The sequence below is a fragment of the Hymenobacter sp. BT559 genome (assembly GCF_016427535.1).
Classification (GTDB): Bacteria; Bacteroidota; Bacteroidia; order Cytophagales; family Hymenobacteraceae; genus Hymenobacter.
This window is the reverse complement of record NZ_JAELXV010000011.1, coordinates 1-57,671: the sequence shown is the minus strand read 5'-3', so window position 1 is coordinate 57,671 and position 57,671 is coordinate 1. Positions and strand designations below refer to the sequence as shown.

Annotated in this window: 49 protein-coding genes (1 of these 49 running past the window's edge); 24 read left to right on the top strand and 25 right to left on the bottom strand. The window is 58.8% G+C overall.

Features of this window, described 5'->3' with window-relative positions:
• A protein-coding gene (locus tag JAO77_RS22765) for a nucleoside deaminase (RefSeq protein ID WP_198992846.1) crosses the window boundary here: on the top strand, positions 1–117 show its 3' portion. 390 nt of this gene lie to the left of the window's left edge; the window shows 117 of its 507 coding nt (coding positions 391–507); its start codon lies off the left edge, out of view; it ends in the stop codon at positions 115–117.
• Between the two features lie 90 nt (positions 118–207).
• On the opposite strand, the gene carB is transcribed toward JAO77_RS22765, so the two are convergent.
• The 6 genes from carB to JAO77_RS22735 all read right to left on the bottom strand — a co-directional run bounded on the left by carB (position 208) and on the right by JAO77_RS22735 (position 9,520).
• The gene (gene carB / locus JAO77_RS22760; RefSeq protein WP_198992845.1) at positions 208–3,444 is read right to left on the bottom strand and encodes a carbamoyl-phosphate synthase (glutamine-hydrolyzing) large subunit; all 3,237 of its coding nucleotides are present in this window, start codon (positions 3,442–3,444) and stop codon (positions 208–210) included.
• A gap of 110 nt (positions 3,445–3,554) precedes the next feature.
• Positions 3,555–4,643 carry a glutamine-hydrolyzing carbamoyl-phosphate synthase small subunit gene (gene carA, locus JAO77_RS22755; RefSeq protein ID WP_198992844.1) on the bottom strand — a complete coding sequence of 363 codons (1,089 nt, stop codon included), beginning with the start codon at positions 4,641–4,643 and terminating at the stop codon, positions 3,555–3,557.
• A 72-nt stretch (positions 4,644–4,715) separates the two neighbouring features.
• Positions 4,716–5,879, bottom strand: coding sequence for an aspartate aminotransferase family protein (locus JAO77_RS22750; RefSeq protein ID WP_198992843.1), 1,164 nt, complete (start codon positions 5,877–5,879; stop codon positions 4,716–4,718).
• 511 nt (positions 5,880–6,390) lie between these two features.
• Positions 6,391–7,380, bottom strand: coding sequence for an N-acetyl-gamma-glutamyl-phosphate reductase (gene argC / locus JAO77_RS22745; RefSeq protein ID WP_198992842.1), 990 nt, complete (start codon positions 7,378–7,380; stop codon positions 6,391–6,393).
• A 161-nt stretch (positions 7,381–7,541) separates the two neighbouring features.
• The gene (argG, locus tag JAO77_RS22740; RefSeq protein ID WP_198992841.1) at positions 7,542–8,726 is read right to left on the bottom strand and encodes an argininosuccinate synthase; all 1,185 of its coding nucleotides are present in this window, start codon (positions 8,724–8,726) and stop codon (positions 7,542–7,544) included.
• Positions 8,727–8,941: 215 nt separating this feature from the next.
• Positions 8,942–9,520, bottom strand: coding sequence for a GNAT family N-acetyltransferase (locus JAO77_RS22735; RefSeq protein ID WP_198992840.1), 579 nt, complete (start codon positions 9,518–9,520; stop codon positions 8,942–8,944).
• 427 nt (positions 9,521–9,947) lie between these two features.
• Here JAO77_RS22735 and argB point away from each other — a divergent pair, with 427 nt between their 5' ends.
• The 3 genes from argB (at position 9,948) to argH (ending at position 13,209) form a co-directional block, all read left to right on the top strand.
• Positions 9,948–10,733, top strand: coding sequence for an acetylglutamate kinase (gene argB, locus JAO77_RS22730; RefSeq protein ID WP_198992839.1), 786 nt, complete (start codon positions 9,948–9,950; stop codon positions 10,731–10,733).
• The gene (locus tag JAO77_RS22725) at positions 10,721–11,788 is read left to right on the top strand and encodes a M20 family metallo-hydrolase (RefSeq protein ID WP_198992838.1); all 1,068 of its coding nucleotides are present in this window, start codon (positions 10,721–10,723) and stop codon (positions 11,786–11,788) included. Before argB ends, JAO77_RS22725 begins: the two co-directional genes overlap by 13 nt.
• A 119-nt stretch (positions 11,789–11,907) precedes the next feature.
• On the top strand, positions 11,908–13,209 hold the full coding sequence (gene argH, locus JAO77_RS22720) for an argininosuccinate lyase (RefSeq protein WP_198992837.1): 1,302 nt from the start codon (positions 11,908–11,910) through the stop codon (positions 13,207–13,209).
• Between the two features lie 148 nt (positions 13,210–13,357).
• Here argH and JAO77_RS22715 read toward each other — a convergent pair whose 3' ends face one another.
• Entirely contained in the window at positions 13,358–13,834 is a 477-nt protein-coding gene (locus tag JAO77_RS22715) for an META domain-containing protein (protein ID WP_198992836.1), read from the bottom strand.
• A gap of 570 nt (positions 13,835–14,404) precedes the next feature.
• Between JAO77_RS22715 and JAO77_RS22710 the strand changes: the two genes are divergently transcribed.
• Positions 14,405–15,268 carry a sigma-70 family RNA polymerase sigma factor gene (locus tag JAO77_RS22710; RefSeq protein WP_198992835.1) on the top strand — a complete coding sequence of 288 codons (864 nt, stop codon included), beginning with the start codon at positions 14,405–14,407 and terminating at the stop codon, positions 15,266–15,268.
• 349 nt (positions 15,269–15,617) lie between these two features.
• Here the strand turns inward: JAO77_RS22710 and JAO77_RS22705 are convergent, their stop codons facing one another.
• From JAO77_RS22705 to JAO77_RS22690, 4 genes are all read right to left on the bottom strand, one after another.
• Complete coding sequence (locus JAO77_RS22705; protein ID WP_198992834.1) at positions 15,618–17,675, bottom strand: hypothetical protein; 2,058 nt, start codon at positions 17,673–17,675, stop codon at positions 15,618–15,620.
• A gap of 556 nt (positions 17,676–18,231) precedes the next feature.
• A complete protein-coding gene (locus JAO77_RS22700) occupies positions 18,232–19,080 on the bottom strand; it encodes a transporter (RefSeq protein ID WP_198992833.1) in 849 nt (282 codons plus the stop codon).
• 149 nt (positions 19,081–19,229) lie between these two features.
• Complete coding sequence (locus JAO77_RS22695; RefSeq protein WP_198992832.1) at positions 19,230–21,725, bottom strand: M1 family aminopeptidase; 2,496 nt, start codon at positions 21,723–21,725, stop codon at positions 19,230–19,232.
• 142 nt (positions 21,726–21,867) lie between these two features.
• A complete protein-coding gene (locus JAO77_RS22690) occupies positions 21,868–22,317 on the bottom strand; it encodes a CHRD domain-containing protein (RefSeq protein WP_198992831.1) in 450 nt (149 codons plus the stop codon).
• Between the two features lie 429 nt (positions 22,318–22,746).
• Between JAO77_RS22690 and dnaK the strand changes: the two genes are divergently transcribed.
• The 3 genes from dnaK to JAO77_RS22675 all read left to right on the top strand — a co-directional run bounded on the left by dnaK (position 22,747) and on the right by JAO77_RS22675 (position 26,394).
• Complete coding sequence (dnaK, locus tag JAO77_RS22685; RefSeq protein ID WP_198992830.1) at positions 22,747–24,684, top strand: molecular chaperone DnaK; 1,938 nt, start codon at positions 22,747–22,749, stop codon at positions 24,682–24,684.
• Positions 24,685–24,985: 301 nt separating this feature from the next.
• Positions 24,986–25,600 (top strand): LEA/WHy family protein, encoded by a 615-nt coding sequence (locus tag JAO77_RS22680; RefSeq protein ID WP_198992829.1) that lies wholly within the window; start codon positions 24,986–24,988, stop codon positions 25,598–25,600.
• 158 nt (positions 25,601–25,758) lie between these two features.
• Positions 25,759–26,394 (top strand): LEA/WHy family protein, encoded by a 636-nt coding sequence (locus JAO77_RS22675; protein WP_213019466.1) that lies wholly within the window; start codon positions 25,759–25,761, stop codon positions 26,392–26,394.
• A 95-nt stretch (positions 26,395–26,489) separates the two neighbouring features.
• Here the strand turns inward: JAO77_RS22675 and JAO77_RS22670 are convergent, their stop codons facing one another.
• On the bottom strand, positions 26,490–27,590 hold the full coding sequence (locus JAO77_RS22670) for an endonuclease/exonuclease/phosphatase family protein (RefSeq protein ID WP_198992827.1): 1,101 nt from the start codon (positions 27,588–27,590) through the stop codon (positions 26,490–26,492).
• Positions 27,591–27,755: 165 nt separating this feature from the next.
• Here JAO77_RS22670 and JAO77_RS22665 point away from each other — a divergent pair, with 165 nt between their 5' ends.
• The 5 genes from JAO77_RS22665 to JAO77_RS22645 all read left to right on the top strand — a co-directional run bounded on the left by JAO77_RS22665 (position 27,756) and on the right by JAO77_RS22645 (position 30,586).
• On the top strand, positions 27,756–28,376 hold the full coding sequence (locus tag JAO77_RS22665) for a MarC family protein (RefSeq protein ID WP_198992826.1): 621 nt from the start codon (positions 27,756–27,758) through the stop codon (positions 28,374–28,376).
• A 33-nt stretch (positions 28,377–28,409) separates the two neighbouring features.
• Positions 28,410–29,435, top strand: a complete 1,026-nt coding sequence (gene hemE / locus JAO77_RS22660; RefSeq protein WP_198992825.1) for a uroporphyrinogen decarboxylase — start codon at positions 28,410–28,412, stop codon at positions 29,433–29,435.
• Positions 29,436–29,587: 152 nt separating this feature from the next.
• Positions 29,588–29,797 (top strand): zinc ribbon domain-containing protein YjdM, encoded by a 210-nt coding sequence (locus JAO77_RS22655; RefSeq protein ID WP_187321078.1) that lies wholly within the window; start codon positions 29,588–29,590, stop codon positions 29,795–29,797.
• Between the two features lie 7 nt (positions 29,798–29,804).
• The gene (locus JAO77_RS22650; RefSeq protein ID WP_198992824.1) at positions 29,805–30,014 is read left to right on the top strand and encodes a hypothetical protein; all 210 of its coding nucleotides are present in this window, start codon (positions 29,805–29,807) and stop codon (positions 30,012–30,014) included.
• 17 nt (positions 30,015–30,031) lie between these two features.
• Positions 30,032–30,586, top strand: coding sequence for a sugar O-acetyltransferase (locus JAO77_RS22645; protein WP_198992823.1), 555 nt, complete (start codon positions 30,032–30,034; stop codon positions 30,584–30,586).
• Positions 30,587–30,703: 117 nt separating this feature from the next.
• Here the strand turns inward: JAO77_RS22645 and JAO77_RS22640 are convergent, their stop codons facing one another.
• From JAO77_RS22640 to mce, 4 genes are all read right to left on the bottom strand, one after another.
• Complete coding sequence (locus tag JAO77_RS22640) at positions 30,704–31,702, bottom strand: bifunctional heptose 7-phosphate kinase/heptose 1-phosphate adenyltransferase (RefSeq protein ID WP_198992822.1); 999 nt, start codon at positions 31,700–31,702, stop codon at positions 30,704–30,706.
• A gap of 164 nt (positions 31,703–31,866) precedes the next feature.
• Positions 31,867–33,285 (bottom strand): CCA tRNA nucleotidyltransferase, encoded by a 1,419-nt coding sequence (locus JAO77_RS22635; RefSeq protein ID WP_198992821.1) that lies wholly within the window; start codon positions 33,283–33,285, stop codon positions 31,867–31,869.
• Between the two features lie 87 nt (positions 33,286–33,372).
• Positions 33,373–33,951, bottom strand: coding sequence for an L-threonylcarbamoyladenylate synthase (locus JAO77_RS22630; RefSeq protein ID WP_198992820.1), 579 nt, complete (start codon positions 33,949–33,951; stop codon positions 33,373–33,375).
• Between the two features lie 267 nt (positions 33,952–34,218).
• Positions 34,219–34,641 carry a methylmalonyl-CoA epimerase gene (mce, locus tag JAO77_RS22625; protein ID WP_198992819.1) on the bottom strand — a complete coding sequence of 141 codons (423 nt, stop codon included), beginning with the start codon at positions 34,639–34,641 and terminating at the stop codon, positions 34,219–34,221.
• A gap of 183 nt (positions 34,642–34,824) precedes the next feature.
• Between mce and JAO77_RS22620 the strand changes: the two genes are divergently transcribed.
• From JAO77_RS22620 to JAO77_RS22610, 3 genes are all read left to right on the top strand, one after another.
• On the top strand, positions 34,825–36,039 hold the full coding sequence (locus tag JAO77_RS22620; protein WP_198992818.1) for an IscS subfamily cysteine desulfurase: 1,215 nt from the start codon (positions 34,825–34,827) through the stop codon (positions 36,037–36,039).
• Between the two features lie 102 nt (positions 36,040–36,141).
• Positions 36,142–36,558 (top strand): Fe-S cluster assembly scaffold IscU, encoded by a 417-nt coding sequence (gene iscU, locus JAO77_RS22615; RefSeq protein WP_144845427.1) that lies wholly within the window; start codon positions 36,142–36,144, stop codon positions 36,556–36,558.
• A 190-nt stretch (positions 36,559–36,748) separates the two neighbouring features.
• Entirely contained in the window at positions 36,749–37,075 is a 327-nt protein-coding gene (locus tag JAO77_RS22610; protein WP_198992817.1) for a HesB/IscA family protein, read from the top strand.
• Between the two features lie 139 nt (positions 37,076–37,214).
• Here the strand turns inward: JAO77_RS22610 and JAO77_RS22605 are convergent, their stop codons facing one another.
• Together JAO77_RS22605 and murI are read right to left on the bottom strand one after the other, a co-directional pair.
• Positions 37,215–40,442, bottom strand: a complete 3,228-nt coding sequence (locus tag JAO77_RS22605; RefSeq protein ID WP_198992816.1) for a T9SS type A sorting domain-containing protein — start codon at positions 40,440–40,442, stop codon at positions 37,215–37,217.
• 379 nt (positions 40,443–40,821) lie between these two features.
• Complete coding sequence (gene murI, locus JAO77_RS22600) at positions 40,822–41,652, bottom strand: glutamate racemase (protein WP_198992815.1); 831 nt, start codon at positions 41,650–41,652, stop codon at positions 40,822–40,824.
• 120 nt (positions 41,653–41,772) lie between these two features.
• Between murI and JAO77_RS22595 the strand changes: the two genes are divergently transcribed.
• Entirely contained in the window at positions 41,773–42,006 is a 234-nt protein-coding gene (locus JAO77_RS22595) for a hypothetical protein (protein ID WP_198992814.1), read from the top strand.
• 42 nt (positions 42,007–42,048) lie between these two features.
• Here the strand turns inward: JAO77_RS22595 and JAO77_RS22590 are convergent, their stop codons facing one another.
• Positions 42,049–42,588, bottom strand: coding sequence for a GNAT family N-acetyltransferase (locus JAO77_RS22590; protein ID WP_198992813.1), 540 nt, complete (start codon positions 42,586–42,588; stop codon positions 42,049–42,051).
• Between the two features lie 9 nt (positions 42,589–42,597).
• A complete protein-coding gene (locus JAO77_RS22585; RefSeq protein WP_198992812.1) occupies positions 42,598–43,278 on the bottom strand; it encodes an arylesterase in 681 nt (226 codons plus the stop codon).
• 238 nt (positions 43,279–43,516) lie between these two features.
• On the opposite strand from JAO77_RS22585, the gene JAO77_RS22580 reads away from it, so the two are divergent.
• From JAO77_RS22580 to JAO77_RS22565, 4 genes are all read left to right on the top strand, one after another.
• Positions 43,517–44,212 (top strand): ABC transporter ATP-binding protein, encoded by a 696-nt coding sequence (locus tag JAO77_RS22580; RefSeq protein ID WP_198992811.1) that lies wholly within the window; start codon positions 43,517–43,519, stop codon positions 44,210–44,212.
• Positions 44,213–44,454: 242 nt separating this feature from the next.
• Positions 44,455–46,989 carry an ABC transporter permease gene (locus JAO77_RS22575; RefSeq protein ID WP_235998571.1) on the top strand — a complete coding sequence of 845 codons (2,535 nt, stop codon included), beginning with the start codon at positions 44,455–44,457 and terminating at the stop codon, positions 46,987–46,989.
• A 173-nt stretch (positions 46,990–47,162) separates the two neighbouring features.
• On the top strand, positions 47,163–47,684 hold the full coding sequence (locus tag JAO77_RS22570; protein WP_198992810.1) for an HPP family protein: 522 nt from the start codon (positions 47,163–47,165) through the stop codon (positions 47,682–47,684).
• Between the two features lie 10 nt (positions 47,685–47,694).
• Complete coding sequence (locus JAO77_RS22565; RefSeq protein ID WP_198992809.1) at positions 47,695–48,141, top strand: DUF1622 domain-containing protein; 447 nt, start codon at positions 47,695–47,697, stop codon at positions 48,139–48,141.
• A 2-nt stretch (positions 48,142–48,143) separates the two neighbouring features.
• Here the strand turns inward: JAO77_RS22565 and kdsB are convergent, their stop codons facing one another.
• Positions 48,144–48,902, bottom strand: a complete 759-nt coding sequence (kdsB, locus tag JAO77_RS22560) for a 3-deoxy-manno-octulosonate cytidylyltransferase (RefSeq protein WP_198992808.1) — start codon at positions 48,900–48,902, stop codon at positions 48,144–48,146.
• Between the two features lie 216 nt (positions 48,903–49,118).
• On the opposite strand from kdsB, the gene JAO77_RS22555 reads away from it, so the two are divergent.
• Positions 49,119–50,042: a LysM peptidoglycan-binding domain-containing protein gene (locus JAO77_RS22555; protein ID WP_198992807.1), complete on the top strand. Its 924-nt coding sequence runs from the start codon at positions 49,119–49,121 to the stop codon at positions 50,040–50,042.
• 127 nt (positions 50,043–50,169) lie between these two features.
• Entirely contained in the window at positions 50,170–50,928 is a 759-nt protein-coding gene (locus JAO77_RS22550) for a TIGR02757 family protein (protein WP_198992806.1), read from the top strand.
• 71 nt (positions 50,929–50,999) lie between these two features.
• On the opposite strand, the gene JAO77_RS22545 is transcribed toward JAO77_RS22550, so the two are convergent.
• From JAO77_RS22545 to JAO77_RS22530, 4 genes are all read right to left on the bottom strand, one after another.
• Positions 51,000–52,259 carry an arsenic transporter gene (locus tag JAO77_RS22545; RefSeq protein WP_198992805.1) on the bottom strand — a complete coding sequence of 420 codons (1,260 nt, stop codon included), beginning with the start codon at positions 52,257–52,259 and terminating at the stop codon, positions 51,000–51,002.
• Between the two features lie 152 nt (positions 52,260–52,411).
• A complete protein-coding gene (locus tag JAO77_RS22540; protein ID WP_198992804.1) occupies positions 52,412–52,891 on the bottom strand; it encodes an MFS transporter in 480 nt (159 codons plus the stop codon).
• 3 nt (positions 52,892–52,894) lie between these two features.
• A complete protein-coding gene (locus JAO77_RS22535; RefSeq protein ID WP_198992803.1) occupies positions 52,895–53,746 on the bottom strand; it encodes an MFS transporter in 852 nt (283 codons plus the stop codon).
• A gap of 150 nt (positions 53,747–53,896) precedes the next feature.
• Positions 53,897–54,586 (bottom strand): hypothetical protein, encoded by a 690-nt coding sequence (locus JAO77_RS22530; protein WP_198992802.1) that lies wholly within the window; start codon positions 54,584–54,586, stop codon positions 53,897–53,899.
• Positions 54,587–55,152: 566 nt separating this feature from the next.
• Between JAO77_RS22530 and JAO77_RS22525 the strand changes: the two genes are divergently transcribed.
• On the top strand, positions 55,153–57,591 hold the full coding sequence (locus tag JAO77_RS22525; protein ID WP_198992801.1) for an endonuclease MutS2: 2,439 nt from the start codon (positions 55,153–55,155) through the stop codon (positions 57,589–57,591).
• Positions 57,592–57,671: the final 80 nt, after the last annotated feature.

Here is a 57,671-nt window from a genome sequence, read left to right as displayed (position 1 = left end):
ATAACCACCATCGTGCCCGCCGCCGAAGTAGCTGGCCCTGCCAGCGGCGAGTTGCTGCTTGCCATCAAGGCATTGCAGGTAACCTATCACACCAAGCGGCTGGCGGCTGGGGAGTAGCCGCATTGCGTATGACTTGCAAAAAACAAGGGGCAAAGCCAATCGGCCTTGCCCCTTGTTTTTGCGCTAGCTACTGTAGAGTTACCGCGGCTATGACATAGCCTTATACTCGTTCCAGCTCTTAATTTTCAAGTCCTTCATCTCCAGCGAGCAGAAGGCGCGGATGAACTTCGAGGCCAGGCGGGCATTGGTCAGCAGCGGGATGCCGAAGTCAATGGCAGTGCGGCGGATTTTATAGTCGTTATCCAGCTCGCCCTTCGATAGGTTTTTGGGCACGTTGATAACCAGGTCGATTTTCTTTTCGCGCAGGTAGGTTAGCACGTTGGGCTCCTGGTGGTCGTCGGGCCAGAAGAGCAGGCTGCTCGGCACGTTGTTTTCGGCGAAGAAGCGGTGCGTGCCCTGGGTGGCGAACACCTGGTAGCCCTTTTTCACCAGCAGCTCGGCGGCCGAGAGCAGGGCCACCTTCGACTTGATGGGGCCACCCGAGATGAGCACCGATTTCTGCGGGATTTTGTAGCCCACGCTCAGCATCGACTTCAGCAGGGCCTCCTCAGCGGTGTCGCCCAGACAACCTACTTCACCGGTGCTCACCATGTCTACGCGCAGCACCGGGTCGGCGCCGGGCAGGCGGGTAAACGAGAACTGCGGGGCCTTCACGCCCACGAAGGGCAGGTCGTACACGCGCTCGCTGTCGTCGCGGGTGATGTCTTTCTTGCCCAGCAGCACCTGCGTGGCTTTGGTAACCAGGTTATTACCCGAAATCTTCGACACGAAGGGGTAGCTGCGCGAGGCGCGGATGTTGCACTCGATTACCCGAATCACGCCGTTCTTTTCCAAGAACTGGATGTTGAACGGGCCGCTGATTTGGTAGCGCTTGGCGATTTTCTCGGCGATGTCTTTGAGCTTGCGGATGGTGCCCACGTACACCCGTTGGGGGGGGTAGTACATGGTGGCGTCGCCCGAGTGCACGCCGGCAAACTCGACGTGCTCCGAGATGGCGTAGCTCACGATTTCGCCCTTGTTGGCCACCGCATCCAGCTCTATCTCTTTGGCTTCTTGGATGAACTCCGATACTACCACCGGGTATTCAGCGCTCACCTCGGTGGCCGTTTGCAGGAATTCCTCCAGTTCCTGGCGGTTTGACACCACGTTCATGGCCGCGCCCGACAGCACGTAGCTCGGGCGGATGAGCACCGGGTAGCCCACCTCGCCCACGAAGGCGTGCATGGCTTCCAGCGAGGTCAGCTCGTTCCAGCGGGGCTGCTCGATGCCCAGCTCGTCCATGATGCTCGAAAACTTGTGGCGGTTTTCGGCCATGTCGATGCTCGCGGCCGAGGTGCCCAGGATGGGTGCGCCGGCGTCTTCGAGGCGGGTAGCGAGGTTGTTCGGAATCTGCCCGCCCGTGCTCAGAATCACGCCCGTGGGCTGCTCAAAGTTCAGAATGTCCATCACCCGCTCGTAGCTCAGTTCCTCGAAGTAGAGGCGGTCGCTCACGTCGTAGTCGGTGGATACGGTTTCGGGGTTGTAGTTGATGATGAGCGTCTTGTAGCCTTCGGCGGCGGCCGTTTGCACGGCGTTTACGCCGCACCAGTCAAATTCTACCGACGAGCCGATGCGGTACACACCCGAGCCCAGCACTGCAATCGACTGCTCGGTTTCGGGCGCGAGGTCGTTTTCGGTGCCGTGGTAGGTAAGGTACAGGTAGTTGGTCTTAGCTGGAAACTCGGCTGCTAGCGTATCAATCTGCTTCACCACCGGCAGCACCCCTAGGGCCTTGCGGTGCGCGCGTACGCGCAGCTCATCGGCCTTCACGTCGGTAGAGCCTAGCACTTGCACGGCAAGCTGCTGGTCCGAGAAACCGGCCTTTTTGACCTCGCGCAGCAAGTCCGCGTCCAGCGACTCTAAGCCCTGCTCGCGCCCGGTAGCCAAGCGCTGCCCCAGCTCGAAAATGGTGTACAGGCGCTGCAAAAACCAGAGGTCAATCTTGGTCAGGTCGTGCACGCGCTCGATGGTGTAGCCGGCCTCAAACGCCTGGGTGATGGCGAAGATGCGCTCCTCGTTGGGCTCGCTCAGCAGGCGGTCAATGGTTTCGTTGTCAGCTGCATCGGGCGCATTGCCCACGAAGCCGCGCTTACCGGTATCCAGCATGCGCAAGCCCTTCTGGATGGCTTCCTCAAACGACTTGCCGATGGCCATTACCTCGCCCACGCTCTTCATGGCCGAGCCAATCTGCCGCTGCACGCCCGAGAACTTGCCTAGGTCCCAACGCGGCAGCTTCACCACCACGTAGTCGAGCGCCGGCTCGAAAAACGCTGTCGTGGTCTGCGTCACGCTGTTTTTAAGCTCGGCCAGCGAGTAGCCCAGGCTTAGCTTGGCCGCCACAAAAGCCAGGGGGTAGCCCGTAGCCTTGGAGGCCAGCGCCGACGAGCGCGACAGGCGGGCGTTCACCTCAATCACGCGGTAGTCTTCTGATACCGGGTCGAGCGCGTACTGAATGTTGCACTCGCCCACGATGCCTAGGTGCCGAATGGTCTTGATACCAATCGAGCGCAGCTTGTGATACTCGCGGTTGCTGAGCGTCTGCGACGGGGCCACCACGATGCTCTCCCCGGTGTGGATACCGATGGGGTCGAAGTTCTCCATGTTGCAGACCGTGATGCAGTTATCATATGCATCGCGCACCACTTCGTATTCCACTTCCTTCCAGCCCTTCAGCGATTCTTCCACCAGAATCTGGTCGGAAGTCGTGAAGGCCTTCTCGGCCAGCGACCGCAGCTCGTCCATGTTGTTGGCAAAGCCGCTACCCAGGCCACCTAGGGCAAACGCCGCACGCACGATAATCGGGAAGCCGATGCGCTCGCCGGCTGCCAGGGCGTCGTCCATCGTCGTCACGGCCACGCTGCGGGCCGTGAGCACGCCAATTTGGTCGAGCTTCTCCTTGAAAATATCGCGGTCCTCGGTGTCGATAATCGACTGCACCGGCGTGCCAAGCACCGGCAAGTTGTACTTCTCAAATACCCCAGCCCGGTACAGCGCCACCGCGCAGTTGAGCGCCGTTTGGCCGCCAAACGCCACTAGAATGCCGTCGGGCTTCTCTTTCTTGATGACTTCCTCCACGAAGTAGGGCGTCACGGGCAAGAAATACACGTCGTCGGCCATGCCCTCCGAGGTTTGCACGGTGGCAATGTTGGGGTTGATGAGGATGGTGCGGATGCCTTCCTCTTTCAGCGCCTTCAGCGCCTGCGAGCCGGAATAGTCAAATTCGCCGGCCTCCCCGATTTTCAACGCGCCGGAACCGAGGATAAGAACTTTAGTGGGTTTGTTCATCTATCGTGTGGGCTGAAAAAAGCTTCCAGCTATTCTCGCTAGTAAGAAATTAGTTAGTTGTAGTAAGAGCCGTGCAAAGCCTCAGCAGGTTAAAAAAAAGGCAACTAGCGTTAGTTGCTAGTTGCCTTGTGCTTCTTAACTGCTTCAATAAAATCATCGAACATGAACTCCGTGTCCTGCGGGCCGCCGGCGGCCTCCGGGTGGAATTGCGTGGAGAAGAAAGGCTTGGTCTTGTGCTTGATACCTTCGCAGGTACCGTCGTTGAGGTTCTCAAAGAGCATTTCCCACTCGGCGGGGAGCGTGTCGGTATCAACGGCGAAGCCGTGGTTTTGGCTAGTGATATAGCTGCGCTGCGTGCCAGCCAGGCGCACGGGCTGGTTGTGGCTGCGGTGGCCATACTTCAGCTTGAAGGTGTCGCCGCCCGCCGCTAGGCCCATGAGCTGCGAGCCGAGGCAGATACCGAAAATCGGCTTGTCCTGCTGTAAGGCGTTTTGCAGGTGCTGGATGGTAGCCTCGCACATTTTGGGGTCGCCGGGGCCGTTGCTTAGGAACAGGCCGTCGTAGTCGATTTGGCTGTAGTCGTAGTCCCAGGGCACCCGAATCAGCTCCACGTCGCGCTCCAGGAAGCAGCGGATGATGTTGGTTTTGGTGCCGCAGTCCACGAGCACGATTTTGTGCTGGCCGCTGCCGTAGTGCTTCACTTCGGGCGGGCTCACCTGGGCTACTAGGTTGTCGAGGTTAGGGTCGTGCAGGGGCACGTCTTCCTCGGCCACGATTTTGCCCAGCATGGCGCCTTTCTCGCGCAATATCTTGGTAAGCATGCGCGTATCCACGCCTGCAATGCCGGGGATGTTGTACTCTTTTAGCCAGTCGCCCAGGCTCTTGGCGGCGTTCCAGTGGCTGTGCTCGTCAGAGTAGTAATTCACTACTAGCCCAGCAATGTGAATTTTGTCAGACTCGAAAATCTTCGAAATCGACTCGTACAAATCCTCGCCGGGCACGCCGTAGTTGCCCACGATGGGGTAGGTGAGCACCAGAATCTGCCCCGCAAACGAGGGGTCGGTGAGGTTTTCCGGGTAGCCCGTCATGGCCGTGCTGAACACAACTTCGCCCGCCACCGAGCTAAACGCGCCAAACGATTGGCCCTGAATCTCAGTGCCGTCTTCGAGGATGAGTTTTACTGTTTTTGAGTTTTCCACTGTGCTAACTAAATGCCTGTCAGGTATGTAAGGGTAAGAAAAATCAAAGCCACTCGGCCAGTGCCCGCCCCGTTAGTCCAGCGCGCTAGGCTCCTGAATAACGGCCACCGCTTTTTCGGTGAGGGCATACAGCGCCTGCAAAAATACGTCAACCTCAGCCTTAGTTATGTTCAATGGCGGCAACAAACGCAGTACCGTGGGGTCGGAGGCGTTGCCCACAAAAATGTGGTGCTCCGTGAGCAGCTTGTCGCGCACCTCCTTCACGGGGAAGTCGTACTTGACCCCAATCATCAGGCCGCGACCCCGAATTTCTTCGGCCCCGGCGTGGGCTAGTAGCTCGGTGCGCAGGTAGTCGCCTAGGGTACGGGCGTGCTCCACGAGGTGCTCTTGCTCAATAACTTCGAGCACGGCCAGGGCGGCGGCGCAGGCCAGGTGGTTGCCGCCGAAAGTGGTGCCCAGCAGCCCGTACGACGCCTTCAGGTGGGGCGCGATGAGGATGCCGCCAATGGGAAAGCCGTTGCCCATGCCCTTAGCCACCGAAATAACATCGGGCTGAATGCCAGCCCACTGGTGGGCAAAAAACTTGCCGCTGCGGCCATAGCCGCACTGCACCTCATCGGCAATGAGCAGCGCGCCGTACTGCTGGCACAGCGCCGCCAGCCCGCGCAAGAAGTCATCGGAAGGCATGATGATGCCGCCTACCCCCTGAATTGGCTCGATGATGGCGGCGCACACGTCGCCGGCTTGCAGCGCCTGCTCCACGGCCGCTAGGTCGTATTCCAAGAAGGAAACAGCGTGCCCGGCGTTGAAGGGAGCCACGATTTTAGGGTTGTCGGTGGCAGCCACCGCGCCGCTCGTGCGCCCGTGAAACGCGCCCTTGAAGGCCAGCACGCGCGTTTTGTCGGTGTGGAATGACGCCAGCTTCAGCGCGTTCTCGTTGGCTTCGGCGCCCGAGTTGCACAGAAACAGCGCGTATTCGGGGTAGCCCGACACCTCGCCCAGCTTCTCGGCCAGCTCGCGCTGAATCGGAATCTGCACCGAGTTGGAGTAGAAGCCGATGTTTTGCAGCTGCTTGCTGAGGCGCTGCACGTAGTGCGGGTGGCTGTGGCCGATGGAAATCACGGCGTGGCCGCCGTAAAAATCTAGGTATTGCTGGCCCTTGTCGTCCCACAGCGTCGCGCCCAGCGCCCGCACCGGCGTGATGTCAACCAGCGGATAAACGTTGAAGAGGTTCATGGTTTTACTAGCTTTCTTTTAACGTTATTCTGAAAAATGCTATCTAGATAAAAAATGGCTCTATCGTCTTGATAAATACTATCGTTTCGCAAAGATTCTATTAAGCCCCTTCCATCAGGAAGCTTCATCAAGTACAATTGCCAAGAATTTCCATCTGATAATAAAGTAGCATTGCACGTGTATAACTGATTTTTGAAATTTATGAATTTGCGAATAATTAGCTTTCTATTAGCTATATAAAAAGCAGCTTTACTAATTATGACTTTATCTTCAATTTTTACGGTGTCAATAATATTATAAAGCTCTGGGCTTCTTGAGCCGGTTAACCAAATCTGGCTAACCCTACCGTTGTGTAAAAGCGATAGCCATCTCTCACTTGCATCTGTCGTGTACGGGCTTGTGAAGTAAAGCCACGCGATAAATGCAAACGCAGAAGTGATAAACAGTGCAATGAGGTATTTACGAATATTTGCTCCTGTCCCCATCTCGCTCGTGTTTGCTAGGTTGTAGGTTAAAAAAACGAAGCCTTTATCCCTAGGCCTGCCGTTTCCTCGAAACCGAACAGAAGGTTCATATTTTGAATAGCCTGCCCCGACGCACCTTTCAGCAGGTTATCCAGCGCCGTTGTGATGAGCACTTGGTCGTCGTGCTTGGCCACGTGTACCAGGCATTTGTTTGTGTTCACTACCTGTTTGAGGTGAATTTCCTTGTCCGACACGAATGTGAACGGCGCGTCGCGATAATAGTCGGAGTACAGCTTTTGTACTTCTGGTATTAAAAGTTCGCAGGTGGTATAAACGGAAGCGAAGATGCCCCGCGTGAAATTGCCACGGTAGGGGATGAAGCGCACGGGCTGCTTAAAGCCTGTCTGCAAGCCCACTAGCGTTTCGCCAATCTCGCCCAGGTGCTGGTGCGTAAAGGTTTTGTAGGTCGAGATGTTGCCGGTGCGCCAAGTATAGCCGGTGGTTTCGACCAGGCCGCGCCCCGCGCCCGTGCTGCCCGTGATGGCCGACACATGCACGGCATCGTGCAGATGCCCAGCAGCAGCTAGCGGCAGCAGCGCCAGCTGAATGGCCGAGGCAAAGCAGCCCGGATTGGCAATGCTGTCGGCCGTGCGAATCTGCTCGCGGTTGGCTTCGGGCAAGCCGTACACAAAGTGTCGGCCAGCTACGTCGCGGTCGGCACCTAGGCGGAAATCATTGCTTAGGTCAATGACTTTGGTGCTAGCGGGCAGGTTGGCTTCGAGTAGCCATTTGCGCGAGTTGCCGTGGCCGAGGCACAGGAATACGACGTCCTCGTCGCCGGTCAGCTCGCTGGCAAAGGTGAGGTCGGTATCGCCCAGCAGGTCGTCGTGCACAGTATGCACCGGCTGCCCGGCCTGGGTCGAGCTCACGACGGTGGCTACGCTGGCGTACGGGTGGTGCAGCAGCAGGCGCAGTAGTTCGCCGGCCGTGTAGCCCGCGCCGCCCACGATGCCGACGGTGATTTTTTGGTTTTGCATGGCTTGATTGCCAGTGCTGTCTACCTCACCCCCCGGCCCCCTCGCCTTAGGAAGAAGAGGGGGAACTACGGCGTAGGCGCTGACAGACAGCTGGGCTAGGACTGAGACTAAAAACTAGACCTAATCCCCCCTCCCCAGGGAGAGGGGGCTAGGGAGTGAGGTTACTCGTTGAAGCTAGCGTGAATCTTCAGCTGATTGCCGAAAATCTTGATAAACCCACGCGCATCGCGCGAATCCCAAGCGTTGTTCTCCTCGCCATACGTCGCTACCTTCGACTGCATCATGTCGTATTTCGACTCGATGCCGAGCAATTCAAAGTGATAAGGCCGCAGCTCCACGAACACCGTACCCGTCACGCGCTCCTGCGACGAAGCCAGGAAGGCCTCAAAGTCGCGCATCACTGGGTCGAGGTACTGCGCCTCGTGCAGCAGCGTGCCATACCAGGTGGCAATCGACTCTTTATTGAGCTGCTGCCAGCGCGAGAGCGTGTGCTTTTCCAGCAGGTGGTGCGCCTTGATGAGCAGCAGCGCTGCCGGAGCCTCGAAGCCCACGCGGCCCTTGATGCCCAGAATCGTGTCGCCCACGTGCGTGTCGCGGCCGATGGCGTAGGCGCCGCCTAGGTCATTGAGCTTTTGGATGAGAGCTACTGCGTCCATCTTCTCGCCGTTCAGCGCCACTGGCTCGCCTTTTTCGAAGGTGATTTCCAGCTGGCTAGGCTCGGTTTTAGAAAGCTGGGTGGGGTAGGCGCTCTCGGGTAGGGCTTGGCGCGAGGTCAGCGTTTCGACGCCGCCCACGCTGGTGCCCCAGATGCCACGGTTGATGGAGTACTTAGCCTTTTCCCAGCTCATCTCGAAGCCCTGGCTTTGCAGGTACTCAATCTCAGCCTGGCGCGACAGCTTCTGGTCGCGGATGGGCGTGATGATTTCGACGTTGGGCGCAATAACGGCGAAAGCCACGTCAAAACGCACTTGGTCATTGCCGGCGCCGGTGCTGCCGTGCACGATGTACTCGGCATTTTCGCGCTTGGCGTATTCGGCAATGGCCAGCGCCTGGAACATGCGCTCGGCGCTCACGCTCAACGGGTAGGTGTCGTTCTTCAACACGTTGCCGAACAGCAAGTAGCGTAGGCAATCGTGGTAGTAGCGCTCGGTAATGTCAATTACCTCATGCTTCACCGAGCCCAGCTCGTAGGCGCGCTTTTCGATGGACTGTAGTTCCTCTTCCGAAAAACCGCCCGAATTCACGATGACGGTGTGAATTTCGAGGTCGTGCTCCCGCGAGAGGTTTACCACGCAGTACGACGTGTCGAGGCCGCCGCTGTACGCTACAATTGCCTTTTTCTTCATTATCGGTTGGCTGTGCTGGCGCGAGTTTGGGCGAAGCCGTGACCCGTGCCTGTTGTGAAGTGGAGGCTTTACCTCCGCTGCCGCGCTAGCGGCAAGCTTGCGTTTAAGGTTAAATAAAGCGATGCGAATTTGCCGCTGCCGCGGCAGTGGAGGCGCAGCCTCCACTTTATGAAAGACCCGAGTTTAGGCGAAGCCTAAACTCGCGCCAGTGCCACCTACTGCACAATGGGCAGGCGCATTTCTTCCGGCATCTCGTGTTCGGGTAGGGGCGCATCGAGCTTATCGAACAGCATACCGGTGCAGAGGCACATTTTGCGCTCGTTTTCGGTCAGGATGCCGTAGTTTTTGCAGCTTTTGCAGCCCTTCCAGAAGTCCTCGCTCGTGGTTAGCTCCGAGAACGTAACCGGCTCATAGCCTAGGTCGGAGTTGATTTTCATCACGGCCAAGCTGGTCGTGATGCCGAAAATCTTAGCGGCGGGGTACTTGGTGCGCGACAAGCGGAAAATCTCGCGCTTGATAGCACGACCTAGGCCGTGCTTGCGCAACTCAGTATTAACGACGAGGCCCGAATTGGCCACAAACTTGCCACTCTCGAAGGTTTCGATATAGCAGAAGCCGGCCAGTTCGCCGTCGACGAAGGCGATAACTGAATTGCCCTGGCGCATTTTTTCGCGCACATATTCCGGGTCGCGCTTAGCGATGCCCGTGCCCCGCTGCTTGGCCGACTCGATGTACCACTGGCACAGCAAATCCGCGTAGTGCGTATCTGCTGCCGTTGCAACCCGAATTGTCATGATATAAAAAAGGGAGGAAATACTTACGGAAAGAAACGTAGTTAACCGGCCCCCGCGGTAAGCGAGTTAGCGGCAGAAAACCCGAACTCTATCGGATAAGCGGTCGGGCAACCTCTCAGTACGAGGATTTGCCCGGAAAAGGCTGACTTGCAAGTCAGCGTCCGGCCATTGAAGCCGGCTAGGGTCGTCGCAGCATTGCGCAGGTCAGCGAGCGCACACCTTCCGTGGCCCGCTGGGGGGCCAAAGTAGAAAGCTGAAGAACGGTGCGAGCCAAGAGCGTCATTTGCGGAGCAGCCAAGTGGGCTAGTGATGCACTAGCAAACCAGGGGCCATAATGGAGCCGCAAAGGTAAAAGTTCCTACTTTTGCGCGCAATAGACTGAGCTGTTTTTTTCGCGGCCGGGGCCACGGCGGCGGTTGAATACGATATGGATAACCTTGAGGTAACGGTGTATAAGATTGGCGGCGGCATCATTGACGATGCGGCTGAGCTAACGAAATTTCTGGGCCTATTCGCGGCTAGCGCGGGCCCTAAAATCTTGGTGCACGGCGGCGGCAAAGGCGCCAGCGCGATGATGCGTGAGCTGGGCCTGACGCCCACGATGGTAAACGGCCGCCGCGTAACCGACGCTGCTACCCTCGACATTGTGGTGATGTTTTACGCGGGCAAAACCAACAAAGAAGTAGTTGCCACTTTGCAGCGTCTAGGTGTAAATGCTTTAGGCCTGAGCGGGGCCGACGGTAACGTAATTCGGGGCGTGAAACGCCCGGTGAAAGACGTGGATTTTGGCTTCGTGGGCGACCTCAAGGCAGCAAGCGTTAACAAAGAGTTAATGTTGAGCTTGCTGCAAGCTGGCATTACGCCGGTGCTGTGCCCCATCATTCACGACGGGCAAGGGCAGCTGCTCAACACCAACGCCGATACCATTGCCTCGGCCGTGGCAGTGGCGCTCGCTCCGGTGGCCGATGTAACGCTGCACTATTGCTTCGAGAAAAACGGCGTGCTGCGCGACGTAAATGATGACAATTCGGTAATCCTCGAAATCGACGCGGCGCATTACGAAACGCTGAAAGCCCAGGGCATCATTGCCGACGGCATGCTGCCAAAGTTGGAGAATGCCTTTGCGGCGCTGCACCAGGGTGTGCGCCGGGTTGTTATCGGGCACGCTTTGCATATCAATTCTGAGCTGCGCACGGTGCTATGTCTGAAGTAATTGCCCGGCTGAGCGACGACGCCATTGCGCTGCTGCAACAGCTCATCCAAACGCCATCCTTTTCGCGCGAAGAAGCTGGCACGGCCGACTTGCTTATGCAGTTTCTGGGGCAGTACGGCATTCCCGCGCAGCGGCAGGGCAACAACGTGTGGGCGACCAGCAAAACCTGGGACGCCTCCCGGCCCACGCTGCTGCTCAACTCGCACCACGACACCGTGAAGCCCGGCCCGAGCTGGACATACCCGCCCTTCGGCGCGACGTTGGAAGGCGACCGGCTGACTGGCCTGGGCAGCAACGATGCAGGCGCGTCGGCGGTGAGCTTGCTGGCCGTGTTTCGATATTTCTACGAGCAACCCACGGCGTTCAACCTCATCTGCGCCATCACGGCCGAGGAAGAGGTCTCGGGCGCGAATGGCGTGAAAAGCATTTTGCCCGAACTAGGTAAAATTGACCTAGGTATCGTGGGCGAGCCCACTGGCATGAATGCCGCCGTGGCCGAAAAAGGTTTGCTGGTGCTCGATGGCGTGGCGCGCGGCCGCACCGGTCACGCCGCTCGCAATGAAGGGGATAATGCGCTGTATAAAGCACTTGACGACATCAATTGGCTGCGCACGTATCAGTTCCCGAACGTATCGGAAATGCTCGGCCCGGTGAAGATGACGGTGACGCAAATAACCGCCGGCACGCAGCACAACGTGGTGCCCGACGAGTGCCGCTACGTGGTAGACGTGCGCCCCACGGAGTGCTATTCCAACGAGGAAATTCTGGAAATTATCCGCGCCCACGTGCAGGCCGACATCACGCCGCGCTCCACGCATTTGCAGTCGTCGGGCCTGCCCCTAGGGCACCCACTAGTGCAAAAAGCCGTGGCAATGGGTAAGACTACCTATGGGTCGCCTACGCTTTCTGACCAGGCGCTGATGCGCTTCCCGACGCTGAAAATGGGGCCGGGCGATAGTGCCCGCTCGCACGCGCCGGATGAGTACATTTTGCTCAGTGAAATTCGCGGCGGCATTGCCGACTACATCGAATTGCTGACTGATTTTAACTTCTAAATTTCCCCACTTGTTCTACTAAGCTTGCGAAGCATCTTATCACCCTAGGGTTATTAAACCAAACACGATAGGATGCTTCGTAAGCTCAGCAGGACAGGCGGGGAGTAGTATCTCTACCAATGAAAATCTGGGAAAAAGGCTTTTCGGTCAACGATAAAATCGAGAAATTCACCGTCGGCCAGGACCGGGAGCTGGATATGTATCTGGCACCCTTCGATATGCTGGCTTCGAAGGCGCAAGCCAAGATGCTGGCGAGTATCGGAATGATTTCGCGGGAAGAAGAAGGCCAATTGCTGCAAGGCCTGGACGAGCTGCTGGCACAGGTTGAAAACGGCACGTTTCAGATTGAAAAATATTTTGAGGACGTACACTCCAAAATCGAGTATTACCTGACTGAGAAGTTCGGTGACGCGGGCAAGAAAATCCACGTAGCGCGCTCGCGCAACGACCAAGTGCTGACAGCCATTCAGCTGTTCATCAAGGACTACTGCGAGAAAATCGGCGCGAAAATTCTCGAGTTGACCGAGTTACTCTTGCAACAGGGCGAGAAGTATAAGAACGACCTGCTGCCTGGCTACACGCACTTTCAGGCGGCAATGCCGAGCAGTTTTGGGCTGTGGTTTGGGGCGTATGCCGAGCACCTGCTGCTCGACCTGAGTTTGCTGGAAGCAGCGCACACTGTGGCCGACCACAACCCCCTAGGGTCGGGTGCAGGCTTCGGCAGCAGCTTCGCTATCAACCGCGAGCAGACTACGCGGGAGATGGATTTTGCCGACGTAGCCGTTAGCTCGGTGGGTGCGCAAATGCTGCGCGGCAAGACTGAAAAAACGCTGGCTTTCGCCATTGCGAGCGTGGCCGGCACGCTCAGTAAGCTGGCATATGACCTGGTGCTGTATAATAGCCAGGACCTAGGGTTTGTGCTGCTGCCTAAGGAGTTTACGACGGGCTCCAGCATCATGCCGCACAAGAAAAACCCCGACGTATTTGAGCTGGTGCGCGCCCACTGTAACCGCCTACAAGCGCTGCCCACCGACATTATCCTCACTATAAACAATCTGCCCAGCGGCTACCACCGCGACTTCCAGATTCTCAAAGAAATTCTGTTCCGGCCGATGGTGCAGTTTGCTGACATTCTGGATATTCTGCTTTTTGCCGTGCCAGCCTTGCAGGTAGTGCCTGGCGTTATTGACCAAACGAAGTACGACGCCATATTCTCGGTTGAGAACATTAATCAATTAATCCAGAGCGGCGTGCCCTTCCGCGATGCTTACAAGCAGGTAGGCCAGGCCGTGGACAACGGTAGCTATGTGCCGCACAAGGAGTTTGCAACGACGCACCTAGGTAGCGTGCACAATCCTGGGTTAGATGTGCTGACGCAGCGGCTGCAAAGTACCCGCGAGCGCCTAGCGTGGGCGCGGTAGCACGGGCTTTCAAGACGTAGACTGAAGCAGCGTAGAAAACTTCTGTCCTTGCAAGCGCAGCGAAGCAATCGCACCCAAACGGAACCTGGCGAGTCGCGCTCAACAGGTACGATTGCGTCGCTGCGCTCGCAAGGACAGACGCGGCAACCTAGCGCAAGTACACCGCCTCCAACCGGGCCAGCGGCGTGGCATCGGGCTCGGTGGCAGCATAGAGCCTTAGTGTATCGCCGCTAATGCGGAAAGAATGCGCGGTGGCTAGTGCCTGCGTAAACGCCTGCTCGGTGGGCAGGGCCGGGCAGGCCATGCGCGTGCTCATCAAGGGCGTAAAAACCAAGTGGCTGGTGCTGTCGGTAGCAGCCGTGCTACGGAAGCGATTGCAACTGCCCTGGCCTTCGGCCGCGCCGGTGCGGCGTAGCAGCAGGTAGGGTTCTTGGCCACCTTCAGGCACTGTAACCTGTTGGGTCCCGACTTGACGTAGTACCCAACGAGTCTCAAAAAGCGCCGCGCCCGGTGCAGGTGGGCGCGCCTCGGTAGTAGGAGTGCTAGTGGTAACGGAGTTGGTAGTTTGGCAGCCCAGGCAAAAAAGCCCGAGCCCAGTAACCAATGCGGCAGCAGAGCGAAGCATAGCGATAAGCTGGTCGGAAAATTCCCCGCCCAGCGGCTACCCATACGACAGCCGGTGCCGAAAGTATGCAGAGCAGTCCGGGTAGACTCACCCCGCAACTGGGGTCGCTAGGCGGTGTGTAGAATGAGTATAAGGAGTAAATAAATGTAACTCATTGTAAAGACACAGTCAGAGTAGCGAGCTAGCGCCAAACTGCATAGCTATCGAGCGCGGTAGCTGGCTTGGCGTAGGCTCTTTGCGTACTGAAAGTGACCGTAGAACAGTCACATGCGAGTGTTTACAAGGTGGAAGTGCTTGCAATAAAGCATTATCGTATTGCTAGTTATAGCTCTGCGAGCTGTTCTGCTTGAGCGTCGTATAGATACGTAGTAGGGCCGCCGCAGATAAGGCCTAGGCAACCACAGCAGGCACACTTACGGCCAATGGCAGTATAACGCAGCCTATCTCAATCAACAGCGATTAGGGATTTATCTTTGTCGTAAGCTTTCCGGTGGGGTGGAGTGTCGAACTAAGCCGCAGTATTGGGAGTTATAGTTTACCAGTACCTTTTCTAAGCCGCGTCATTCCCGCATGAGACAGTTAAAAATCAGCAAGCAGATTACCAACCGCGAAAGCCAGTCGCTGGACAAATATCTGCAGGAGATTGGCAAAGTGAGTCTGGTGTCCATTGACGAGGAAGTAGACCTGGCCCAGCGCATTCGCGACGGGGACCAGCAGGCCCTCGAGAAACTTACTAAGGCCAACCTACGCTTCGTAGTGTCGGTGTCCAAGCAGTACCAGAACCAGGGTCTGACACTAGGTGACCTCATTAACGAGGGTAACCTAGGACTCATCAAGGCCGCCAAGCGCTTTGATGAAACGAAAGGCTTCAAGTTCATCTCGTACGCCGTGTGGTGGATTCGCCAGAGCATTTTGCAAGCGCTAGCCGAGCAGAGCCGCATCGTGCGCCTGCCGCTGAACCGGGTGGGCTCGCTTAATAAAATCAACCGCTCGTTTGCCGAGCTCGAGCAGAAGTTTGAGCGCGAGCCTTCGCCCGATGAGATTGCCGAGCTGCTGGAGCTGACGACCTCCGAGGTGGTGGACACGCTCAAGGTCTCGGGCCGCCACGTCTCGATGGACGCGCCCTTTGTGCAAGGCGAGGAAAACGGGTTGCTCGATGTAATGCAGGATGAAGGAGCAGACACGCCGGATGCGGGCCTGCTGCACGATTCGCTACGCCGGGAGGTACAGCGCGCTCTCTCAACTCTGACGCGGCGTGAGGCTGACGTGCTGACGCTGCACTTCGGCCTCAATGGCCAAGCGGCGCTAACGCTAGAAGAAATTGGCGAGCGCTTTAGCTTGACCCGCGAGCGGGTGCGGCAGGTCAAGGAGAAGGCTATTCGCCGTCTCAAGCACACCTCTCGTTCGCAGTCGCTCAAATCATACCTAGGCTAGCCCTTTTCGTGAGGTCGCCGACGGCCGGCCTGCCACGAGTTCATTAGGTTCAATGGGGTATCCATGGCTAGTGCTCGCGTAGGGCATGCGATGCTTTTGTATTACATCTCTATCTATACTGGTCAGCCTTTCCAAGCTTGAGGAGGCTTAAGTAGATAAGTACAGGTTGCCCACGTCTCTTCCCAAAGGTTCCTATTCTACTATAGGGGCCTTTAGGGAGAATGCTTATGTGGAAGTAGCTATTATCATTTGTAGTATTGCAGATAGCAAAAAAAGACCCGTTCTACTTCAAATACGCCATGCAGTAAATAGAGCCAGGCGCAGCATATAGCCTATTCACAAAAGCCGGTTATTTCAACTTGATTTCCACCGTCGCATTATTCAGTATTACCCGTTGAACTATCACTTTGCCCTGTTGAACAACTGTTAACTGAAGCTTATTTTTACTTTTACGCAGGTCAATATCAAAACTTGTGTTGAACGCTTTGATGGCGTTTATAGCTAAGTGGTCCCACTTACTTGGCAGATTGGGGCGCAGGGTGAAAGAATGAAACCCAGTTGGTTCGAGACCTAGGATGCCCTCGGTAAAGAGACGGCAGTACAAGGCACTTTCAGCCGATAGATGCGCCATCCCGTTTTCTGGCCAAGCCTCCACAGCATAGGGCACCCGAAAACCCGTTAAGCGTGTGGTGGAGTAGGACAGCAGGCGTTCTAAGGCCCGGTCAGATGCCCCCGCTTTGAACGCGCCGCGGAAGGCATATAGGGTACCGCGGTCCCAAAATACAGGCGCATCATTAGCATTTGGCTGGAGGTCAGTCAACACACCGTTGGCCGACCACAGCTTATCGAATAGGGCGTCCAAGGTGCCAGCTTTGCGGGAAGTTAAGCCCACGACCAAGGGCAGGCATATCCAACTGCGTAATGTAGTGTTCTCCTGATAGTACTTATACGTGTGCAAGCCCGCTAGCTCGGCCCCGAAGTACTGCTCAATGGCTGTTGCTAAGCGCTGGGCTTGATGGTGATAGGTTGTGCTTACGGCAGTAGGCTGGTGCATCGTCTGCGCCAACCGGGCTGCTTGCACTAGCGCTCCGTAGTATAAGCACGAGGTGGAGAGATTGGCCGAGCCAGCCGGAAAACGACCCTCTAACTCGTCGCTTTCCGAGGCTACGACCCCAGCGGCCGTGGTCCGCTTTTGACAATAGGCCAAGCACCACTCGACTAAAGGCCAAAGCTCAGCGCTTTTTTGCTGGTCGCCGGCCGCAAGCAGAAAATGAGTAGCCCCGAATGCAATCATTGCCGCGTCTCCACGGTCGCGCTCCCCGAAGGGAAAAGTAACGTCCATTTCAAACGAGGCCCAAATCTTGCCTCCGTCTTTAGGCAGATTACGTTTAAAGATGCGGTAGGCATTCATTGCCGCTTGGTTACCGGTTTGATAACCCAGATACGGAAAGAAGGGGCCACTGTATTCTGCTTGGTCATTGGCCCAGATGCCGACGTAATAGTTGCCGCCGCCCGGTGAATGTACCAGCCCATAGCGCGAGCGAAAAATGCTTTCCGCGGCTCGAACTTTGGAAAAATAAAACAGGGTATTTATGACTGGGTCTGGGGAGTGCAGCTGCAGATTGGCTGCGATGCTGTCCAAAAACGTATCCCGGCTGCGTTCGATGGCAGCTACTGAAACGGCGGGCGTTACTTCATTCTGGAGCGTGGCCAAGAAATAAATGCCAAACTCGTAATGCTCCTGAGGTTGGATAGTGACCGTGCGCTTCGCATCCGTAAACACGCGGCGGTGGTAGGTTCCTTGCCAGCCAGCCTCCTCTTGTTGAAGTTCGGTAGCCCCAATGCTGACCGTGCGAGGCGTTTGGCTCATGTTTAGTAAGGTCCATTTCTCCACCAGGCACCGCTCATGCATAGAGGGGAAGAACGAGCGGACTACGGCTAAGCCATCATGTGTTTGGAAGTAAAAGCTGATTTTGCCTTTTATCCGAACAGAGTCGAGTTTGCCAACTTCGTATTTCTGGTTTGCTAGGGTGAGCACAGGTAGAATGTCATCGCGGTACTCCCCACGCAGATAGGCGCGGTACGGCGACTCGGCCGGGGTGGTATAGCGGCGCAGTTGAGGAAAGATGACGTCGCGGGTTAGGTGCAAGTGCCGGGCCGCATCTACTTCGTAGCGGACGATAGTTGAAATCTGCGTGCCCGAGAGTTCGATGTTATCGTGATGAGGCAGCCGGGTTTCCTTAGTAAGGTTCCAGCTAATGCTCTGGTCGCGATGCGGCTGCCAAAACAGCTCATTTTGGTGTGAGAAGTCCTGCGCTTGCAGGGGGCTGAGTAAGCCGGCTGCTAAAACGAAGAAGATAGCTAGGCAGGCTTTCGGAAACAGCCGGTAAGTGGACCAGGTCATCATAAGGCAGAAAACGTAGTCGGGTAGGAACAGTCAGCGAACAAGGTCACGCTGTGAAGGTAGTTAGCAGCAAGGAGGCTATACCTAATCGCTCAGCTAGAACTATAGCTAAAACGGAATAAGATAAGTCGAGCAGCTAAAGGAAGCAGTACTGAGCAGATATGCTTTCATTTTGCCCCTTCGCTACTCGTTCACTTGACCCACAGAAACAAACGGGAGCAGCGTATAGAGCAAGTAGTCAAAGGCTTCCTAACATCTGACGTAAAGCAGTTGCAGAATATCAAGCTCATGGCATTGAGGCTGAAGCTGAGCGATAAGCTGTTGACTAAGAACACCAGCGCAAACCAGCACGCGAAACACAGCAACACGGACGCTACCACCTACCACCAATTGGGGCTAGCCAAGAAGCACGGCCCAATCAGCAGCGCCAAAAGGGGTACCACAACCACCCGGAAAAAAGCCGTGAACAGCCCAAAGCGAATGAGCAGCCGCCTCAACGGCAGTCGGGCTATCGACTGGGTACTCGTCTTGAGCAGTACCCAGATGCTCTATCAAGCGCTTAATGCGTATTGCCGCCCAGCCGCAGACCTAGGCCTACGCCCACCGTAGTAGCGCCCGCACCCAGGCCGCCTAGTACACGGCCCACCGTGGCATCGAAGCGCAGCCCGGTCCAGGGGCGGTAGTAGAGGCCGGCGTTGGCCCCGGAGGTCAGCTGCTCGCGGCCCCGGCCATAGCCCTCTACAAAATAGCCGGCGTTGTCGGTGATGGGGGCGGTGAGCGCCAGCGACCCTAGGTACTGCCCACGCGATACGTCGGCAGCCGTGAGGCCATACTGTGTAAAGCCAAAATTGCCTTCGAGCGCGGCGCGGCGGCCAAGCTGCTGACTTAGCAGCAGGCGGGCGCTGGGCGCCCACGAGCTGCGGCGCAACCCCGCCGAGCCGGTATTGGGCAGCGCCGCCTCTACGAGTAGCGACGCCTGAAAGCGGCTGGCGCGGTCGGGGGTCAGCATCAGCTTGGTGCCCACCGTCACGGGAGCCCAGCCTACCGAGTCGGGACGCAGGCCAGGGTTTTCATTGTTTATCAGCCGGTTGCTTGGCGTGCCATATACGTAAGGCTGCGTCACGCGAAACTCCATGCTGTTGAAAAAGCCAATGCGCAGCGTGGCCGTGCTGCTCGTGAGTCCCGCTCCGGCGGCGGGCGCGTAGCGCTGCAGGCCGGTTTCGAGTTGAAACTCGCCGGCCCGGAGCACGCCCGCCGTAATGGTTTGGCCGGGGCGGTCGGGGCGCACGTGCTGCACAAAAGGCGCGTCGAAGTTGGGGTTGTTCTCGTCGGGCGTGTTCTGGGCCAGGGCGGGGGTGAGGCGGCCTGCAAGCAGAGCTGCCAGCACCAGCGGTGTGGTCTTGCGCATAGACTTACTTCGACGCGAAACCTTTCGGGATAGTTCAACGTAGCGCGCGGCCCGTAGCGTCGGGCCAAAAGAAAAGCGCGAGCTCCAAGGAGCCCGCGCTTTTCTGATAGCGCAGTTCTGCTTTACTCGCAGTGCCTACGGTATGTGACTTATTGAGCTGCCTGAATGGCTTTCACAGCCGCCTCTACCGTGGCTTGGTTTTGGGCTGCGTTGGGCTTGCCCTTCTGTGCTTCGGCACCTTTTTGCAGGGCGGTAATCATCGCTTTATCAATGCCGTAGGTTTTGAGCTGCGGTATCATGGCCAACTGCTGAATGCGCGTCACATCTTCCGAAAACGCTTTGGGGTCGTCGAGGCGGCCGAGCATCTGCGTCATCGGCGCGATGTAGCGGTACTTGGCCTGGCCAGTGGCCGCGTCGTAGCGGTCGCGGATAAATGCCCACTGCGCTGGGCCACCCTGCTGGGCATATACATTCATCATGGCGGCCGTCAGCGCGGCTGGGGCATCTACCTCATAGGCCTTGGCGCGGCGCAGCGCCTCGGTGGGGTTGAGGTCACCTAAGGCGCGCAGGGCCGCGCCCTGCACGGCTAGCGACGGGTTATTGGCCAGCTCCTTCGTGACGAGCTTCTCGTCTTTTTTGTCTTTTAGGCTACCTAGGGCACGGAGTACTGCTGCCAGCACGTGGGGCTCTTTCTCGGTAGTGGCAAGCTTGCGCAGCACAGGTGTGGCGGCTTTGGCCACATCCTTGTTATCCATTTTCAGGGTGCTGATGGCGGCCACGCGCATTTCGTAGTACTTGTCCTGCATGGCGGCCAGCACTACGGCCCGCGCAGCGGGGCTCGTTGTTTGCTGGGCCAGCGCAGCTTCCAGCGCTTCGGCGCGGTCCACGAGGCGCGGGGCGTGCTTGTACTGGTACGCATACTCGGCCAACTGCTTCTTGTCGGTTTTGTCCCAGAGCAGGTTTTTGTCGGCGTCCACGTTTACTAGGTCGGGCTTGGCGGCCAGCGGCATCGTAAACGTCTGAGTGGCCTCGGTCATCATCACCTGCTGGTGCACGGGCTTGCCATTTACATAGTAGTCAATGGTAAACGGCAGTAGAAAGGGCTTGCCTTCCTGGGTCTGCTTCACGGTCACGCTCTGCTTCTTCGCGGCCGCATCCCAAGCGTAATCGATAGTCACGACGGGGTGGCCCGCGCCGTAGTACCACTGGTTATAAAACCAGTTCAGGTCCTTGCCCGATACGGCTTCCATGGCGAGACGCATCTGGTGCGCTTCGGCGTTGCCGAATTTGTTATCCTGCAAGTACTTCTGCAAGCCCGCGAAAAACACGTCATCGCCTAGGTAGGTGCGCAGCATCTGCACGATGGCCCCGCCCTTCTGGTACGTGACGAGGTCGAACATGTCTTCCTTGTCGTTGTAGTAGAAGCGCACCAGGTTTTTGGTCACGTCGCGTTTGCTGGTGAGGTAGCGCTCGGCGTTGCGGAAATTGTGCATATCGGCCGCATCCTGGCCGTATTTGTACTCGGCATACAGCCCCTCGCCAAAGTCGGCCATCGACTCGTTCACCGTCAGGTTCGACCACGATTCGGCGGTCACGTAGTCGCCAAACCACTGGTGAAACAGTTCGTGCGCAATCACCGACTCACCGCTGTACTCGCGGTCTATCAGCTCCTTGTCGGTCATTTGCACCTGCTCGCCGTGCAGCGTGGCGGTGGTGTTTTCCATGGCGCCGCTCACGTAGTCGCGGGCCACTATCTGGGCGTATTTATTCCACGGATATTCTACCCCGAGGCGCTTGGAATAGAACTCCAGCATATCGGGTGTGTTGCCAAAAATCTGCTTGGCGAAGGGCGCGTACTTGGGCTCTAGGTAGTAGCTCACCTCCTTGCCGCGCCACGTGTCCTTGTAGATTTTGAAGTCGCCCACCGCCATCATAAACAGGTAGGGCGAGTGCGGCTCGTCCATCTTCCAGGTGTCGGTGCGCAGGCCAGGGCCGGCGGGCGTCTGGCTCACCAGCTTGCCATTGCTGAGCGTCACGTACTTGGCTGGCACGGTCATGGCGATTTCCTCGGTCGTCTTCTGGTTGGGCCGGTCGATGGTCGGAAACCAGGCCGACGAGCCTTCGGTCTCGCCCTGCGTCCAGACTTGCACCGGCTTGCCCTTCACTGTGCTATCCGGGTTGATGAAGTACAAGCCCTTGGCATCGGTAATGGCGGCCGAGCCCTTCACTTTTAGCTCGTCGGGCTTGGCCGTGTACTCAATGTATACCATGTACTGCTCGCCTGGCTTGAAAAGCCTACCTAGGTTAATGCGCAGGTTCTCCTGGTCGGAGTAGTCGTATTTGAGCGGCTGCTGGCTGCTGCCATTCATCAGGGCTACAGTTTTGATGTCCATGCCCTTGGCATCGAGACGCAGCGAATCGGTGGCATAGCCATGGGGCTTCAGCGTCACCCATTCCTGGCCGTAAAGGTATCGCTTGGCGTAGTCGAAGCGCACGGCCAACTTTGTGTGCACTAGGTCGTTGATTTTGGTGGCCGAAGCGCGGTAGGGGCCAGGAGCCGAAGCCGGGGCGGCGGGTGCTTGCGCCCGCGCCACGAAGGCTACCAGCAGGCAGCCCGGCAGCCCGGCGAGAAAAGCGTATTTCATGCAGTAAAACAGACGAGATAAAATTCGTGCTGTCAAAGATGCGCCCTAGGTCGGTAAAGTTGCCGCCCGCCCCACCAACCCCAATTAAAACGGGCCCGCCGCTACCAGCGACGGGCCCGAAGGATATGAGCAGTAAACGGCTTTACTTAACTCGCACGTTGGCGCGCAACTCACCACCGGTGTTAGCCGCGGTGTGAATGTTAGCGTAGATGCGGCCCGCGGTCAGCGAGTCGGCCTGCTGAATCGTCAGCGTGGCTGTGCCGCTAAAGGTGCCGCTGGTAGTAGTCGGCAGGCTGGCTGTGGGGAAGGGCACAGTAGGCAAAGCCGTTTTATGCTTAGCATCGCCGAAGTGCAGGTGCGCGCCAGTGGGGGCGCCTGAGAGGCCAGTATAAGTTACGGTGTAGTCCAGAACTCTGGTGCTAGGTACATAATTACCCGTGAAGGTGCCAGAGCCCGAAGCCGTAACGGCTGGTACCTCGTTGCTGCCGCTGAAAGTGCCCGAGTATTGCTGGGTCGGTACGGTGTCGTTGTCTTTTTTGCAGGCGCTAAATAGTACTAGGCCAGCAAGAGCGGGAAGTAGAAGCTTTTTCACGAAGAAATAGGGTTAAAAATGAAGATGGATTAGGTATGAAACTGCTACAAAATTATTAAGCAATAGTTTATTAAAGCGATATAAAGTTCAGATATTTTCTTGGATTAAATAGGGATTATAGCTGTGCCTACACTAAGCTGACTAAGTATGAATAAGTATACAGTGGGTGATGGCTATCAATGGAGAAATAAGCGAGGGTAAGCAGAACCCTAGGTAGCTGTATTGGTAGACATCCTGCTAAGAAGGCAGGCTCGGCATGCTGACATTGAGGTTTGGTTGCCGCCCTGACAGGAATAATGCTGCAGCCCCGCCATTGTGGCAGAAATAGCAGGCTGGTACGGGCCTTGTAACAGGGTGCCCGACGGCCGCGTAGCTGTCCACTCCAACCAGACACCTCATCTCTTTTAAACTTTAGCACCCACCTTAATCATGGGCAAAATCATCGGTATTGACTTGGGCACCACCAACTCGTGCGTCGCCGTAATGGAAGGCAACGAGCCGGTTGTAATTCCCAACTCGGAAGGCCGCCGCACCACGCCGTCTATTGTCGCATTTCTCGACAATGGCAAAGGCGAGCGCAAAGTAGGTGACCCAGCTAAGCGCCAGGCCGTTACCAACCCTACGAATACTATTGCTAGCATCAAGCGCTTCATGGGCCGCCACTTCAACGAGGTCGGCAATGAAAGCAAATACGTGGCTTACGACGTTGTGTCGGGCCCCAATAACACGGTAGCTGTTAAAATCGGCGACCGCAACTATACGCCCCAGGAAATCTCGGCCATGATTCTGCAGAAGATGAAGCAGACGGCTGAGGACTACCTAGGTACCTCTGTAACCGAAGCCGTTATCACGGTGCCGGCTTACTTCAACGATGCCCAGCGCCAGGCCACGAAAGAAGCTGGTGCCATCGCGGGCCTCGACGTGAAGCGCATTATCAACGAGCCCACGGCCGCTGCACTGGCTTACGGCTTGGATAAGAAGCACAAAGACCAGAAGATTGCCGTGTACGACCTAGGTGGTGGTACGTTTGATATTTCGATTCTGGAGCTGGGTGATGGCGTATTTGAAGTACTGAGCACCAACGGTGATACTCACCTCGGTGGCGATGACTTCGACCAAGTTATCATCAACTTCCTGGCCGACCAGTTTGCCAGCGACAACGAAAACCTCGACCTCCGCAAAGACCCGCTGGCGCTGCAGCGCCTCAAGGAAGCTGCTGAGAAGGCCAAAATTGAGCTGTCGAGCTCAAACGAAACCGAAATCAACCTGCCGTACATCACGGCTACTGCCAGCGGCCCCAAGCACTTGGTAGTGAAGCTGAGTCGCTCGAAGTTTGAGCAGCTGAGCGACGAGTTGGTGCGCCGCTCGATGGAGCCTTGCAAAAAGGCGCTGCAAGATGCTGGCCTGTCAGCTTCGCAGGTAGACGAGGTAATCCTAGTAGGTGGCTCGACCCGCATTCCGCGCATTCAGGAAGAGGTTGAGAAGTTCTTCGGCAAGAAGCCTTCGAAAGGTGTAAACCCTGACGAGGTAGTAGCCATTGGTGCGGCCATCCAGGGCGGTGTACTCACCGGCGAGGTGAAAGACGTACTGCTGCTCGACGTGACCCCGTTGAGCCTAGGTATCGAAACCATGGGCGGCGTGATGACCAAGCTCATCGAGTCGAACACCACCATCCCGACCAAGAAATCGGAAACCTTCTCGACGGCTTCGGACTCGCAGCCTTCGGTAGAAATCCACGTGCTGCAAGGTGAGCGCCCGCTGGCCAGCCAGAACCGCACCATCGGTAAGTTCCACCTTGACAGCATTCCGCCCGCACCCCGTGGCGTACCGCAAATTGAAGTAACGTTTGACATTGACGCCAACGGTATCCTCAACGTAACGGCCCGCGACAAAGGCACTGGCAAAGAGCAGAAGATTCGCATCGAAGCCAGCAGTGGCCTCAGCGATGCCGACATCGAGCGCATGCGCCAAGAGGCTACTGCTAACGCCGAAGCTGACAAAGCCGAAGCCGAGCGCATCAAAAAAGTAAACGATGCCGACTCGCTCATTTTCCAGACCGAGAAGCAGCTGAAGGAGTTTGGTGACAAGCTGAGCGGCGGCAACAAAACGGCCGTAGAAAGCGCACTCGCTGACCTCAAGAAGGCCCACGAAAGCAAGGACCTGGGTGCCATCGACGCTGGCGTAGCCGCGCTGAACAAGGCCTGGGAAGCTGCTTCGCAAGAGATGTACGCAGCTGCTGGCGCCCAAGGTGGCCAGCCCGGTGGCCAGGGCTTCCCCGGCGCCGACGGCCAAGGCGGTGGCCAGCAGGGTCAACCCGCTGGCGACCACGTGACCGATGTAGACTACGAAGAAGTAGACGGCAAATAAGCTGCGGATTAAAACGCGCTTTTAGATTGTCGCACAAGTGCCTGCCTAGTAGGCTACTTACAGCGAAGTAATAAAAGGCCAGAAGCTTAGCTTCTGGCCTTTTTGCATGGCAATATGGCGTAAGTTGTATATATTCGAAGGATAAATTAAATTTTTGTGGGTCACTCACTAGGCTCGGTACGATTTGTGCGATGCTGGCAGCCCATCCCCATAGGCAAACGGTTTACCTCGGCAGTGTTTTGGACCATTATGGCCCCTAGGCTGCCGACCCACTAACGAGCTAGTTACGTATCTACCCCTAATGAAATTTGCGCTTTCGCTACCCCGTATTGCCACACTAGTATGCTTAGGGCTCTGGCTGTGCGCTAGCTGCACTAGGCGCGAAACCCGCCAAGAAAAGGGCCCCAGCCGCGAGCCGGAGTTTCGGGTGCGGGTTATTGAAGCCGCTTCGCTCAATGGCCTCGATGTGCTGCCGCTGCACGTGCCGGCCGACCTAGACCTGCCGCGGCGCAACCAAGTAATAGCAGGCTACGTCAACAAGCAGCTGCCCCTGCGCGTGCGCTTGCAGCTCAACGCCTACAACCCGGGCTTAGAAAATGTAGTCTTGGCTGGCCTCGACTACGCCGTGCTGCTTGATGGCCGGCAGCTTGGTACCAGCCGCTTGATATCGACCTTGTCGCTGCCCCCTGGCGATTCGGTACGCGTGCCGCTTACGTTTGAGTTTAACACCTACAGCTTTTTAGGCGACGATGCTATGCCAGCCCTGCGCAACTTTGCCCTCGGCTTCGGCGACCCACGCCGCCAGCGCCTGGCCGTGCGGGTGCGGCCACTGCTGCGCTCGCCCCGCAGCCACGTTAGCCAAGCCAACCGCTACTCCGAGCCTGTTGTGATGGCCCCCGCTACGCCATCACGCTAAGTGCAATGCGACTGGGCCGCGTTGCTTTCGGGTAGTTAGAACTGTCGTTCGGCGAACCCGGCCAGCAGTTTGGCTAACTAACTGCGCGGCGCTTCTAGGTACCTAGTTAGTTTGTATAAGCTTAAGGCTGAGCATGAGTGCTCGCCGGCTATTACTATATGCCTCGTGTTATTCAATTGTCCATTCGGTTTGCGTCCTCACTGCTTCTAGGCGGGGGGCTGCTCCCAATGGCTAGCTGCGCGCTGCACGAGGCTGCGCCGGGCGCCTTGGCACAGCGCGAGCCGGAGCTTCGGGTGCGGGCTATTGAGGCGGCCTCGCTCAATGGCCTCGATGTGCTACCACTGCGCGTGCCGGCCGACCTAGACCTGCCGCGGCGCAACCAAGTAATAGCGGGCTATGTCAACAAGCAGCTGCCCCTGCGCATGCGTATGCAGCTCAGTGCTTACAACCCTAATGCGGTGCCGGCTACTATAGCAGGTGTTGCTTATACCGTGCTGGTCGATGGCAAGGCCCTAGGTACGGGGCGGCAAGCGGCGGCCGTTAGTGTGCCCGCCGGCGACTCAGTGCGGGTGCCACTCACGTTTGAGTTTAATACCTACAAGTTTTTAGGCGACGATGCCATGCCAGCTCTGCGCAATTTCGCTCTCGGCTTTGGCGACCTGCGCCGCCAGCGCGTGACGCTGCAGGTGCGGCCCCTAGGGCGCACCCCTAAAGGGCATCTCAGCGCGCCTATTGCCCGCCCGGCGCTGGCCTACGATGAGGCGGCCACGGTTAAAACGGCGAAGAATAATTAACCTGCTAACAATTATCCCCCCGTTAGCGGCTCGCTCTGGCCTGAGAAGGGTGCCTTCAACGGTCGGGGCGAGCTTTGGTTAAGCAAGCGCTGAAGCTAGTCGAGAGGCTCCGTAGCTGCCTCCTGAATTTTTTCGCGGGCTTCGAGCCGGTCTTCGGCATCAGGCGCTTCTAGCTCTAGCTCCTGGGTTTGCCATCCCTGAGGCTCGTAGCTAAGGCGTATATAAATAGGGTAGTGGTCAGAGCCAATGTGCGGCAGGCGCTCTAGTTGCTGCAAGCGAAAGTGCGCCGAGTGAAACACGTGGTCGAGGGGCCAGCGCAGCAGCTTATAGTCGGCGTGGAAGGTGGGTAGCATGCCCCGGCCCACGCGCGGGTCGAGTAGCCGCGCCAAGCGCCGAAAAAGCTCGGACGTGTGCGACCACGCCACATCATTGAGGTCGCCGGCCACGATGGTAGGCCCATCGTGGTGCTGAATGGCGCGGCCTACCAGCAGCAGCTCGGCATCGCGGCGGGTGCTGGTCTTCGACTCCTTAGGGGCCGGGGGCTTGGGGTGCACAAAATGCAGCGCCACCGATACGCCGCTCGGTAGCTCTACCCGGCCGTGGAAAGACGGAATGCCGGGGTCCAGAATGTATTGGATTTCCTTATCGCGCAGCGGCAGCCGCGAAAAAACCAACATGCCGTAGGTATTGGGCAGCGGAGCGTGGCAGGTATGAGGATATTCCTTGCCCAGAAAAGCAAGCTGGCTTAGCCACCAGTCGTCGGTTTCGACGGCCAGCACAATGTCGGGGTTGTACTGATGAATGACACCTAGGCAGCGCGAGGCATCACGGTTATACATCAAGACGTTGGTTACTAGCAGGCTGATGTGGTTAGCCGTGTCGTCGGACGGGCGCTGAGCGTCGCGCACTTGCTTGCGGTGCAGCGGGGTATAGGGCCAGATGCGGGTGCCCTGGTAGGCAATAGCCGCCAGCACCAGCACGGTGGGCAGGTAGGCAGGCAGCCAGGTCAGCGCCAAGCCAGGGGCTTGCAGTAGGATGAGGCTCAGGACCAGACCCGCCACGATTTGCAGGCGCGGGAAATCGAATACGCGCACCCACCACGCAGTTTTGCGCAGCAGGGGAATTAGCGTCACAAGCACACCTACCCCGCCGATGCCCAGCCCCAGGCCCCGAAGAACTAAATAAAAGTCAGTCACAGAAGCAAAGGTAGCAGCGGAGGTAGCGGGAAATAGCAAGTGGAAAATAGCACTAACCTGGTGGTTAAAATGCCTGAAATAAGGAAAGCCAGTTCGTTTTGTATTCTATTGGTACGGCCTTACTTATCGCGTTCCAACCCGTTAGCTCCCGCCTACCTTTGCCGCATGGAAGTTCTGATTGCCACCTTCACTACTATCTTCTCGGTAGTCAACCCCTTCGGGGCGATGCCCGTGTTTCTGACCCTGACCAGCAACGACAGCGGTACCGACCGTATGCAGACGGCTTTGCGGGCATGCCTGTATATGGTGGCTATTCTGAGCGTAGCGTACCTAGGTGGGCAATATATTCTCAACTTCTTCGGAATCAGTATTCAACACCTGCGCATCGCGGGGGGTATTTTGCTGATGCGCTCGGCCTTTGACCTGCTTACGCCGGGTGCCAACCGCGACCGCGTGGGGCCCGCCACGCTGGAAGAGAGCGCACATAAAGATGATATCAGCTTTACGCCCTTGGCCATGCCCATGCTATCTGGGCCGGGCTCAATGGCCATTTGCATCGGCCTCATCCGGCCTACTTATTACGACAAGGCCATGACCATCCTAGGCTTCGGGCTGGTGGCGCTGGCCAGCTTCGTGGTGCTGCTATCGTCTTTGCGGCTCACGCGGCTGCTGGGGCGGCCGGGCATGGCGGCGCTGGCGCGCATTATGGGCTTTATCACGCTGGCCATTGGGGTCAATTTCTTTGCTTCGGCCATCGGGGCATTATTTCCGGGCCTAACGAAGTAGGCGCCGGGGCAGCCGTACTTTTGCGGCCACTTTATGCTGAAAAACGATATCCTCCTCCGCGCCGCTAAAGGCGAAACTACTGAGCGCACGCCCGTGTGGCTCATGCGCCAAGCCGGCCGTATCCTGCCCCAGTACCGCGAATTGCGCGGCCGCCTCTCGGGCTTCAAAGAGCTGGTCGAAACGCCCGCACTGGCTGCCGAAGTCACCATCCAGCCTGTCGATGCGCTCGATGTGGACGCGGCCATTATCTTCTCCGACATCTTAGTGGTGCCCGAGGCCATGGGCCTCACCTACGAAATGGTAGAGGCCCGCGGCCCGCTCTTCCCGGAAGTGGTAAAAAGCGCCGCCGATGTCGAGAAGCTGCGCGTAGCCAACCCTGAGGAGCACCTAGGGTATGTGCTAGAGGCGCTACGCATCACCAAGCGCGAGCTGAATGGTCGCGTGCCGCTCATCGGCTTTGCGGGTGCGCCCTGGACCATTTTGGCATATATGGTGGAGGGGCACGGCTCCAAAACCTTCAGCAAAGCCCGCCGCATGCTCTACCAGGAGCCCGCGCTGGCGCACCAGTTGCTAGAGAAAATTACCGTTACGACTATTGCTTACTTGCAGGCGCAGGTAGCAGCCGGGGCCGATATCGTGCAGATTTTCGACTCGTGGGCTGGCATTCTGCCGCCTGCGCACTACGCCGAGTTTTCGACATCTTACATCAATCGCATCAGCGCAGCACTGGCGCCGCTGGTGCCCGTTACGGTGTTTGCCAAGGGCGCATGGTGGGCTGTGGAGGACTTTGCGAAGTCGCCCGCCCGCACCATTGGCCTCGACTGGAACCAGTCGCCGGCCCAAGTCCGGCAGCAAGCTCCTGGCAAAACGCTGCAAGGCAACCTAGACCCCTGCGCTCTTTACGGAACGCCCGACCAAGTGCGCGCCGCTACCCAGGCCATGCTGACTGAGTTTGCTGGCGGCCCTCACATCGCCAACCTAGGTCACGGCGTGTACCCCGATACTAACCCCGACAACGTGAAGGTATTCGTGGAAACGGTGAAGGCTTGGCAGGGGTAGATGATTAAGTAATAGTTTGCATTAAGGCCCGCTCGTTCTGCTGAGCTTGTTAAAGCATCTTGTGCGGCATAGTAGTTTAGACGCTAGCGGCGAACTAGGTATTTCGACAAGCTTAGTAGGATAGTAAAGTGGTTTAAAGACTATCCATTCGTATGGACGTAAAAGACAGCAACGGCAACCTGCTCGCCGAAGGCGATTCGGTCACCCTCATTAAAGACCTTAAAGTGAAAGGTTCATCGCAGACATTAAAGCGCGGTACGCTGGTGAAGAACATTCGCTTGACCAACTCGCCGGCCGAGATAGAAGGGCGTGCTGGGGGCAGCACCATGGTTCTCAAAACAGAATTTTTGAAGAAGGCCTAAGCTTACGATGGAATTAGTACAACCAAGCGGCATAGGCTTCTACGTACTGTCGATAGTCATCTCCGGCGGCCTCTTTCTGCTATGGCGGCGGCTGTTTCGGCGGTTCTTTACGTCGGAGGCCGTGGTAGTTATTGCCACTGCGATGGCCGCCATCATCACCACGCCCATCGTGCTGCTGGCTGTGCTGTGGCTGGTGGCGCAGTTTAAACGGGCCTAGGTCCTACCAATTTGCGTATGCGTAGCGAAGAAGAAAAGATGCTGGCTGGCGAGCTCTATGCCGCCTTTGACCCCGCGTTGGTGGCGGCCCGCACCCGCACCAAGCAACTGCTGCACCGCCTCAACGTGACGGAGTATGTAGTAGGCGATGCCGCCCGCAGTATTCTGGCCGAGCTGCTGCCGCACACCGGCGAAAACTTGTGGGTCGAGCCGCCCTTTCACTGCGACTACGGCCAGCATATCTATTGCGGTGACAACGTATATTTCAACGTTAACTGCGTGGTTCTTGATGCGGCCCGCATTACCATTGGCTCTAATGTGCTGTTTGGGCCCGGCGTGCAGCTTTATGCCGCTACGCACCCGCTCGATGCCGTAGTGCGCCGCACACTAGAGCTAGCCAAGCCGATAACCATTAGCAGCGATTGCTGGATAGGGGGCGGAGCCATTGTGTGCCCCGGCGTGACCATCGGCGAGGGCTGCGTTATTGGAGCAGGCTCAGTCGTAACTAAAGACGTGCCAGCGTATTCGCTGGCCGTGGGCAACCCAGCGCGGGTAATAAAAAGCCTACGCTAAAATTTGCGTGGGGCAAGCTGAGCAACGCGAAGCCGAAACATCTCAGTAGAATTCATTCGGCTAAAGAGATGCTTCGGCTTTGCTTTGCTCAGCGCGGCCACTGTTTTTTGAGGCGGCTTACAGCGCAGCCTCTGCTGCCTCTGCTAGCAGCCGCTGCTTTTCTATCGGCACCACGCCTACCTGCTCGCACACCAAGCCGCCGCCTAAGTTGGCTAGCGCAGCAGTGAAGGCGGCCGGCTGCCCTAGGGCTACACAGCACGCGGCAATGCTAATCACCGTATCCCCGGCGCCTGACACGTCAGAAATAGTGCGCAAATGAGCTGGCAAATACGTTTTCTCATCGGCTTGCTGGGCAAATACGCCATGCTCGGAGAGGGTCACCAGTACAATTTCAGGGGCTAGCACCTCGCGTAGGCGCGCTACGGCGGTTTCGAAGCCCGGGCGGTCTACGTCGGGCGTGCCAAATTCTAGCTTCAAGCCTTCGCGCAATTCTTTCAAATTGGGCTTAAACAGCGTGCAGTGGCGATAGGCCAAGAAATTCTTCTTCTTGGGGTCAACTACCGTAGGCACGCCGCGCTCGCGGGCGCGGGCTATGCACTGGCCAATGATGGTTTCGCTGAGCACGCCTTTATCGTAGTCCTCAAAAATGACTACATCGGCGCGCGGTAGCAGGTCGTCGTAGGCAGCTAGCAGTTGGGCGGCCTCGTCAGCATTGAGGTCAGTTTCAACCTCCGAGTCAATGCGCACGAGCTGCTGGCCCTGCGCCAGAATGCGCTGCTTAAAAGTGGTGGGGCGGTACTGGCTACGGATGATGCCATCGGCCGGTAAGTGGTGCGTGTGCAGTAAGCCAAGCAGTTGGTCGCCGCCTTGGTCATCGCCCACCACCGAGCATAGCAGCGGCGTGGCACCTAGGGCCTGCACATTGAGGGCCACGTTGGCGGCGCCCCCTAGGCGCTGCTCGGTACGCTCTACATTCACTACCGGCACCGGCGCCTCGGGCGAGAGGCGACTGGCGCGGCCCCACACGTAGGCATCGACCATGACATCGCCCACGATGAGGACGTGCAGCTTATCGAATTGTTGAAAGAGCGTGGTGAGTGGGGTAGGGGCAGGCATGAGATAAAATTAGGCGTAGCCGTCGAGGTCAGTGAAGCGGCCAGTTGGGCGGGCTACCTAGGTAGGCCAGCGCAAGGGTATTGAAATCAAGGGTATTGAAATACGGATAAGGCGGCGAGCTTAGTCCGCGAGCGAATGCTTTCCTCACAGACTAATAGCCCGCGCTATTGCACCTGGGTTAGCCCTAGGGCCGCACCACGCTGGAGTAGCAGCGCGTAGGCGGGCTCCCATTCGTTGGGTACTTCGCCTTCCAGGATGGCTTCGAGCACAGCTTCTTTCAGCTCGCCTACCTGGCGTGAGGGTTTGAGGCCGAAGGTTTCCATGATGACTTCGCCGGTAATAACAGGCTTGAAGTTGCGCAGGTGGTCCTTGGCTTCGATTTCACGCAGCTTCTCCTCTACGATGTCGAAGTTTCGCAGGTAGCGCGCTTTGCGCTGGTGGTCTTTGCTGGTAATGTCGGCCCGGCAGAGCAGCATGAGGCGGTCGATGTCGTCGCCGGCTTCGAAGAGCAAGCGGCGCACGGCCGAGTCGGTCACGATTTCCTTGCTCAGCGCGATGGGACGCAAGTGCAGGCGCACCAGTTTCTGCACCATACGCATTTCCTCACCTAGGGGCAGCTTGAGGTCGGTGAAGATGCTGGGTACCCAGCGGGCGCCCTTGTCCTCGTGGCCGTGGAAGGTCCAGCCGATTTTGGGGTCGAGGCGCTTGGTGGCGGGCTTGGCAATATCGTGTAAGATGGCCGCCCAGCGCAGCCACAGGTCGCCCCCGGCCGCCGCTACATTGTCGAGCACTTGCAGCGTGTGGTAAAAATTGTCCTTGTGTGCGTGCTGGCCCACCTTCTCCACGCCGTGCAGCTGCGCCATCTTCGGGAAGATGAGCTGCAGCAAGCCCGTCTGAAATAGCAGCTTAAAGCCGTAGCTTGGCACCGGCGACTCCACAATCTTATTGAGCTCTATCGTGATGCGCTCCTGCGACACGATTTTGATGCGCTCCTTATTGCGGGCAATGGCATCGTAAGTATCAGGCTCGATGTCGAAGTTGAGCTGCGAGGCAAAGCGGATGGCCCGCATCATGCGCAGTGGGTCGTCGGAGAACGTAATATCGGGACCTAAGGGCGTGCGGATGGTCTTGGCGGCCAGGTCTTTCATGCCGTCGTAGCGGTCTACGAGCGCGCCAAAGTCCTCGGCATTGAGGCTGAGACCTAGGGCATTGATAGTGAAGTCGCGGCGAGCCAGGTCGTCTTCAAGCGTGCCAGCTTCGACCTCAGGCTTGCGGCTATCAGAGCGATAGCTCTCCTTGCGGGCCCCCACAAACTCAATTTCGCCTGCTTCCTCGGTGGGCAGCATGGCCGTCCCAAAATTCTTGAACACCGACACACGGCCCCGGCCCGGCAGCTTGCGCCCCACGGCCTGCGCCAGCTTGATGCCATCGCCCACCGTCACCACGTCAATGTCTTTGCTGCCTCGTTTCAAGGCTAGGTCGCGTACGTAGCCGCCAATGACGTAGGCCGGTTGGCCAAGCTCGTGGGCCGCGTCGGCAATGGTGCGAAAGATGGGGAGGTCGGGCAGCGTGGGCGTGGTCATGGGCGCAAAATTACGCCCGGTTGTAGTGCGAGCTTTCAGCCCGCGCGTTATTACGTGTCGAACTCGCGGGCTGAAAGCTCGTGCTACTTACTCGCGCACTACTTCAAGATTACCGCCAGCCCCTAGGCGCACCACTCGCGAGGGGGCCACGCGAGTGGTATCATCTTGGCGCCAATTCACCACGTAGTCGGCCCCGCGCACGATGGCTGGCGAAACCTCAACAAAAATGGCCGGTGTGGGCTCGCCGCTTTTGTTGGCCGAGGTCGAAACTAGGCCGTGGCCCAGGCGGCGCACCACTTTGTGGCAAAATTCGTCTTGTGCAATGCGCAGGCCCACGGTGCCATCGGGGGCTACCAGGCCCGGTGCCACAGCGCGGCTGGCAGGCAGCAGATAGGTGGTGGGGCGGGTTTGAGTATTGATGGCGGCCTCTAATTCAGCGGGCACTTCGCTGGCGTAGCGGGCCAGCATCTCTAGGTCGGCTACCAGCACAATGCTGGGCTTGCCCTCGGGGCGACCTTTTAGCTGGTACAGTTTTTCGACAGCGCGCGGCACTTCGGCATCGCAGCCTAGGCCCCACACCGTATCGGTAGGGTACAGAATAATCTGCTGCGCGAGCAAAATGTCAACGGCAGAATCAACTTCTTGGCGGAAAAAACTAGTGGACATAAATAAACAAGAGCGGAGTGGGCACTACAACTACTACGGTACAAGGCCGGGGCTGGTGGCAACCCCGCGCCGTTCACTGTGCAGCTACAAATATTGCGCCGCCCCCTGTCCTCTCACCTCATTAAACCCGACATGCTGCGCTGCGCCTCGCTTATAAGCAGCGCGGCCCTCTCTAGGTCCCAGTAACGCTGCTACACGCCTGCATGAAGGCCGGCGAAGCCGCCCTACATCCGAATAGTCAGCCCGCCGCCGGCGGGCGTCTCCGTTTCATCCGACTAATCCGTTCGAATCTGCGGTCTGGCAAAGCTCGACCAGCACGCCGCCCGCGCTTTTGGGGTGCACAAAGCACACAAGCTTGTTGTCGGCGCCGCGCTTAGGTTGTTCATTGAGCAGCGTAAAGCCCTCGGCGCGCAGCCGAGCCGTTTCGGCCACAATATCATCGACCTCAAACGCGACGTGGTGAATACCCTCGGGCTTCTTCTCCAAGAATTTGGTAATGGCACTATCAGGGCTAGTGCCCGCCAGTAGCTCAATTTTGGAGCCGCCAACTTGAAAGAATACCGTGTCTACTGCCTCGCTGGCCACGTGCTCGGTTTTATAAGGAGCTTGGCCTAGCAAGCGAGTGTAGAGGTCGGTAGCGGCGGCGAGGTCGCGCACGGCCAGGCCTAGGTGTTCAAGATTGGTGAGCATAGCGAGCAAGCGAGTAAAACACGAATGTAGGCCGACGCCCGGCGGGGTAGCGGCAAGCCCGACTGCAGTTGAGTATTATTCAGCTATTTTTGTGAGCTAAAAAAACTGTTTAGGCCAAAATTCTGTTTCAGAAGCAGCCTACACCTAACTTTAGCTTTTACTCGATAAATCCAGCCCAGCGCCATGCTTAAGCTACCTATCTATCTGGACAACAACGCCACCACACCGCTCGACCCGCGCGTGCTGGAGGCCATGATGCCCTACCTCACCGACGTGTTTGGTAACGCGGCTTCGCGTAACCACCCCTTCGGCTGGGCCGCCGAAGAAGGCGTTGACTACGCCCGCACGCAAATCAGCCAGCTCATCAACTGCGACCCCAAGGAGATTATCTTCACCAGCGGGGCTACCGAAGGTGATAACCTAGGTATCAAAGGCGTGTTTGAAATGTATAGCCAGCGCGGCAACCATATCATTACCGCCACCACCGAGCACAAAGCAGTGCTCGATACCTGTAAGCACATCGAGAAGCTCGGCGGCAAGGTGACCTACCTGCCCGTAAACGAGCAAGGCCTCATCAGCCTCGATGAGCTAGAAGCCGCTATGACCCCCCAGACCATTCTGGTGACCATCATGTACGGCAACAACGAAACCGGCACTGTGCAGCCCATCCGTGAAATTGCCGCCATCGCCCACAAGCACGGCGCGCTGTTCATGACCGATGGTACCCAAGCTGCTGGCAAAATCCCGGTGGACGTGCAAGCCGACGGCATCGACCTGATGGCCTTCACCGCCCACAAAATGTACGGTCCTAAGGGTGTAGGTGCACTGTATGTGCGCCGCAAAAACCCCCGCGTAAAAGTTACCGCCCAGATGGACGGCGGCGGCCACGAGCGCGGCATGCGCTCGGGTACGCTCAACGTACCCGGTATCGTAGGCTTCGGCAAGGCGTGCGAGTTGGCTCGCCTCGAAATGGCCGCTGATGCTGAGCGCTTGAGCAAGCTGCGCGACAAGCTCGAAGCTGAATTGCTAACCCTAGAGGAAAGCTACGTGAATGGCTCGCGCGAGCACCGCTTGCCCCACGTTACGAACATCAGCTTTAAGTATGTAGAAGGCGAAGGCCTGATGATGGGCGTGAAGGACCTGGCTGTATCGTCGGGCTCGGCTTGCACCTCGGCCTCGCTTGAGCCTAGCTACGTGCTCAAGGCCCTAGGCCTCAGCGACGACCTAGCTCACAGCAGCCTGCGCTTCGGCCTAAGCCGCTTCACCACCGACGAGCAAATCGACTACGCCATCAACCACGTAAAAGAAGCCGTTACTAAGCTTCGCGAGATGTCGCCGCTGTGGGAGATGCACAAAGAAGGCGTTGACCTCAGCACCATCGAGTGGGCCGAGCACTAGGTCTCTAGTTAGAAACTAGGTAGTTGACAATGGCTACTGACCCCATCGGCAACTACTCCATTTCTAATTCATGATTTTTAATTTTTAAAATTTCAACATACCATGGCTTACTCCGATAAAGTAATCGACCATTACAGCAACCCGCGCAACGTGGGCACGCTGGACAAAAGCAAGAAGACGGTAGGCACCGGCCTGGTTGGTGCCCCCGAGTGCGGCGACGTGATGCGCCTGCAAATTGAAGTGGATGAGACTACTAACACCATCACCGATGCCAAGTTCAAGACCTTCGGCTGCGGCTCGGCCATTGCGTCGTCGTCGCTGGCTACCGAGTGGCTGAAAGGCAAAACGGTTGACGAGGCCTTGGCTATCGACAACATGGAGATTGTGGAAGAGCTGGCCCTGCCGCCCGTTAAAATCCACTGCTCGGTACTAGCCGAAGACGCTATCAAGATGGCCATCAACGACTACCGCGTAAAGAATGGCCTACCGGCTCTTGAACTAGAGAAGTCGCACCACTAGGTTGCCAATAGCGCCATGCGCTAGGTTACCCTGAATAGTAGTAAGCTCTCATAGTCACCCTGACTATGAGAGCTTACTTTTTTCATTTATTTAGAATCCTTCTTAGCAGTATCTTTGTTATACAAGCGTCGCCCGCTATAGGTAATGCGTTCGGCGACTATTCTTCTACGCACACCTGCCAACTAGCTATATGATAACCGTTTCGGATAAAGCCAAAGATAAAATTGAGCATCTGATGGAGGATTCACAGCTCGATGCCAGCTACCGCCTGCGTGCTTCGGTGGCCGGTGGCGGCTGCTCGGGCCTGAGCTACAAGCTGGATTTTGACAACGAGACCCGCCCCATGGACCAGGAGTTTGAGGATAAAGGTGTGCGGGTAGTAGTTGACATGAAGAGCTTCCTGTACTTGGCCGGCACTGAGCTAGACTTCTCGGATGGCTTAAATGGTAAGGGCTTTCAGTTCCATAACCCCAATGCCTCGCGCTCGTGCGGCTGTGGCGAAAGCTTTTCCGTATAGACTGCAGATTCAAACGGATTTTAGGATTTAACGGATACGCTTGCTACACAGGCTGACTAACTGATATTGAAGAAGAAAGGCTGCCTATAGGGCAGCCTTTCTTTTTTTGGGTAGAGAGCTCCTAGGTGCTCATTTGTGGCTACTGCTTGGTAAAGCGTAGCGTGTGAGGCTGGCCGCCGAGCGATAGGCGTAATAAATAGGTGCCGGCGGGTAGGGCTTGCACACTTACTTTGCCTGAGGCAGGTAGGGTGCTGGTTTGTAGCACGCGGCCGGTCAAGTCAGTGACCTGGATTTGCTCACCTGCGCTATTCGCTATTGTTAGGTAGTCGTAAGTAGGATTGGGATAGAAGGCTAAGGTGGTGGCAGAGGCAGCTAGTAGTGAAATCGGCGAGAAGAACTCTCTTCCGTCTACATCAACTTGGTGTAAGCGGTAGTAGAGCGGGGCAGCAGGAGCATTTACGTCGAGGTTGGTGTAAGTATGAGCTTGGCTGGTAGTGCCTTGGGCCGCTACCTTATCAATAGTTGCAAAAGTGCGGCCGTCGAGGCTGCGCTGGACTTCAAAGTACGCGCTACGTTGCTCAGAAGCAGTAGCCCAGGTTAGCTGCACGGCGCCGCCGGCTTGGCGCACGGTGCCAAAGCTGATTAGCGTTACGGGTAGCGGATTGGCAGTGGCATCGGCGCTGGTGCTGGCTAGTGCGAAATCAGAGAAGCTGGTAAACGTGCCCGATGTGAGCGTGCCACTGGCGGCTGTGCCAGTGGTAGCGCTGCGACCAATATTGCTCCACGGCTGCGTGGCATCGGGGCGCTTGGCAAGCACTAGCGAAGTGGCTGCTAGGTCAGTCACGCCATCGGTTGGGCCGATAGGCATCGTGAGCGTTCCTGCGAAATTAGTCGGCTGCGCCACGGTAGAGCCGCTGAAAGGCGTAATGGTAAGCCAGCGCGCGGCGCTAACGCGAGTGAGGTCGCTGCCCGCCACATTCTGGCCGGGGTCGCCCTCAAACTGCTCGACGCGGTAAGTAGTGGTACCGGACTGGGTGTTGATGTTAAGCGTGATAGGGCGATAAGCGTTGCCTTTGCCTACTGGGAAAGTATAGGAAGTATACATGTTCGCCCCATTGGCTACGCTGGGGATGGACCGGGCTACCGGGCCATTGACGAAGCTGCTGCCAGAGCCCCCAGCGACGGTGGCGGTCGGCAGCATGGTTAGTATGTTAGACGTAGTAGTAAGCCGACCATTGCTGAGTACTAGCCCATTGCTTAGCGTGAGAGGTGTTTGCAGCGTAACGCCCGCGGCATTGTTGATTTCCAGCTGCGCATCGGACCCTAGGTACGACGTAGCGCTGGCAGGGTCGCCAAGCGGAGTGCCTGCCAGCACCTGGGGCGCGGTGCCCTGCAGCACCAGCCGGCGGCCAGTGGCGGTTGCAGAGGCCGGTTTAAGTTGAAAATTGCCCGCGTTTACCAGGTTGCCCTTCAGTACCGTAGTGCCATTGATAGTGACCGAAAAGGTAACGCCGCTTTCAATAGTTAAGGTGCCATTAATAGTGAGCGTAGAACTGCCGCTCGTGCCATAAGAACTGACGCCGCCCCGCTGAAAAATCAGGTTGCCGTAAGTGCGCCCCGAGCCGCTGATAGTGGTGCTGGAGCCCGGAATGCGGTAAAAGAAATTGCCGGTTTCGGTACCGGCCGCGCCAGATAGATTTTCTACTAGTACGCCACTGCTGCGCGCCGTACGGTGGTAAAAGCTGCCACCATTCAGCAAAAAGACGGTGGGGTTACTGCCGGCGGGGTCGAAAACATCGCCGGCGGCCGCGCCCGACAGATTAACAAAGGCGCCTTTGTTAGTGATATAAAGGGCCGTATCGCCGGTAACTGTGCGCGACAAAGTAAGCGCTAGTGCGCTGTTGGCGCTGGTAGAAATGGTATTGGTCGGTGGGATGACGCACAAGATAGAGTCGCCCGCCGCGGGCCGGATGCGTAGCGAGCTAACCGTAACGGGCGAGGGTGCCACGGTGGCGCTGTTGCCCAGCGCTACCGTGTACTTGCCTGCCACGTAGCGGTGGTCGAGTACCACATCGTCGGTGCTGGCGGGTACCGAGCCATTTTCCCAGTTGGCGGCATCGAACCAGGAGGCGGTGCCTGCCGCACCCGTCCAGCGCTTGGCGGCCAGCGGCGCTACAACCACGCCACTGACGGTTAGGCTGGTCGTGACTGCGCCGTTGGTGTGCGCGATGGTGCCACTGGCCGACCCTAGAGGCGCCCCGCTGGCCAGCCGCACGTAGATGGTAGTGGCAGCCAAGGTAGAACTGCCGCCTAGGGCAATGCTGGCCGAGGAGCCGTAGTTGCGGCCATCCAGCGATACTTCAAAGTTGGCGTTAGATACACTGATGGTAAGTGCGCTGCCATCCAGCGAACTGCCGCTGACCTGGTACGTTTGGGCCGCCGAAGCAGCGCCAGCCGCCGCGGCAAAGCCCGGCAACGAGGTCGGATTGACCACCACCGTGGGCACGGTGACGGTGTAGGGTGCGGTCGATGTGGCCGTGCCGCCCGAAGTACTGACGCTGACGGCCCCGCTGGTGGCGCCGCTTGGTACGGTGGCCGTAAGCGTCGTGGCATTGGTGACGGCGACGTTGGTAGCGGCCACGCCATTGAAGGCCACGCTGGTGCTAGCGGTGAAGTAGGCGCCCGAAATAGTGACACTGGTGCCCACAGGCCCCGAGGTAGGCGTGAAGCTGCTAATAGTGGGCGCGTTAGTAGCAGTGGCAGACCCGGTGATTTTAACGTCGTCGATGCTGAAGGTGCCACTTGCGGCCTCTGCGTTGAAGCCATAGAAGCGGAACGTAACGGCACCACTCACATTGGTATAGCCCGGACCACCTAGGGTAATGGTGCTGCCGCCCTGCGCGGTAGTAGCGACATCGGCCACTTGAAATACGTTGCTCGCCACTACACTTAGGTTAGCGTTGGCGGGTGCAATGGAAGCGGGCAGATTAGCGGCGTAGCCGTCGGCGCTTGAGCGCACCACGTACTGCCGCACACCAGAACTCGTGCGCTGCAGTGTGAAGGTGATGCTGCTCAGGGAAAAGGTAAAGCCTGCCTGCGGTGTCAGCGTAATGGCATAGTACTCACCCTGGCTACTGCTGCCCGTAAAGGTGTCACTGCCATCAGTGGCACCTAGGGGCCAGCTAGTGAAGCTGAAGCGGCTGCCCGCGTTGGGCTGGGCCGGTGTCCCGACTGCCGAGAAAGCTCCAAACGTAACTCCGGTGGCAGTAGGCACGGGAGTAGGGTCGGAAGTGCCCGTACCCGAGCTGCCCGAAACAACGCTGGTGAATGGGTAGGTGCCCGTAAAATTCTGGCCATGGCTTACCAACGGCAGAATGAATAGCAGCGCATGGAATATATGAGTAAGCCTAATTTGTCTTATTAATGTATTTATCGGATACATCAGGTATAATAGAAGTGGTGCAATAGTAGTAGAGTAAAACAGCTAAGAAGTTGAAAGAGTATCTGCTACCTAAGTGGTAGCAATCAAAGCTACTATAAATTTTGAGTGTATAAGTAATGATTCAAATAGTTGATAACCAATCTTAAAATTATTCTTTGTTTTCTTATATAGAGGAAATCGATTCAATTGTACAAAAGATATAAGAAAGTATGCCGGTGAGCAGGTTTCCTAGCTGATTGTGCACAAAAAAGCCGCCTTAGGTACTACCTAGGGCGGCTTACGAAAGACCACGTAAAGCACCTGCCTACTCCCAGAGCGGATAGTGTTCGAGCTGCACTTCCTGGCCAAAGAAAATGCGCGTACTTTCCTCAAACGAGCGCGTGAAATCGCTCACGTAGAAGTGGTGTGCGGGCGCAGTATCGGCCGGGGCGGCGAGCAGCTGGCGGGCCGCCAGAGCTTCGGCCACGGTGGCGGCTACCACATCGGAGGGGTCGAGCACGGCCACGCGGCCTTGGTAGTGGGCCTCCATCTGGGGTTTGATGAGCGGGAAGTGGGTGCAGGCCAGCAGCAGCGCATCAATGCCGTGCAGGGTGGGATGGTCGAGGTAGGCGCGGATGATTTCCTCCGACACGCGGCCCGCAAAAAAGCCTTCCTCAATCATGGGCACGAGCAGCGGAGTGGCCAGGGCGTGGAGGTCTACGCCTAGGTCGAGCTGGTCGATTTTCTTGCGGTAAATGTTGGAGCCCACCGTTTGCTTGGTGCCGATGAGGCCCACCGGCCGGCCGGCGTAGTGCTGGCCCACGTGCTGCACTACGGGGTCTATCATGCCCACTACCTGGGCTTTAGAGCCCACGTACTCGCGCACTAGCTCGTAGGCGGCGGCACTGGCCGAGTTGCAGGCAATGAGGATGAGCTTGCAATGCTGGCGCAGCAGCACGTCGCAGATTTTGATGGAGTAGGCTTGGATAGCAGCGGTGCTTTTCTCGCCGTAGGGCAAGTGGGCCGTGTCGCCGAAGTACACCAGCCGCTCGTGGGGCAGGCGCTGGGCCACGGCCCGGGCCACAGTGAGCCCCCCAATGCCGGAGTCAAAAATACCGATGGGCCGGGCCGCGCCGGCAGTAGCAGCAGTAGTCATAAGTAAGGGCAAAGGTCGGGGAGGGGAAGGGCTTGGGGCGAGCGGTGCAAAGCCGATAGTTGGAATATTGCGGAGCTTTGTTTAGCTTTAAGGCGCTTCCCACCTTAGGCTCATGTGATTATGAGTATGGTTTTGCGCGAGATAGACCAGGCCCTGGCGGGCTACGCGACCCAGCACCGGGCCCGCCCCGTAGCTGTGTACCTAGGCGAGCGCAAGCTCACGCAGCTTATACTCGACATTGCGCTGCTGGGCGAACTGCCCGCGCTGAGCACCGCAGAGGGCCGCCCGCTGGCTTACCGCAACCTCGATTTACTGCGCGACGAAGTAAACGTAGATGGCGTGCGGGTTATCTAAATCACGGGTGCGGTGGATTTCTCAGTTGCGGTAGTCGTTTTTTCAGCTACTAGGTCGCTCAGCCGCCCACCGCTCCAGTAGCACCACCGCGATGCCTTTGTAGCTCACCCGGTCGATTTCCCGGTAGCCAACCTTCGCCGCCAGGCGCAGCGAAGCCGCATTGCCTATATCGATGAGGCAAACTGTGCGAGCCTGGGGCAACTGTGCGTCGCCCCAGGCCAGGGCCGCTTGCGCCGCTTCCAGGGCGTAGCCCTGGCCGTGCGTGTGAGGCGCCAGCACCCAGCCCACTTCGGGAAAGCCCTTGAGGGAAGGCGTAATGTCGCGCTGCCACTCGCCAAAGCCCACGGCTCCAATATACTGACCCGTAGCCTTTTCTTCTACGGCCCAGAAGCCGTAGCCACACAGGTGCCACACCCCCATATGGCGAAGCAGCTTGGTCCACACCTCTTCTTCGGGCAGCGGGTGGCCAGCGAGGTACTGGTAGAACTGCGGCTCCTGAAACATGGCTACTGCGGGGGCCAAGTCGCTGGGGTAGTGGCCGCGCAGCCGCAGCCGCGCGGTTTCGATTACCGGGATTTCCATGCCGCTATACTACAGCAGCGGCTGCACAGTGCGCCACACGGTGCGGGCTACTAGGCGGTGGCCTTCGGGGGTAGGGTGGATGCCATCGGCCTGGTTGAGTTTAGCAATGCCGCCCACGTTTTCGAGCAGGAACGGAATGAGTGTGAGCTTGTTCTTAGTGGCAATATCGGCGTAGAGCTGCTTGAACTCGGCGGCGTAGGCGGGCCCCATGTTGGGCGGAATCTGCATGCCGGCCAACACGATTTTGGTTTGCGGCGACGTTTGACGCACCGTGTCGATGATGGCTTGCAGGTTTTTGCGCGTGTCGGCCAGGGGGAGGCCGCGCAGGCCGTCGTTGCCGCCCAGCTCTAGCACAAATACGTGCACGGGCTGGCGGCTCAGCACCCAGTGCAGGCGCGAGCGGCCGCCGGCGGTGGTTTCGCCGCTGAGGCCCGCATTTACCACGGTGTAGGGCAGGTGCAGCGAGTCGACTTTGTTGCCGATAAGGGCAGGGTAAGCCTCGTCGGGGTCCACGCCCAAGCCAGCCGTGATACTGTCGCCAAAAAACAGGATGGTTTGCTGCGACTTCGCGGCCGGGGCTTTGGTGGCCGCGGCAGTGGCGGGCGCAGCCGCAGTAGTGGCGGGGGTGTCGGAGTGGCAGCCAGCGGCCAGCAGGGCCAGCAGCAAGGCGCTTCCAGGCAGGTACTTCATAAGAGAAAAAAGCAAAAACGAGCGAAAGTATAGGCCGCTGTTGTGCGTCCTACGTAGCTTATAACCTCTGGGGAGACGATTTTCTTCCCGAAATATCTTTTCCTCGCGCACAATGCAAAGGCAGTCATGCAGCGCGTAGTGAAGCATCTCGCTCGCTTCGTTGTTTACTCATTGAGTACTGCACCACGCGAGATGCTTCGCTACGCTCTGCATGACGAGCGTGTTTCCATTTAAGTAGATGACCAGCCTCCAAGTCGAAAACCTCACCAAGACCTATACCAGCGCTGGCCGCCAGCTCACGGTGCTGCACGAAGTCAGCTTTAGCCTGCAGCCGGCCGATACGTTTGCCATTGTGGGGCCGTCGGGCAGCGGCAAAACGACGCTCCTAGGCCTGTGCGCTGGCCTCGACCGGGCTAGTAGCGGCAGCGTTACGCTGCAAGGCATTAAGCTAGATGCGCTGAGCGAAGACCAGCGGGCGGCGGTGCGCAACCAGCACGTGGGCTTCATTTTTCAGAATTTTCAGCTGCTGCCCACCCTCACGGCTCTTGAAAACGTGCAGGTACCTCTGGAGCTGCGCGGCGAGCGCAACGTGGCCCGTGTAGCGCAGGGCCTGCTCGAGCGGGTGGGCCTGGGCGAGCGTGGGCACCACTACCCGGCCCAGCTCTCGGGCGGCGAGCAGCAGCGTGTGAGCCTGGCCCGCGCCTTTGCTAACCGTCCGGCCATTCTCTTTGCCGACGAGCCTACTGGCAACCTTGACCCCGACACGGCCGAAACCGTGCAGGGGCTGCTATTCGACTTAAATAAGGAAGCCGGTACCACGCTTGTGCTCGTGACCCACGACCTGGAGCTAGCCGCCAAAACTCAGCGTGTGATGCGCATGAAAGGCGGCAAAGTGATAGAGGAAACTGCGGGCAAATCCAGTGTCAGCCTATAGCCGTGCGGCTGGCGCGCGGTTATGTGGCTGGTTGTGCAGCTGGCGCGAGTTTAGCGAAGCGTAACTCGTGCCGATGATGACGTGGAGTTTTCAACTCCACTGCTGCGAATGCGGCAAGCGGCGTTAGGCTAGCAATAAATATTTCCAACAATAGTGCCGCTGGTGCGGCAGTGGAGGCATAGCTTCCACGTCATCATCGGCACGAGTTACGCTTCGCTAAACTCGCGCCAGTAAAAAGTGATATGGATTTCAAGTGGTTAATAACGATGGCGTGGCGCGACTCGCGCCGTAGCCGCTCGCGGCTGGCGCTGTTTATGTCGAGCATTGTGCTGGGTATTGCGGCGCTGGTGGGCATCAATTCGTTTGGTGATAACCTGGCGCGCAGCATCGGCGAGCAGGCGCGCGAGCTCCTAGGTGCCGATTTGGTGCTTTCGTCGAGCCAGCCCTTTGATGCCAAGCTGGTGCCGACCCTGGCCACGCTGGGCCGCACGCGCAGCGAGGAGGCTTCGTTTGCGTCGTTGGTGTCGTTTCCGCGCACCCAGGGCGTGCGGCTGGCGCAGGTGCGGGCTCTAGGGCCCGGGTTTCCTTACTACGGCGAGTGGGAGACGCAGCCGGCCGCGGCCGCCGCGCAGTTCAAGTCCGGCCAAAGCGCCGGGGCGCTCGTGGATGACGTGCTGCTGGCGCAGTTCAACGCCCGCGTGGGCGACTCCGTGAAGGTGGGTACGCTGACCTTGCCCATCGTGGGCCGGGTGCTGAGTACACCGGGCCAGACGGGCTTTAGCTCGGCAGTGGCACCCAAGGTGTTTATCCCCAAAAGCTTGCTGGCACGCACCAACCTCATTAAGCCCGGCAGCCGCGTGCAATACCGCACCTACTATCAGTTTGCGCCCGGCACCGACGTGGCCGCCACCATCAAGCCGCTAGAAAGCAAGCTCGAAGCCAGCAACATCGACTCCGACACTGTGGCCAGCCGCCAGCAGCAAACTGGCCGCGCCTTCCGTGACCTTACGCGCTTCCTGAGTCTCGTGGCCTTCGTGGCGCTGCTGCTGGGCTGCGTGGGCGTGGCTAGCGCCGTGAACCTCTACGTGCAGGAAAAGCTGGCCTCGGTGGCGGTGTTGCGCTGCCTGGGCGCCAGCGGCCGGCAGGCGCTGCTCATTTACCTCATTCAAACGTCGGGGTTAGGGCTGCTGGGGGCCATCATTGGGGCGGCCCTAGGTGCCGTGGTGCAGCTAGTACTGCCCAAGGTGCTAGGCAGCTTTTTGCCGGTAGCCGTGAGTGTGGCGGTGTCGCCGGGCGCTGTGGCCATCGGGCTCGTGACGGGGCTGGCCATGGCGGTGCTATTTGCGCTGCTGCCGCTGCTAGGCATCCGGCGGGTATCGCCGCTGCGCGTGCTGCGCGCCTCGTTTGATGAGGATACCGCAGCCCCCGACCCGCTGCGCGGGCTGGTGCTAGGCATCGTGCTCATTTTTATTGTGGCCTTCGCTTATGCCCAAACCCGCGAGTGGAAGCAGGCGCTTGGGTTTGCGGCGGGGCTACTAGTGGCCCTAGGGGCGCTGGCAGGGCTGGGGCTAGGGCTGCGCTATTTGCTGCGGCGCTACTTCCCGGTGGGCTGGAGCTACGTGGCGCGGCAGGGACTGGCCAATTTATTTCGGCCCCAAAACCAAACCGTTACGCTCATTATCTCGCTGGGGCTGGGTACGTTTTTGCTGGCTACTCTTTTCCTTACCCAAAGTCTGTTGCTGAGCCGGGTGCAGTTGTCGGCTAGCGGGCAGCAACCCAATCTGGTGCTGTTTGACATCCAGACCGAGCAGCAAAAGGGCGTCGAGCAGCTGCTGCTCAAGGAAGGCATTCCTGTCATGCAGCGCGTGCCCATCGTGACCATGCGGTTGGCCTCCATCAACCGCCGCACGGTGGGCGAGCTGCGCAAAGACACCGCTAATGGCATCCCGCGCTTTGCCCTCACGCGAGAATACCGCGTCACGTACCGCGATACGCTCAGCGCCAGCGAGAAGCTGACGGCTGGCACGCCACCTAGGCCCGCGGTGGCCGGTGGCCTGCCCCGCGTGTCGGTCGATGGCGATTACTTCAAGCGCGTCAAGCTGAAGCTCGGCGACACGCTGACTTTCAACGTGCAGGGTGCGCCGCTCAGCGCCGTGGTGGGCGGCACCCGCGAGGTCGATTGGGCGCGGGTACAAACCAATTTCTTAGTCGTCTTCCCAACTGGCGTGCTCGAACCCGCGCCGCAATTCCACGTCATTCTGACGCGGGTAAAGGACAACCAACAGCTCGCCGCCGCCCAGCGGGCGTTGGTGCGCGACTTCCCCAACGTGTCGGCCATCGACCTAGGGCTGGTGCTGCAAACCGTGGATGAGATTTTGAGCAAAATCTCGTTTGTCATTCGCTTTATGGCGGGCTTCAGCATCCTCACCGGGCTGCTGGTGCTAGCCAGCTCGGTGCTCATCAGCCGCTATCAGCGCACCCGCGAAAGCGTACTATTGCGCACCCTAGGCGCCAGCCGCAGCCAGATTTTGCGCATCACGGTGCTCGAATACGCCTTGTTGGGCACCTTGGCCGCACTGGCGGGCATGCTGCTAGCAGCGCTGGCCGCGTGGGCACTGGCGTTCTGGGTCTTCGAAACACCCTTCGTTAGCAGTAGCCTCCTGTGGCTGCCGGCCCTGGTGGCACTGGTAGCGGGCCTTACGGCGCTCATTGGTGGCCTCAATAGCCGTTCGGTGCTCAGCCAGCCGCCGCTGGCGGTGCTGCGAGCTGAGGGTTAAGTTGTTGATAGCAAGTGATTCTTAACCGGGCGAGCATGGGAACACAAGTTTCCGCGCTCGCCCTTTTTACTATCAGCTTCACAGTTGCGGCTCGGGGTAGCGTAAGCCGGGAAAATCTACCTAGGTAGCTAGTTAGCCGTATGGGAGCTGTGAACTCGCCCGTGCTAGTTTTTATGCCCCCTCCACCTGCTACCACCGCGGCCACGCCGGCCGCCCCATTAGGTCGCCCCCGCCTGGCTTGGCGCCGCGAAATCTTACTGGCGCTATTGCCCACCGTCACGGTGCTGGGGCTTCTGTGGCTGCTCAAGCTGCTGAGCAACCAACAGCTGCTCTTCGCGTCGCTGGCGTCGAGCTGCTTTTTGATTTACCTCGACCCCGGCCACCCAGCCAATAGTGCTCGCACGCTGGTCATCAGCCAGCTGTCGGGGGCGATGCTGGGTTTTGGTTTCCACACCTGGCTGGGGCCGGGCTACCCAGGGGCGGCGCTGGCGCTGGTGGGCGTCATAGCCGTCATGATACTAACCAATACTATGCACCCGCCCGCCGTGGCTACGGCCTTGAACTTTGCCTTTCGGGCCGGCACCGGCGAGGGCAATTTGCTGCTGTTTGGGCTGGCCGTAGGGCTGGTGCTCGTGCTGCTGGCCGTGCAGCGCGGGTCGGCGTATTTGGTCCGGCGCTTTACGCCCGTTAGTTGAGGAGCACTCTATGAAAGCTTTTAGTACAGCCTTCGTCCAGGCCGAAAACCTGCGCCTGCCAGCGCCTAGCACCGCCTTTGCCCGCACCGAAGATGCCGTGGTGGCCGCCGTGCAGTGGCTCAAGCTGGGCGTCGAGTTGGTGGGCGCTACCATCATCGCCCTAGGTATCATCACGGCGGGCGCACTACTGGTAAAGGCCTTGTTAAACCGGCGCACGGCCGACTTCACGGCCATTCGCCTCACGCTAGCGCGCTATCTGGCGCTGGCCCTGGAGTTTCAGCTCGGAGCTGATATTCTGTCCACGGCCATTGCGCCAAGCTGGGAGCAGATTGGCAAGCTCGGGGCCATTGCTATTATCCGCACCGCGCTCAACTTCTTCCTTTCCAAAGAAATGCAGGAAGAACGCCGGCAAAGCGGCGATGAGGAAGAAGTAGTGGGGCGAGGTGCGAAAGAGTAGACCTAGGCGCCCACACCCAGTCGGAGCAGAGCACGGCGCACATCCTCGGGCGTGTCAATGCCAAAAGCGTCCAGCTCAGTCACGGCGGTTTGAATCACGAAGCCGTTTTCGAGCCAGCGCAATTGTTCTAAGCTCTCGGCCACTTCGAGGGGCGAGGGCGGCAGTTGCGTAAGCTGGCGCAGCACGTCGGGACGGTAGGCATAGAGGCCTAGGTGGCGGTGGTAGGGGTGGTGCAGCAGCCACTCGCCCTCGGGCTGCTGGCGCTGGTAGGGCAGGGAGTGGCGGCTGAAGTACAGCGCCCGCCCGCGTCGGTCGGTCACGACCTTGGGCAGGTGGGGGCTGAACAGCTCTTCGTCGGTGATGACGGGCTTAATGAGCGTGGCAATGTCGGGCGGCGTGTGCTGGTCGAACAGCGTGACGAGCGCCTGAATCTGGGCGGGGTGAATGAAAGGCTCGTCGCCCTGGATGTTGACGATGCAGCTCACTTCAGTGGGGCTGCCTAGGTGCTCATAGGCCTCCCACACGCGGTCGGTACCGCTGGGGTGGTCGGGCCGCGTGAGCACGGCCTCGCCGCCAAACTCCTGCACATGGCGTAGGATGCGCTCGTCGTCGGTGGCCACCACCACGCGGGCCAGGCCGGCCTGGTGCGCCTGGCCCACCACGCGCTGAATCATGGTTTGGCCCCCTAGGTCAACCAGGGGCTTGCCAGGCAGGCGGGTAGATGCGTAGCGGGCCGGAATGATGCCAATAGCCAGGGACATGCGATAGAAAGAAAGAGGGTAGGAGAAGAATGCAAACAATTAAGGGCGCAATGCAGCGTTTAAAATTCAAGCCCAACGGTTGCTTTCGGCGTCGAAACTACGGCTGCCCAGCCGTTAGCTATTTACTTTGCCAGTTGCTGGCACCCAGCCAGGGCCCGTTTCAGACGGGGGTCGCTCTTATTCACCTCGCTTCCGCGCATGAGTCTGTTTGCTTCTTTGTTGATTATTAGTTCGCTGCATGGCCCATTGGCGCCCGCAGGCCACCCGGCGCCCTCCGATTCGATAGGGCAAGAATTTCGGGGTGGCCAGCGCTTTGTGCGCCACCGCGTGGCGCAGGGCGAAACCTTATTTGCGCTGTCCCGCCGCTACCACGTTAGCGTCGACCAGATTACCGGGGCTAACCCTCAGCTCAAGAATGGCCTTGCTATTGGCGAGGTAGTGCTCGTGCCGCGCCCCGGTGGCGGCGCCAAAGCCACCGCCGCCGCACCCGCCAAAGCGGCCGCGACTCCTGCTACGGCGGCCGCGCCCAGCAGCGCCCCCGCCCGCTACACTGTGGCCAAGGGCGAAACGCTATTCGGCATTGCCCGCCGCTACAACCTCTCGCCCGCTGAGCTGATGCAGCTCAACCACCTGCCCGCTGGCGGCTCGGTGCGCGTGGGCCAAGAGCTGCTGCTGCGCGCCGCCGAAGCCGGCGCTGCCCCAGTGGCTGCTACCCCGGCTCCTGCCCGCACCCCGGCCGATACGCCTGCCCCGGCTCCCGCCCCGCGCGTAAACCCCAACGCCCCGGCCCAGATTGCAACCATCACCACGGCCAAGGAGCCCGAGGCCGAAGCCCCCGAAACCCGCACTCCCACCCGCGCCAGCGAGGTAGTGACCCGCGTGACGGAAAGTGGCATGGCTGCGGCCATCGCCAACAGCGGCACCGACAAGTACCTGGCCCTACACAAAACAGCGCCCGTGGGCACCATCATGCAGGTCAAAAACCAGATGAACGGCCAGTCGGTATACGTGCGCGTCATTGGCCCGCTGCCTGACACCGGCGAAAACAATAACATGCTGGTGCGCCTCTCGCCCCGCGCCGTGCAAAAGCTCGGCACCGCCGACTCGAAGTTTCGGGTCGAAACCAGCTACGTGCCCTAGGGACTTATTTCACGCTCTCTACTCGTTTGTCATTGCGAGCGAAGCGAAGCAATCGCACCAGAGCGAAGCCCGAGCGGCCCGTATGAGTGCGATTGCTTCGCTTCGCTCGCAATGACAAACGCATTTTATGGACGCTATCAAGCTACAAGAAGTACGCGCCCTGCTCAACGAGCGGACCGACCAGTACAACCAACCTAGTTTTATTGCCAAGGACCCCATCAGCATTCCACACCAGTTCAGCCAGCTGCAGGATGTGGAGATAAGCGCGCTCTTCGCCGCGCTGCTCGCCTGGGGACAGCGCCCCACCATCCTCAAGAAAACGGCCGAACTGATGCAGCGCATGGACAATGCGCCCTATCAGTTCGTTACCCAGCACCAAGATGAGGACCTGAAGCGGCTACTTAAGTTTTGCCACCGCACGTTCTGCGATACTGATTTGCTGTACTTTGTGCACTGGCTGCGCTGGTTTTACGAAAGCCACACCTCGCTGGAAGACGCCTTTTTGCACGGTGCTACCATGCGCGAGCGGCTAGCGAATTTTCACGACTTGTTCTTTAGCCTGCCCGATGCGCCGGCCCGCACCCGCAAGCACGTGGCCACACCCGCCCGCGGCTCGGCCTGCAAGCGCCTCAATATGTACTTGCGCTGGCTGGTGCGCCGCGACGACCGCGGCGTAGACTTCGGCTTGTGGCAGCGCATCTCGCCCGCCGAGCTCATCTGCCCCATTGATGTGCACGTCGAGCGTCAGGCCCGCCTCCTAGGTCTGCTCAAGCGCGAAAAGGTAGACTGGCAAGCCGCCGAAGAGCTCACTGCCAACTTGCGCCTGCTCGACCCGCTCGACCCGGTAAAGTACGACTTCGCGCTGTTTGGCGAGGGCGTGGGGTAAGCAAAACTGCAAGCTCCTTCATCGGCCGCAGAAACGCGCCTAGCTTACTGGCGAGGGCTAATAGGCGCTGGCTAATGTGGTAGCAGAAACAGCGACCCAATGGCCAGTAGCAGCGGCACGGTCATGACGAGGGCGCCGAGCTTTAGGAACTGCCAGGCGGTGACTTTGATATTTTCGCGCCGGAGGGCCGTCAGCCACAAGATGGTGGCCAGCGAGCCGGTTACGGACAAGTTGGGCCCTAGGTCAATGCCAATGAGCATGGCGCTCTTGATGGTTTCGGAGACGTGCGCGCTTTGCAGCACGTTGCCCACAATCAGGCCCGCGGGCAGGTTATTCATCACGTTGCAGAGCAGGGCCACGCCCACGCCGCTAGCCCACACCGTAGAGGTGGCCGCCTGCCCGGCGCCGTGCGTGAGCAGGGTGGTGAGGTAGTGCGTAAGGCCCGTTTTGCTGAGGGCCTCCACCAGCACAAACAGGCCCGCTACCAGCGGCAGCACCGCCCACGAAATGCCTTTCAGCAGCTCGGCCGGGCTTTTGCGGGCGCTCACCAGCACGATAAGAGCCGTGAGCCCCCCCGTGATGGCCGTGGGCAGGCCCAGGTCGAGGCCCCGCGCCGAGGCAAACAACAGCGCTCCCGCTGTGACCCCAATGCCCGCTAGGGCTACCTGGCCGCCGCGCCCGAGGGTGGGCAGCTCAACCTCTTTCTCAATCTGGCTGCCTAGGTCCTGTTTTTGGGTGAAGAGCAGCAAAAAGTATGTGGCCCCAATAGCCACCGCCGACGGCAGCAAATAGCGGGGCAGCCAGGTGAGCAGCGGCGGCATGTGCTTGCCGTAGATAACCAAGTTGGCTGGGTTAGAGATAGGCAGCACAAACGAAGCCGCGTTAGCGATGAAGGCGCAGATAAAGAGGTAGGGCAGCGGGTTCTTGACCTTGGCGGCGCGTACAGCGCTAGCCACGGCCGGGGTCAGCACCACCGCCGTGGCATCGTTGGATAGGAAGGTGGTGACCACTACCCCCACCAAGTAAATCAGCAAAAACAGCCGCTGGGCCGAGCCCTGCGATAGCCGGGTGGCGTGCGCAGCCAGCCAGTCAAAAAGCTTTTCCTCGCGGGCCGTTTCAGCCAGCAGCATCATGCCAATCAAGAATAGGTAAACATCTAGCCCCTTGGCCACGCCCGCCAGGCCCTCGGGCCACGTGAGCAGCCCGAGTACCAGCAGCAGCAGCGCCCCGCTCGCCGCCCACACAAACTCGGGCACGCGCCAAGGCCGGATGATGACCAGGGCAATGGACAGGGCTGAAATAATCCAGATTAAAAGCGTACTCGTGGCCATTGCGACGAAAGGGGGCGGTAAGGAAGAGAGTTTGCGTTGCGGTTAGCGTTTGGCCACCTACCTAGGTTGTTGGGGCACCCTAGACGCTAATGCTAGTCGCCACCACGCCGCGGGCCAGCACGGGCTAGATGGCCTGGGTTGCCAGTGGTGGCTTAGGCTGCTGCTACCTGTGGCTGGTCAGCTGCTTGGTCGCGGGTTTCGGGCATGAGCAGCAGGAAAACTACGAAGCCCACTGCCGCGATGCTGGCCAGCACGTAAAAAGTGAAGTTGTCGCCGTGGGTTTTGGCCAGGTAGCCGGCCACCGAATTGCTAAGAAAAGCGCCGATGCCCTGGGCCGTGGCAATAGCGCCCTGGGCGGCATTGAAGCGGCCGGTGCCCTTGGTGAGGTCGGCAATGATGAGCACGCCCACCACCCCAAAAATGCCTGCCCCCAGCCCGTCCATGCACTGCACCGCAATGAGCGCGGCCGGGTGGTGGCTGACCGTGTAGAGCACGCCCCGCGCCGCCAGAGCCGCAAACCCAAACAAAAACAGTGGCTTGCGCCCGAGCTTGCCGGCTAGCTTGCCGCTCACGGCCGCCACCACCATAAACACCAGCTGCGAGGCCAGCATGTAGCCCGACGTAAACAGCACTGCCTACTTGGCCCCCACGCCACGGGCCAGCAGCTGCGTCACGAGTGGCACCATGGCCGCATTGGCGAAATGAAAAATAACGGCTGCCACCAGAAATACTCGCACTGGTGGCTGCTTCAGCAGGTCGCCCAGGCACGCGAATACGTCTTTAATAGTGTGCCACACGCCGCCGGCGGGGGCGGGCGGCGGCGTGTGGCACTGCTCGCCTCCGGTGGCGGCGCTTTCTTCGCCGCCCCTGGCCGCGTTAAAATCGATGTCGTCGGCCTTGATGCGCAAGATGCTGATAATGGCACCTAGGCCCAGCAGCGCCACCAAAAAGAACATCCAGCGCAGGCTGAGGTAGTAGCCGATAGCCCCCAGCGCCAGCGCCGCAAACATGTTGCCGCCCGCGTTGAAGGCCTGGTTGGTACCCTGCACCTGGTCGAAGCGCTGGCGCCGCACCAGCCCTAGGGCAATGGCCGCCAGGCAGGGCGGAAAAATAGCCCCCGCAATGCCCACCAGCGCCTGCCCGCCCATCACCACGGGCCGTACCGTGAAAAAGGCAGTGCCCAGCATGCCCGTCATTATCAAGGCAATGCCCACGATGAGCAACGCCCGCTTCTGGCGCAGGTTGTCGGTGAGCGCGCCGGCCGGCGTTTGGGCTAGCACCTGGGCGATGTTGCCCGCCGCAAGCGCCGAGCCAATCTGGGCCGGCCCCCAGTGCACGCTGCTTTGCAGAAACAGCGCCATGTAAGGGCCCATGCCGTTTTGAACGTCGGCAATAAAGAAATTGACCGCCTTGAGCGCCCGCAGGCTGCCCTTTTTGGCGTCGTCGGGTGCGGCGGGCGGGGCCGAAGAGTCGTGAGAAGCAGCCATAGTGAAACGAGTTGGCATCGGTACGCCCACATGGGCGAAAGGTTGAGCTTACTTTTTTTGCTTAGGCACGCGCAAGCCAAGCCGCTAAGCCGCACCCTAGGGTAGGTGCGGCCAGTCGGCTTGGCTCGGGTGTAAGTGGGCGCCGCGCGGCTAGCGCAGCAAAAACGATTCGTCGCCCACTGTCAGTAGCTCAATCTTTAGCGGGGCTGGGGCTTCGGGGGCAGCCAGCACCTCGCCGGGGCGGAGTGTGCGCCGCTGGCCGCTGGCCACCACGGCGACGCCCACGGCTAGGCGGTCGGCTAGCTGCTCGCCTAGGTGGAGCGGCAGGCGCAGCTCAGTAGCATCGCCTGCCAGGCGCAGGGCCCGCAGGTGGCCCTTGGGGTCGAGCTCTAGCTCGGCCACCGGCCCGCTGATGGTGGTTGCCTCGGCTGCGCTGGGGGCGGCGGGCGGCGCAGGCGACAGGGGGCGGGCACTGGCCCCATCTGCATCGAGGCGGGTCAGGTGCAGGTGCTCATCGCCCTTGGGAGTGGTGGTAAGGAAGCCAAGCACGGCCACCTCGCGCCCCACTTCGGCTAGTTGCTGCAGCGCCTGGCCGAAGTGGGGCGGAAACTTGACGGTATGGACCTTGTCGGCTGTTTCGAGCTGAAAGCGGTCGAGTACGCCGTCGGGGTTGGCTGCAAACTTGCCCACCCGGCCGCTGTAGCGCTGCAAGGGCTGCAACTGTTTGTCTTCTTCCTTTTTAGGCTTGGTTTTTGGCTTGGCGGGGCCTTTCTCTTTGGAGCTGGTATCGGTTTGGGGCTGCGCGGCAGCGGCCGTGTTTTTCGATTTAGTAGCAGACATGGTATGGAGTAGCTAAGGCAAAAATGTATTGCGCCACAAAGCACTCGCACCTGGCTGAAGGTGGTCTGAAAACAAGATTAATTTTTCATCAGCTACATGGCGGCTACATGAATGAGGAATTCTAATTTTATGAAAATTAGATTCTTAAATACGATAAGGTGGGTGTTTGTCTCTGTATATGTGGCAGCATGTAAAGCGCAACTGCTGCGTGAAGGCCATATCCTTGAAGTCCTAGATAATGTGATTGTGAGCTAACAGCGCTGCGGTGTTGAAACCATGCTGTTTCGCATCCGAGGCTGCGGGTAGCGCGTACAGCCCATTATGCTCAAAAACTCCAAAGGCCCCGAACTACCCGCCTGGGTATTCTTGGCGCTGCGCCTAGGGTCGCTGGTAGTGGTAGCGGTAGTAGCGGTGCTCATTGCCCGCTGCAATCCCTAGGTCGCTTTTCTGCCGCAAAAACTTCTGCGCTACTTGCGCCGAAAACATAGGCGCCGCCGAATCTTCCCGCCCGCGCTAGTGTTTTACTTTTGCGGCTAGTTAGTTCGATTTCCCCGCTCGTATTCGATTTGTTAGTACCCCAGAATTTTGAAGCCAAAATTGGCTTTTCTACCCTCCGCGACCTGCTAGAGCAGCTTTGCCTGTCGGCCCTCGGGCGGCAGTACGTGGCCAAGATGCAGTTCACGACCCAGCACGAGCAGCTCAGCAAGCTGCTGGCTCAAACCGACGAGTTTGCCCAACTGCTGAACAGCGGTGCCGAGTTTCCGGGCGCACACTACCACGATGTGACGGTGCACCTTAAGCGCGCCTCGCTGCCGGGTGCCTACCTCGACGTAGCCGCGTTCTTCGAGATTAAGATGAGCCTGCGCACCATCCGCGAGGCGCTCACCTTCTTTACGCACGCCGCCGAAGGGCTATACCCTACGTTGCGCCTGCTGGGCATCGGTATTCAGGCCGACCGCAACCTGCTGGCGGCCATGGACCGCGTGGTCGATGACGAAGGCAAGGTGCGCGACGATGCCTCACCGCTGCTGCGCCAGATTCGGCAGGAGCTCATTCAGCGCCAAGGCCAACTGCGCAAGCAGATTGCCACCATTCTGCGCCACGCCAAAAGCGAGGGCTGGATACCCGGCGATGCTGAGCCCACCATCCGGGGCGGGCGCCTGGTGCTGCCGGTTATTGCCGAGCATAAGCGCCGCCTGCGTGGCCTCATCCACGACGAAAGCGCGTCGGGCCAGACCGTGTACATAGAGCCGTCGGAGGTGTTTGAGCTCAACAACGACATCAAGGACCTAGAAAACGCCTATCAGCGCGAGCTGATTCGTATTCTTACGGCCCTCACCGACCAGCTGCGCCCCCACCTGCCCGACCTGCGCAAGGCCTATAATTACCTAGGGCTGATTGACTTCATCCGGGCCAAGGCGCGCCTGGCCCGCGAGCTCGATGCCCAGCTGCCCGAGCTTAGCAGCCGCCCGCTGCTGCGCTGGCGCGGCGTGCGTCACCCCGTGCTGGCGCTCACCTTCCGCGACCAAAACAAGGCCGCCGGCCCCGACGCCGAGAAGCGCGAAGTGGTGCCGCTCGACATCGAGCTGACGCCCGAGCAGCGCATTCTCGTTATTTCGGGGCCCAACGCCGGTGGTAAGTCGGTGTCGTTAAAGACGGTGGGCCTGGTGCAGTACATGCTGCAATGCGGCCTGCTCATTCCGTGCGACGACTACTCTGAGGCCGGCATGTTCGAGGATATTCTTCTCGACATTGGCGATGAGCAAAGCCTCGAAAACGACCTCTCGACCTACTCGTCGCACTTGCTGGCCATGAAGCAATTCGTGACCGTGGCTAACAAGAAGAGCCTGGTCTTGATTGACGAATTTGGTACCGGTACCGAGCCCAGCCTGGGTGGCGCCATTGCCGAAGCCGTGCTGGAGCAGCTCAACCGCGAGCGGGCGTTTGGCGTGATTACGACCCACTACACCAACCTCAAGAACTTTGCAGAAAAGACGCCGGGCCTCGTGAACGGCGCCATGCGCTACGACCCCGACCGCCTGCAACCGCTGTATCGCCTTGAAATCGGCAAGCCGGGCTCGTCGTTTGCTATTGAGATTGCACGTAAGATTGGCCTACCTAGGCAGCTTGTGGAGCGCGCGTCGCAGCTAGTAGGTAAGGACAAAATTCGCTACGACCGCCTACTCGAAGGCCTCGAAAAGGATAAGACCGAGCTCGAAACCCGCCTGCGCGACGCCGAAAAGCAAACCACTCGCCTCAAGCGTTCGGCCCAGGAGTATCAGGAGTTGAAACAGCACCTAGAGGACACCAAGCTCGAAACGCTGCGCGAAGCCAAGCAACAAGCCAAGAAGCTGCTGAAGGACACCAACCAGCAAATCGAAGCCACTATCGGTGAGATTCGCCGCTCGCAGGCCGACAAGGAAACTACCAAGCAGGCCCGCGAGAAGCTCGAAACCTTCGTGCGCAAGGAACTGCAAATAGAGCCGCCCAAAGCCCGCCCCACCCGCGAGCTAGCCGATGCTAACACCCTAAACGCCGGCGACCGCGTGGCTATCTTGGGCCAAGACGGCCACGGCGAAGTGGTGAGCGTGAAAGGCAAAACGGCCGAGGTACTCTTCGGCGGCATGAAGACGCTGGTGAAAGTCAATCAGCTCGAAAAGCTGAGCCGCGCCGAGGTGCGCGAGCGCGAAGCCGCTGCCCGCAAAACCGCTGCAGCCAATCACAGCGGCCAAAGCCTCGACCTCACTGGCCGTATGGCGGGCTTCAACCCCACGCTCGACCTGCGCGGTGAGCGCGCCGAAGATGCCCTCACCAAGCTCATGGCCTATGTCGATGATGCCGTGATGTTTGGCGTGCCCGAAATGAAAATTCTGCACGGCCGCGGCAACGGTGTGCTGCGCCAAGTGGTGCGCGACTACCTCCGCCAGACCCGCGCCGTAGCCAGTGTAGGCGACGAGCACGCCGACCGAGGCGGCGATGGCGTGACCCTGGCCGTACTGAAGTAATTCAGTCTAAGGTTCTGCTGCCATTAAAAAGGGAAGTCCGACTAGTACTAGTCGGACTTCCCTTTTTAATGGCAGCAGAA

Bases quoted from the DNA above. Each gene is read 5' to 3' on its own strand.
- JAO77_RS22595 (WP_198992814.1), top strand. From the start codon at position 41,773: ATGAGTATGGTTTTGCGCGAGATAGACCAGGCCCTGGCGGGCTACGCG.
- JAO77_RS22590 (WP_198992813.1), bottom strand. From the start codon at position 42,588: ATGGAAATCCCGGTAATCGAAACCGCGCGGCTGCGGCTGCGCGGCCAC.
- argG (WP_198992841.1), bottom strand. From the start codon at position 8,726: ATGAAGAAAAAGGCAATTGTAGCGTACAGCGGCGGCCTCGACACGTCG.
- JAO77_RS22665 (WP_198992826.1), top strand. From the start codon at position 27,756: ATGGAAGTTCTGATTGCCACCTTCACTACTATCTTCTCGGTAGTCAAC.
- JAO77_RS22620 (WP_198992818.1), top strand. From the start codon at position 34,825: ATGCTTAAGCTACCTATCTATCTGGACAACAACGCCACCACACCGCTC.
- JAO77_RS22635 (WP_198992821.1), bottom strand. From the start codon at position 33,285: ATGACCACGCCCACGCTGCCCGACCTCCCCATCTTTCGCACCATTGCC.
- JAO77_RS22650 (WP_198992824.1), top strand. From the start codon at position 29,805: ATGGAATTAGTACAACCAAGCGGCATAGGCTTCTACGTACTGTCGATA.
- JAO77_RS22735 (WP_198992840.1), bottom strand. From the start codon at position 9,520: ATGACAATTCGGGTTGCAACGGCAGCAGATACGCACTACGCGGATTTG.
- JAO77_RS22710 (WP_198992835.1), top strand. From the start codon at position 14,405: ATGAGACAGTTAAAAATCAGCAAGCAGATTACCAACCGCGAAAGCCAG.
- JAO77_RS22545 (WP_198992805.1), bottom strand. From the start codon at position 52,259: ATGGCCACGAGTACGCTTTTAATCTGGATTATTTCAGCCCTGTCCATT.
- JAO77_RS22610 (WP_198992817.1), top strand. From the start codon at position 36,749: ATGATAACCGTTTCGGATAAAGCCAAAGATAAAATTGAGCATCTGATG.
- JAO77_RS22675 (WP_213019466.1), top strand. From the start codon at position 25,759: ATGCCTCGTGTTATTCAATTGTCCATTCGGTTTGCGTCCTCACTGCTT.
- JAO77_RS22655 (WP_187321078.1), top strand. From the start codon at position 29,588: ATGGACGTAAAAGACAGCAACGGCAACCTGCTCGCCGAAGGCGATTCG.
- JAO77_RS22580 (WP_198992811.1), top strand. From the start codon at position 43,517: ATGACCAGCCTCCAAGTCGAAAACCTCACCAAGACCTATACCAGCGCT.
- JAO77_RS22585 (WP_198992812.1), bottom strand. From the start codon at position 43,278: ATGAAGTACCTGCCTGGAAGCGCCTTGCTGCTGGCCCTGCTGGCCGCT.
- JAO77_RS22630 (WP_198992820.1), bottom strand. From the start codon at position 33,951: ATGTCCACTAGTTTTTTCCGCCAAGAAGTTGATTCTGCCGTTGACATT.
- carB (WP_198992845.1), bottom strand. From the start codon at position 3,444: ATGAACAAACCCACTAAAGTTCTTATCCTCGGTTCCGGCGCGTTGAAA.
- murI (WP_198992815.1), bottom strand. From the start codon at position 41,652: ATGACTACTGCTGCTACTGCCGGCGCGGCCCGGCCCATCGGTATTTTT.
- JAO77_RS22535 (WP_198992803.1), bottom strand. From the start codon at position 53,746: ATGGCTGCTTCTCACGACTCTTCGGCCCCGCCCGCCGCACCCGACGAC.
- JAO77_RS22680 (WP_198992829.1), top strand. From the start codon at position 24,986: ATGAAATTTGCGCTTTCGCTACCCCGTATTGCCACACTAGTATGCTTA.
- JAO77_RS22570 (WP_198992810.1), top strand. From the start codon at position 47,163: ATGCCCCCTCCACCTGCTACCACCGCGGCCACGCCGGCCGCCCCATTA.
- JAO77_RS22565 (WP_198992809.1), top strand. From the start codon at position 47,695: ATGAAAGCTTTTAGTACAGCCTTCGTCCAGGCCGAAAACCTGCGCCTG.
- iscU (WP_144845427.1), top strand. From the start codon at position 36,142: ATGGCTTACTCCGATAAAGTAATCGACCATTACAGCAACCCGCGCAAC.
- JAO77_RS22715 (WP_198992836.1), bottom strand. From the start codon at position 13,834: ATGCTTCGCTCTGCTGCCGCATTGGTTACTGGGCTCGGGCTTTTTTGC.
- JAO77_RS22575 (WP_235998571.1), top strand. From the start codon at position 44,455: ATGGATTTCAAGTGGTTAATAACGATGGCGTGGCGCGACTCGCGCCGT.
- argH (WP_198992837.1), top strand. From the start codon at position 11,908: ATGAAAATCTGGGAAAAAGGCTTTTCGGTCAACGATAAAATCGAGAAA.
- JAO77_RS22640 (WP_198992822.1), bottom strand. From the start codon at position 31,702: ATGCCTGCCCCTACCCCACTCACCACGCTCTTTCAACAATTCGATAAG.
- JAO77_RS22530 (WP_198992802.1), bottom strand. From the start codon at position 54,586: ATGTCTGCTACTAAATCGAAAAACACGGCCGCTGCCGCGCAGCCCCAA.
- JAO77_RS22725 (WP_198992838.1), top strand. From the start codon at position 10,721: ATGTCTGAAGTAATTGCCCGGCTGAGCGACGACGCCATTGCGCTGCTG.
- JAO77_RS22695 (WP_198992832.1), bottom strand. From the start codon at position 21,725: ATGAAATACGCTTTTCTCGCCGGGCTGCCGGGCTGCCTGCTGGTAGCC.
- hemE (WP_198992825.1), top strand. From the start codon at position 28,410: ATGCTGAAAAACGATATCCTCCTCCGCGCCGCTAAAGGCGAAACTACT.
- JAO77_RS22705 (WP_198992834.1), bottom strand. From the start codon at position 17,675: ATGATGACCTGGTCCACTTACCGGCTGTTTCCGAAAGCCTGCCTAGCT.
- JAO77_RS22645 (WP_198992823.1), top strand. From the start codon at position 30,032: ATGCGTAGCGAAGAAGAAAAGATGCTGGCTGGCGAGCTCTATGCCGCC.
- mce (WP_198992819.1), bottom strand. From the start codon at position 34,641: ATGCTCACCAATCTTGAACACCTAGGCCTGGCCGTGCGCGACCTCGCC.
- JAO77_RS22700 (WP_198992833.1), bottom strand. From the start codon at position 19,080: ATGCGCAAGACCACACCGCTGGTGCTGGCAGCTCTGCTTGCAGGCCGC.
- argB (WP_198992839.1), top strand. From the start codon at position 9,948: ATGGATAACCTTGAGGTAACGGTGTATAAGATTGGCGGCGGCATCATT.
- JAO77_RS22550 (WP_198992806.1), top strand. From the start codon at position 50,170: ATGGACGCTATCAAGCTACAAGAAGTACGCGCCCTGCTCAACGAGCGG.
- argC (WP_198992842.1), bottom strand. From the start codon at position 7,380: ATGCAAAACCAAAAAATCACCGTCGGCATCGTGGGCGGCGCGGGCTAC.
- kdsB (WP_198992808.1), bottom strand. From the start codon at position 48,902: ATGTCCCTGGCTATTGGCATCATTCCGGCCCGCTACGCATCTACCCGC.
- dnaK (WP_198992830.1), top strand. From the start codon at position 22,747: ATGGGCAAAATCATCGGTATTGACTTGGGCACCACCAACTCGTGCGTC.
- JAO77_RS22750 (WP_198992843.1), bottom strand. From the start codon at position 5,879: ATGAACCTCTTCAACGTTTATCCGCTGGTTGACATCACGCCGGTGCGG.